This window comes from Aliidiomarina shirensis, from assembly GCF_003987345.1.
Classification (GTDB): Bacteria; Pseudomonadota; Gammaproteobacteria; order Enterobacterales; family Alteromonadaceae; genus Aliidiomarina; species Aliidiomarina shirensis.
The window spans coordinates 115,343-173,013 of record NZ_PIPP01000001.1 but is presented as its reverse complement, the minus strand read 5'-3'; the positions used below and the strand labels follow the sequence as shown (position 1 = coordinate 173,013).

Genomic DNA, 57,671 nt, shown 5'->3' with positions numbered 1-57,671 from the left:
CGACCAATTAACATTACAAATACTACATCAGGCATTACCCGAGTTTAAAAGATTACTTCTGCAACGGCCCGCGCTCACGCTATCCGTGAATATCAGCCCACTGTCGTTTAAGCATTCTAATTTTTTAGATTCGCTTATTGCTATCTGTGAAGATTACGGAATATCACCAAATCAGATTATTCTCGATTTTTCTGAAGCAGTGGTTAGCGACGATATTGATACATTTATTGATTTAATTAAACAATTCCGCGTTGCTGGTTTCAAAATTGCTCTTGATGATTTTGGCACCGGCGATACAACATCGGTTATTATTGAGCGCTTACATTTACATGAAATTAAAGTAGATATATCGGTTACTCAACAACTTACCCTATCGAAAGAATCTGAATTTCTAGTGAAAGCAGCAATTCGTTTAGCACAACAAACAGGTGCGCTTACCACTGCCGAGGGCGTTGAGAACGAAGAAACACTCGATATTGTAGCGGAAATGGGTTTTGATATGGTGCAAGGTTTCCAGATTAGCAAACCCATGTTTATAGATGAACTCAACGCTTGGCTCAAAGAGCAGAGTTAAAAAAGCCCCAAAACAAAGTTGTTTCGAGGCTTCATCATACCCTTCTATCAAAGAGATTTTATTAAATCACTCTGGCTTCTGATTTCGCATGTGTGGGAATAACAATACATCGCGAATAGATGGTGAATCGGTTAATAGCATCACTAATCGATCGATACCAATACCTTCGCCAGCTGTTGGCGGCAAACCATATTCTAATGCCGTAACATAATCAGCATCATAGAACATTGCTTCTGAATCACCCGCTTCTTTCTGCTCAACTTGCGCTTGGAAACGTTCAGCCTGATCTTCGGCGTCGTTCAATTCCGAAAATCCGTTCGCAATTTCGCGGCCACCCACAAAAAATTCAAACCGATCGGTAACAAACGGATTATCATCATTCCGGCGAGCTAACGGAGATACTTCAGCAGGATAAGCCGTTATGAATGTAGGCTGAGCTAATTGATGTTCCGCCGTTTCTTCAAATATTTCGATTTGAATTTTACCTAAGCCCCAGCTCTTCTGCACTTTAATGCCAATTTTTTCCGCATAAGCTGTGGCTTTCGCTAAATCATTCACATCGGCTTCAGCAAGCTCAGTATTGTATTTTAAAATGGCATCTACCACGCTTAAACGCGCGAATGGCTTACCAAAATCAAACTGCTCGCCCTGATATGTAACCTCAGTGGTGCCCAGTAACTCGTTACATAAACCTCGAACCATCTCTTCAGTAAGGTCCATTAAGTCATGATAATCCGCATAGCCCCAATAAAACTCAAGCATGGTGAATTCCGGGTTGTGTCGAGTTGATAAGCCCTCGTTCCGGAAATTTCGATTTATCTCAAATACTTTTTCGAAGCCACCCACTACTAAACGCTTGAGATAAAGCTCAGGTGCTATACGAAGATATAAATCCATATCTAGGGCATTGTGATGAGTAACAAAAGGCCGAGCCGAAGCACCACCTGGAATTGTTTGCATCATCGGCGTTTCTACTTCTAAAAACGCGCGCGTATTCAAAAATTGGCGAATGTATTCAATCGCTTTACTGCGCATAACAAAGGTTTCACGCGATTGCTGATTCACAATTAAATCAAGGTAACGTTGGCGATACCGTGTTTCTTGATCAGCTAAGCCATGAAATTTATCCGGTAATGGACGCAGCGCTTTGGTCAGCAGTTTGATTTCATCCACTTGCACAGTAAGCTCGCCCGTCCGAGTTTTAAATAAAACACCGCTAGCACCTACGATGTCGCCTAAATCCCATTTCTTAAAGCCATCGTTATAGGTGCCTTCGGGAAGATTATCACGCGCAACGTATATCTGAATCTGGCCACTCATGTCTTGTAAGGTAGCGAAACTGGCTTTGCCCATAATACGGCGCAGTACCATACGGCCTGCAATGCTTACCCGCACTCCTTCGGCAAGTAACGGCTCACCCTCTTTTTCACCGTGCGCTGCATGCAAATCTGCCGCTAAACTATCGCGGCGAAAATCATTTGGAAACGGATTTCCAGCTTCGCGCAGTTGTTGCAACTTTTGCTTGCGCTCGCGAATTTGTTGGTTCAAATCCTGGGCTTCTGGCTGCTGCTTATCCGACATATTGGTTCCTTAAAGTATTCATGGTTGCGGTCATTACCGCGCTTTCAAATCTAATGATGCAGTACCGCGTAAGCGACTGCATCCATACAGTGCTGTTGTGTTACAAACCTGATTTTAAACTCGCTTGCAAGAAGCGATTTAAATCACCGTCTAACACCGCTTGGGTGTTTCGTGTTTCAACGCCCGTGCGTAAATCTTTTATTCTTGAATCATCTAAAACATACGAGCGTATTTGGCTACCCCAGCCGATATCCGATTTCGAATCTTCCATCACCTGTTTCGCTTCATTCTGCTTTTGTAACTCCATTTCATAGAGTTTCGCTCGTAATTGTTTCATTGCTGAATCACGGTTTTTGTGTTGCGAACGATCACTTTGGCACTGCACCACAATACCGCTCGGCTCGTGGGTAATACGAATTGCCGAATCCGTGCGGTTTACGTGCTGTCCGCCCGCACCTGATGCCCGGTAGGTATCTACACGCAAATCAGCCGGGTTAATATCGATTTCGATATCATCATCGATCTCGGGATACACAAACGCAGAAGCAAACGATGTATGGCGGCGATTACCCGAATCAAATGGTGATTTGCGCACCAGCCGATGAACCCCAGTTTCGGTTCGTAACCAACCAAATGCGTATTCGCCCGAGATCCGAATAGTAGCTGATTTAATACCCGCTACCTCGCCTTCGGAAAGTTCAGTGATTTCCGTTTTCATACCGTTCGCTTCGCCCCAACGAAGATACATACGCAACAAGATATTGCACCAATCTTGCGCTTCGGTTCCGCCCGAACCTGATTGCAAATCTACATAGCAATCGGCTTGGTCGTTTGGTCCTGAAAACATACGTCGAAACTCGAGTTTTTCTAACTCTTTGGTCCAACGATCTACTTCGCCAGAAGCCTCGCTCAGCATCTCTTCGTCGTCTTCTTCAGCGGCAAGATCAAGAAACCCTTGGGCATCATCAAGACCCTGGTCAATTCCTTTCAAGGTATTTACTACAATTTCGAGTGCAGCTCGTTCTTTTCCAAGCGCTTGCGCTTTCTCGGGCTCGTTCCAAACGGCGGGATCTTCAAGTTCACGTTCAACTTCTTCGAGGCGTTCTGCTTTAACCTCTAAGTCAAAGATACCCCCTAAGCTGCTCTGCTCGCTGCTTAAGGTCGGTGATTTGGTTGGCTATGGCGTTGCTTTCCAGCATCAATAGTTCCTGAAATAATCAATTTAAGTATAATTTTTAAGGCCTTTAGCGCAGTTAAGACAAAATGCTACAGGCATTTTTATCTAACTCTTGCGGGCTAAAATTAGCGTGCGCCTCAAACGAATTCTGGCCGCATATTCTAGCGGATCACGATAGAAAACAACAGCGTTTAGGCCTGAACGTGTTCAATCAATAACTGCACGTTACGTTGACCACGAAATTCATTTACATCAAGTTTGAATACCAAATTAGCTTGCGCAGGCGAATTCCATTGCCAACTCGCCCGCGGAACATTAAATGCAATCGCATCAAAGGTTTCGTTGCTACCAAACGGCTGCACAACTAATTTCAAGTGAACGTCCTTCAACCACTTTTCTTGTATAATCTTAAACGTCCCATCAAACATAGGCTGCGGAAAGCTCTGCCCCCACGGACCTGCCTGCTGTAATGCACCGGCAACATCAAGATTAAACTCATTTGCCTGCAACTCGCCATCGCTCCAAAGCACGCGCGCGAGCGTATCTGCATCTACCCAGCGCTCAGCCACTTGTTGCACAGCACGATTAAATGCGGCCCATTGCGATTTTGGTACACTTAAGCCGGCAGCCATGGCATGACCACCAAATTTGCTAATCACATCTGGGAATTCGCTAGCCACTTGTTCCAATAAATCGCGAATATGCACACCCGCCACCGATCGGCAGGAGCCTTTCAAAGTACCATCGTCTGCTTCAGCAAATACCATAACGGGGCGATAAAATTGCTCTTTCAAGCGCCCGGCTACAATACCAATAACACCCTGATGAAATTGATCATCGAACACCGTCAGCACCAGAGGTAGTTCCTGCTCATCAACCTGCAAACGTGCTAAACATGCTTGCGCCTCTTCCTGCATGGTGGTTTCAATTTTTCGCCGCTGTTGGTTCAATTCATCGAGCCGCAACGCTAAAATCTGCGCACTTGGGAGATCTTGCGCTAATAAACATTCGATACCTTGCTGAATATCATCCAGTCGCCCTGCTGCATTGATTCTTGGGCCAACAGAAAAGCCTAAATCACTCGCCGTTATCTTACTTGCCTCGCGGCGAGCCACCGCTAAAAGCGCGGTAATTCCTGGTCTGCACACGCCCTCACGAATTCTAGCTAAACCCTGCCGAACTAAAATTCGGTTGTTGTAATCCAGCGGAACCACATCGGCAACCGTGCCAAGCGCAACCAAATCTAGGTATTCAGCAATCTTTAGTGACGCAACGGCATGGTTTGCCTGCTGTTGTTTAAACCACGCCCTTAAAGCCAGTAATAAATAGAAGGCTACTCCAACGCCCGCAAGCTGTTTACTTGCAAACGCACAATCTCGGCGGTTTGGATTCACAACAGCAAAAGCATCAGGCAATTCTGTACTCGGTAAATGGTGATCCGTGATAATCACTTGCATACCTAGGTCATTCGCTTTGCTAACGCCGGCGTGGCTGCTGATACCGTTATCAACCGTAATCAGCAGGTTCGCACCTTCGGTATGCGCATATTGCGCTAACGTGGGTGATAATCCATACCCATCAGAAAAGCGATTCGGCACGAGATAGAAGGCTTTCGAATGATTAATAGAACGGAAAAAAGACATCAACAGCGCCACACTCGTGGCACCATCAGCATCGAAATCACCGCAAATACAAATACTTTCACCTGCTATGATCGCTTGACCGATGCGCTCTGCGGCTTTCTCGCAATCGGTTAATTGATTAAAGTGCAGCAATCCTTTAACAGATAAATCCAGCTCATCAACGTGATTTATACCGCGGTTGGCATAAACACGCTGCAATACACTGGGCATGTTAGCGGGGAGCTCTGGCGTTGATTGTGGGGTTCGGCGGCGAACTTCAATTGAACTACTCACGAAATAAACTACCTACAAAGCGGTGTGAGTTTGCATTCTAGCATTGCCACCTGAGGTAACACTAGCCGCGCGGATGATGTTGCTCATGTAGTTGCTTCAAGCGAGCCTTTGCTACTTCTGTATAAATTTGCGTAGTTGCAATATCCGAGTGCCCAAGCAGCATTTGTAACGCCCGCAGGTCGGCTCCATGATTCAAAAGGTGTGTTGCAAACGCATGGCGTAACCGGTGTGGCGAGATCCCTTCAGGTAAGCCAGCAATTACAGCGTAATGGCGAATTCGATGCCAAAACGTTTGCCGTGTCATTTGTTGGCCCCGTAATGAAAAAAATACCACATCGCGATTCTGTTTCATTAGCTCTGGCCGCGCTACCCGCAAATATTCAGCAAGCCAATGCAAGGCTTCCTCGCCAAGCGGCACTAGCCGTTCTTTGTTTCCTTTACCCACCACCCGCACTAAGCCTTGACGAACACTCACTTCATTCATTTGTAATTGCACCAGCTCAGATACTCGCAAGCCAGTGGCATATAGCAACTCCAACATAGCCTTATCACGCAAACCTAAAGTTTCCGTTACATTCGGGGCAGCGAGTAAGGCAGAAACGGCATCTTCAGATAATGATTTCGGAATCGACGCGGGTTGTTTGGGGCTATGCAAATGCGCACATGGATCGTCAGCGCGAACCCCTTGTTGAAGGATGTAACGGAAATACTTTCGCACGGCACTCAAGAAGCGTGATTGGCTGCGCGGATGCATGCCCGCTTTACTAAGGTGTGCAAGATAATCTTCTAAATCTTGGCGCGAAGCCGCTACCAAATCAACACCGCGCGGCTGCAGCCAATTTTGGAAATGTACAAGATCGCTGCGGTACGCCGATAGCGTGTGTTGGCTTACGCCTTGTTGTAGCCAGAGCTTATCAAGAAATACCGAGATATCGTTCATATTTATCGATAAGCTCCTCAGCTTAGCTTCGCTTACAACCTAAATACCAATTTATGCGGTTAGTTTACCACTCTGATAATCCGCAAACGCTTGGCGTAACTCGGCTTCAGTATTCATTACAAAAGGGCCATATTGAGCAATAGGCTCACCAATTGGCTTCGCGGCCATGAGCAAGAACTTACCTTCATTTCCCGTTGTTAATGGCACATCCGCATCTGCATCAAGTTCAAGTAACTCGCCTTCGTTGGCCGTTATGCCATCTACCGTAATCGAACCCTGATAAACATACAACAGGCGTGTTTGCTGATGTTGTTGCGGCAATGTAACCGTTACATCACCAGGTAAACGGTAATCAAGGTAAAGAAACTCTCGACCCGGAGCCTTTACGGGCCCCGTTTGGCCGTTGAATTCACCCGATAATACCCGTACAACACCTCCCTCAAGCGCCACTTCTGGAACTGCATCACCCGGAATATCGGCATATTCTGGATCACTCATCTTCTCAGCAGCAGGAAGATTTAACCACAATTGAAAACCCCACATCAGGCCATCTTTCTGTTTTGGCATCTCCGAATGAATCATCCCGCGGGCAGCTTTCATCCATTGCAATCCGCCCGTGCTGATTTCACCTTTATTACCGGTTGAATCTTCGTGCGCCATATTGCCCGCTAACATATAAGTTAGGGTACAAAAACCTCGATGCGGGTGCGGTGGAAAACCAGCGATATAATCATTTGGATCATCCGATTTAAATTCATCAAGCATCAAAATCGGGTTCCGATGTCGGAACGAAGGCTGATTGATAACGCGTTTGAGTTTCACTCCTGCGCCATCTTGTGCCGGCATCCCACGTACTCGATGTTTAACTATTGAACTTGCCATGTGCAAACTCCTTTCATCTTTAGCTTAGCCGCCAAATTTATTGCGATCATGTGGCGCGGTGAAATCTATTTCCGGACCTTTCGGTACCACGCCAGTTGGATTAATCATATCGTGGCTCACATAGTAATGCGTTTTTATATGATCCATGCGCACGGTTTCAGCAACGCCCGGCACTTGATACAAATCGCGCACGAAGTTCCAAATATTTGGATAATCGACAATACGCTTCTGGTTACATTTAAAATGCCCCACGTAAACCGCATCAAAGCGCACTAACGTTGTAAATAATCGCCAATCAGCCTCAGTAAGCACTGAGCCCGCTAAATAACGGCTACCGGCGAGCTGCTGTTCAACTTGATCAAGCGCTTTGAACAAATTATCAAAGGCTTCTTCATACGCTTCTTGCGTGGTCGCAAAACCACTCTTGTATACGCCATTATTGATATTGTCGTAAACAAAGCCGTTTACTTCATCAATAGCTGCTTGTAATTCCTGCGGATAGTAATCATCGGTATTACCGGTAATATCGTTAAATGCATTGTTGAACATACGAATGATATCGGCCGATTCATTACTCACCACCGTGTTTTTCTGTTTATCCCAGAGAACCGGAACCGTTACCCGGCCACTATAATTTTCATCAGCACGCGTATAAATCTGATGCATGAATTTGGAGTCGAACAATGGATCCGCAAGATCAGTGCCAGCGCGAAATTCCCAACCGTTGCTTAGCATCTCTGGTGCTACGGCAGAAACCGTTATAACATCTTCCAAGCCTTTCAACTTGCGGAAAATGAGTGTCCGATGTGCCCAAGGGCAGGCAAAGGAAACATACAGATGATAGCGGCCAGATTCTGCTTTAAATCCGCCCTTTCCAGTTAAACCTGCGCTACCATCAGCGGTAACCCAATTCCGGAACTGCGATTCAGAACGCTCGAAACGCCCACCCGATTTGCTAGTGTCGTACCATTTGTCGTGCCATTGGCCATCAACTAATAAACCCATTACATCCTCCAATTCAGTGAATTTGTAGTATAGGGTGCTAAGAAAAGAGTAACAAACCGCTGGGCGAAAACCTTATATTCACTAAACGCATAGCATAAAAGAAGTTCATTCATATTTAGCATACGAATAAACAAGATAAGGTTCACATGAGCGAGTTCAAGCAGCTAGGTTCGATAGCGAATGAGAACTTAGCGGTTCAAAAGGTTTTACAGGGGTATTTTGTTAGTGAAATGGCTATTCTGCTGTTTTCGCCCTTGGTGTTAACTTTCTAAGCGATGCGATTCTGGTTCTCGGGTGAGTGCTTCGTATCAATTAAGGCAAGAACAGCATTTGCCGATAGTACTCCAGCATTTTGTTGTAATTGTTGGTGAAGCTCATAATAACGGGCATATAGCTGCGCGTTATCCGAGCTCAGCAAAGGTTCGATAGCGGCTGCGATTTCCGTACCTGAAACCTCATCTTGCAATAACTCTTTTACTAGTGGGCCGTTATCTTTTAATTCTTGTGTTGGTTCCCGATCGCCAAATAATCCGGCGTGTAGCAAATTAGGTAACGAGAAATAATTTACGCGCACAAAGCGTTTTACAATTTGAAAATTTAACCAGCCAAACCGATAACACACAACCATCGGGCGCTTTATCAGCATGGCCTCAAGAGCAACAGTACCGGAGGCTAAGATCGTGGCATCACTCGCTGCAATTACCTCATGGCTTTGGCCGCTGAACATGTGTAAATTCAAAGTATGACCAGAGGCGTCTAAGGCGCTAAGAAATTGTGCCTTACGTTGCTCATTTACCAGCGGAACCAAAAACTGAAGTTCCGGATCTTTTTTCTGCAAGATCGCTGCGGCCTCAATAAACGGTGCTGCCAAGTGACCAACTTCACTGCCCCGGCTGCCTGGCAGTAAGCCTACGTAACGCTTATCGGTAGCCAAGTTCAGCGTTTCACGCGCTTCGTTCTTGGGTGAATCGAACGGAAAACGATCCGCTAACGGGTGGCCTACATAGGTGAACGGAACATCGTACTTGGCATAAAAATCAGCCTCAAACGGCAATATACCGAGCACCATATGGGTTGCTTTCGCAATACCAAAAATTCGTTTCGGCCGCCACGCCCATACCGATGGCGATACGTAGTGAACTGTTGGTATGCCTTTGTGTTTCAGCTTCTTTTCAATCGGTAAATTAAAATCCGGCGCATCAATTCCTACGAACACATCCGGCTTTTGCGCCAACATAGTTTTTACCACTAAGCGGCGGGCACGAAGTAAGCCCGGAAGTTGTTTTAGTACATCAATAAACCCCATCACCGACAAGGTTTCCATTGGGAACAGCGAGGTAAGGCCCTGTGCTTGCATGCGGCTACCACCTACCCCAATAAACTCGGCATTAGGAAATTGCTGGCGTATCCCTTCCATTACGCTTGCGCCTAAAATATCCCCCGATGCTTCACCCGCTACAATGCCAATCAGAATTTTGCTGGTTGCAATAGATAAAGGGCGCTCTTCAGCGCCCAATAACGTTTCTGCTGCGTCTTTCTGTATCAGGTTCACGGACGAATAATGCCCCGCTCAGAATGGCTCACAAACTGCACAAAATCATCCAGCAACGGCTCCTCAAGCTCGGTAATTGCTGCGGCAGCCTCTTCGATAGTTAATGCGCTACGGTATAAAAGTTTGTATGCGCGTTTAATATTTTGAATTTGCTCAGCACTAAAGCCTCTGCGGCGCAAGCCTTCACTATTTATCGTGCGTGGCCGTGCATTATGCCCCTGTGCCATTACATAAGGCGGAATATCTTGCACCACCACCGAACTCACGGCGGCAAACGAATGCGAACCTATTTTGCAAAACTGATGAACACCGGTAAAACCGCCTAAAATAACATAATCACCTAGGTGAACGTGGCCCGCCAACGTTGTGTTGTTCGCTAAAATGTTATTGCTACCAATCATGCAATCATGGGCTACATGCACATAGGCCATAAACAGGTTATCGTTACCAATCTGAGTTAAGCTATTATCTTGAATGGTACCCCGGTGAATCGTGCAGGCTTCGCGAAATACATTCCGATCGCCAATAACTAATTCAGTAGGCTCACCATTGAATTTTTTATCTTGGCAATCTTCGCCAATCGAACAGAATTGGAAAATATGATTACCACGACCAATTCGCGTTGGGCCTTTTAGCACGACGTGAGAATGGATAATACAATCATCACCAATATCCACATCAGGGCCTACAACACTGTACGCACCAATACTTACGTTGGCACCAATACGCGCGCTTTTATCAATAATTGCTGTTTCGTGAATCAATTAGGTTGTCCTTCTGGCACACATAATATCGGCTACGCAGGCCACTTCGCCATCCACCGATGCTTTTCCAGTGAATTTCCAAATCCCACGCTTTTCTTTTACAAATTCAACGTGAAAATCGACACGATCACCAGGAATAACTTGCCGCTTAAAACGAGCATTATCAATACCAGCAAATAAATAAATTTCGTTTGAGCCAACACCACTTTCCATCATCTTAAAACCCAAAAGCCCCGTTGCTTGGGCCATCGCTTCCAATAATAAAACACCTGGGAAAATTGGCATTCCGGGAAAGTGCCCCATAAACACCGGCTCATTCATGGTTACGTTTTTAATCGCATGCAACGATTTATTGGGGGTGTAAGAAATAACTCGGTCGATCAACGCAAATGGATAACGGTGCGGTAAAATCTTTTGAATTTCATTAATATCAAATCCCGGCAGCGCTTGCGTTTCAGTTGTAATATCGGTCAAAGTAATCTCCTCAGCTCAACCTTATGAGTTCTCTAATTTTTTCTCAATTGCTCTGACACGGAGAAATAATTCCGGTAATTGACGTACCCGAGCACCTGATTTTGCCCAAGTAGATTGATCGACAACCGGTAAAGACGAGGCATATACACCTTTATCAAGGCTTTTTGTCACCATTGTCATACCGTGAATTTGCACGCCATCGGCTATTTGAATGTGGCCATTGATACCAGTAGCCCCACCTATCAAACAGTTTTTGCCAATAGCAGCACTACCCGCAATACCGGTTTGGCCTGCAATAGCCGTGCCTTCGCCGATCTGTACGTTGTGCGCAATCATTACCAAGTTATCAATAATACAATTATCGTGTATCACCGTGTCGTCCAGCGCGCCTCGGTCGATTGTGGTGTTGGCGCCAATTTCAACGTCGTTACCTACCACAACACTACCGAGCTGAGGGATTTTAACCCATTTTCCGTTTTCACTGGCCCAACCAAAGCCATCAGCGCCGATTACGGCACCTGAATGTACGGTACAGCGTTCTCCGAGCACTACCTTGTGATAAAGGGTTACGCCCTGCCATAAGCGGGTATCCGCGCCTACTTGTGCGTTTTCACCAATAAAACAATTTGCGCCGATAATGGCATTATCGCCGATAACTGCACCGGCAGAAACAACCGCAAATGGGCCAATACTAACATTAGCACCTAAGGTTGCGGTTTCCGCCACGCTCGCACGCGCATCGATTGTTAACGATGCTTTTGGTGCATCATCAAAAACTTGAGCTGCGTAGGCGTAGGAAAGGTATGGATTTTCTGAAATCAAGGCGTTTGCAAGCACTTCTGCATCGTCTTGATTAGGATGAATAATAACCGCACCAGCTTGCGTAGTAGCTAATTGCGTTTTGTACTTTTCATTCGCAAGAAAGCCGACCTGAGATGGGCCGGCGTTCGCGAGTGTGGCAAGACCGGTAACTGTTAGTTCGCCATTTCCGCGAACTGTTGCCCCGATCTTCGCTGCTAACTCATTCAGCGTCATTGCATTTCCTTTTGTATTTACTACCGCCCAATTCCTTTGCGCGAGAATTAACGCGTAAGGTAATTGGGCAGTGTTTACTGTACAACGTTTACTCTAAACGTTTAATGCACAATATCTACAGAATAATGCTTATTGAACTAGACGCTCAATGATCGCGTCAGAGATATCAAGAGCTGGAGCACTGTATAGCATCCGGCCTTTATCCATGATCAAATCAAAGCCTTGCTCTTCCGCGTAGGCATCAACAACCACAAACATTTTCTCTAGAAGCACATTGCGCTCTTCGTTTTCACGCTGCTGCATGTACTGGTTTAATTGCTCGCCACCACGTTGAAGACCAGCAGCACGCTGACGTAGCTCATTTTGCGCTGCAACTTTCTCTTCTTCAGTCATGATAGCTTCATCGCGTTCTAAACGCTCACGTAAGCCTTCAAATTCCTCTTCTAACTGCTGAAGTTGCGCCATAGGCTCAGCGAACTCTTCTTCCAGCTTGTTAGAAATTTCGTCACGCTCTGGCATTTCAGCAAACACACGGGCAACGTCGATCACCGCTACTTTAGGTGATGAATCTTGCGCTTGCGCTGGCACCATAGTGGCAACTAATGCGATTAAGGCTGCAAAGGTAATAGCTACTGCTTTCAAAGTTCTTTCCTCTTTTTTCATTTAAGTGTGTTCAGTATTCTTAAAAAAACCGAGATGTGTTAATTCACTACCGCTTGATTAAAAGTGCTAAACCATATTTTACTAAATTTAACTTCTACTACGGTATAACTGAGCTTCCATGAATGCAAGCCCAGAACCACTCGCAGAGAACATTTTACCGTTAGAAAGATGTACCAATATTGAAGGTAAATCTATCTTCAGCAGTGGTATCCAATGATTTTATCGGGATACCGAAACTAAAGGTTAATACACCCATAGGTGATAACCACTGTACCGAGACACCATAAGATGCTTGATAGTTCCGTGGGCTACTGTAATCCCACAACACACCATCACCTGCTACTGTCAGATCACGGTATTCATTGTAGTTAAACTCAGTATCCCAAATCGCACCAACATCAACGAAAACGCTGGTTCGCACGGAGTTTTTACTTTCCTCACCGACTAACGGTGTTGGCACGATTAATTCTAATCCACCGGTAAGTGATGCGTTACCACCAATAGAAGCGAAACGAGCAACTTCGATTTGATCATATTCCGGCCCCAATACTATTTGCGTTGGGTTCCCGTTTTCATCAGGTGGCCCTTGAATAGTTTGTGGACGACGAATTAACCCGCGCGGTCCCGCCCGATTCTGCTCGAACCCACGTAAGTTATCGTTACCACCACCGTAAAAGTTTTCCCAAAACGGTAAGGTATAATCTAAATCACCATCACTGCCATAACCATTACCGTAACCTGCCTTGAAGCGTGTCATGAGTACCCAGTTATGATCTTCATCTAACGGCTTGTAATGGCGGAACGAGTAATCAAGTTTAAAGTACTGTAAATCACTGTTTGGCGTTGTAATTTTAGCGCTCAAACGGTTACTTGAACCCGCTGTTGGGAACATACCGCGGTTCAAAGTAACCCGCTGCCATGCCGCCGATAAGTTATAGTTACTGAAGTTTAACGCTGCAGTACTGTTATCCGCATCACGGTATTTATCATAAAACGCCCGTATTTGATCGTACGGGTTTAACTGGGTGATACCATTACGGCTGTACCCGAAACCAAAGTTAATACGGTTGTACTCGTTAATCGGGAAGCCCATATCACCGGCAATACCGTACGAGGTTTGATTATATTGCTGTAAGTTTGCTCGGCCCGCATCAAAATCTTGGTAGTAAATTGAACCACCTAAGCTCACGCCATCATCTGTGAAATAATTATCCACAAACTGTAATTGCACGTTTTTCGAATAGCGGTTGGTATCAACTACGAATGCAACTCGGTTACCACTTCCAAGAAAGTTCTCTTGGCTGATCGACGCATTCATGCTGAAACCCGCATAATCGCCATAACCAATACCTGCACCGATATTACCTGAAGGCTGCTCTTTTACCCGGAAAACTAAATCCACTTGATCATCTTGGCCTGGCACTCGCACCGTATCGTACTCAACGGTTTCGAAGAAGCCTAAACGCTCAAGCCGCGTTTTCCCAGTTTCAACAAGCATCTCATTCAACCAAGCACCTTCCATCTGACGCATCTCACGGCGCAGCACTTCGTCTTTGGTTGCGTCGTTGCCTTCAAATGCAATTCTGCGAACGTAAACGCGCTGGCCCGGATCAATGGCAAACGTAAGTTTAACCATTTTGTTATCGTCATTGATTTCCGGAACCGTATTTACTTCCGTGTAGGCGTAGCCTAAACGTCCGTAATAGGTTTTTAATGCTTCTTCAATACTAGTGATTTCTTGCAAACTGTAACGGCGGCCATCAAGCGATTCCACAAACTGGCCTAAGAATTCTTCATCGTCACGGATTTCCGAGAGTACTTCGGTGCCATCAATATTATATTGCTCACCTTCCTCGAAGTTCAGTGATATGTATATGCCTTCGCGCTCTGGTGTCATCGCTACTTGCACTGAATCAACTTCAAAGCGCAAATAACCTTGGTTGCGGTAGAATGATTCTATATTTTCAATATCACCCATCAACTGCTGTTGTTGATAATTCCGCTTACCAATTAAGTTCCACCATGGCAATTGATCTCGCAACTCCATGAGATCAAGCAACTGATCACGTTCAAACGAATCGTTACCGATCACGTTAATTTGCGCAACTTCAGCGGCTGGGCCTTCTTGGAAGTCAAATCGAAGCTCAACACGGTTACGAGGCAAGTTTACGATTTGCACACGAACTTTGGCATTGTATTTACCCACACTGTGATAAAAATCTTCAAGATTCTTTTCCAGTGCCGAAATAATTGTCCGGTCTAGCGATTCACCAACCGCAACACCACTCGTTTGCAAACTATCGAGCAATTGTTCGTCTTTAAGGTCTTTGTTTCCTTCAAAACGAATTTCGTTAATGGTTGGTCTTTCCGTAACACGGATGAGAACAGAATCACCTTCGCGATACACTTGAATATCATCGAAGTGAGACGAAGAATACAGTTCATGAATGATTTGACGAATGCGCGCAGGCGTAACTTCGTCACCAACGCGAACAGGCACATAGGTTAATGCAGCACCCAATGCTACCCTCTGCAAACCTCGAACTTGAATGTCGTCAACTATGAATGAATCAGAAGCTTGTGCGTTCAGCCCCGTCCCTACTAATACAGCTCCAATAAACAGCTTTTTCAATGTCATGCAACACGTCTTATTGTTAGATAATTTCATTACGAGATAAGCCTGCCAATATCATTAAACAATGTAACCACTAATAGAGTTACCAGAACCAACAGCCCTACTCGAAAACTAAGTTCTTGAATTCGTTCAGGAACAGGTTTACCACGAACCCATTCAATCGCATAGAACAGCAAATGCCCACCATCAAGCATTGGAATAGGTAATAGATTCAAAACGCCTAAACTCACACTAATCAGTGCTAAAAAGCTGAGAAAATATACCAAACCATAGCTAGCGTGCGCTCCTGCTCCTTGCGCTATGCCTACCGGGCCACTGAGGTTATTCACGCCAATATCACCGGTAACGAGCTTCTTAAGCATCCCGAGGGTTAATCCCATCAGCCGCCAAGTTCGCTCAACGCCTCCTGCGAATGCTTGCACCGGTCCATGCTGCAAGGTAAATATGTAACCATCGGGATACGCTTCTTGTTCAGTGCCTATCCCAAGGTAACCGCGGCCCTCTAACTCACCAAACGTAACTGCAATTTGCTCTTGCCGACCATCTCTTTCAATCAACAACAAACTCTCAGAATTTGGTTTTGCCGCAATAAGCTCCCTTGTTTGTTCCCAATTAAGCGATTGAGTTCCATCAATCCCAATAATTTTATCGCCAACACGCAAATCAGCTGCGCTAGCAGGGCTATTTTCCGCAATCATGGCAATCGTTGAGGTAATCGCAGGGCGAAAAACATCCATCCCCAAACTATTGAGGGTGGAATCGCTGTCGGGATCAAAATTCCAATTCCGTAACGATACCTGAACATCGCGCTCAACGCCATTCTGTTCACGAATTCTAAAGGTAGTTTCTGCGTCACCAATGCGGCGAACAAGCGCCATATTTACATCTTGCCAATCTTGCACATCTCGGTTATCGATAGCCGTAATCTCTGAACCCTGCACTAGCCCCGCTTGTTCCGCGATACTTCCCTGGGTAATCTCACCAATCACAGGTTTTAAAGCTGGCATGCCAATCATCAGCATCAACCAAAGTGCAACGATCGAAAAAATAAAATTCGCCATCGGGCCGGCCACCACAACCGCAAAACGTTGGCCCACTGATTTCGCTCGGAAGCTACCTGAAATCTCGTCGTTACTCACAGGATCAACTTCATGATCCAGCATCCGCACATAACCGCCCAGCGGCACCATAGCGATTTGATATTGAGTACCATCTTTGCCTTTCCAGCGAAATAATGGCTTACCAAACCCAATAGAAAAGGTAAGCACCTTTACGCCACAACGACGAGCCACCCAAAAATGACCGAACTCGTGAAAGGTAACCACAAGGCCTAAAGCCACGATAAACGCGCCAACCGACCATAATACCTGTTCCACTATTGCCCCCTTGGAATGAGCGAACGCGCTATACGGCGTGCATTTGCATCGCAATCAAGCACTGCTTCAATACTGGTGATCGCTGGCATATCTGCCTGTGTAAGTACGCTTTCACATATTTTCGCGATATCACCGAACTGGATATTTCCCTGTAAAAATGCAGCTACCGCTATTTCATTTGCAGCATTCAATGCAGTGGTAGCCGCCTGCCCATGCCAGCAAGCATCAATCGCTAATTGTAAGCACGGATAACGCGCGGCATCGGCTTGACCAAACGTGAGTGCGCCCATATTCGCAAAATCAAGATTTGCTACCCCGCTGGCCAACCGCTCTGGATATCCTAAACAATAAGCGATAGGTGTGCGCATATCGGGCTGGCCTAGTTGTGCAATAACGGAGCCATCAACATATTGCACCATGGAATGAATAACGCTTTGTGGATGCAGTACCACTTCAATGTGCTGCGGTTGGCAATTGAATAACCAACGCGCTTCGATGTACTCAAGGCCTTTGTTCATCATCGTTGCTGAATCTACGGAAATTTTTTGCCCCATATCCCAATTAGGATGAGCACAAGCCGCTGCGGGTGTTTGGGTTGCTAGATCAGCAAGTGGTGTTTCCCGAAATGGGCCACCTGAACCGGTCAGTAAAATTTTAGCTATTCCGTGCGCAGCGAAATCGGTAGATACCGAATTGTGCTGAACAGCCGTTGGTAACGCTTGAAATATTGCATTGTGCTCGCTATCTACCGGCAATAATTGTGCGTTTGATTCGCGTACCGCATCAATAAACAGTTGCCCGCTCATAACTAGCGCTTCTTTATTCGCAAGCAATACGCGCTTACCCGCTTTTACAGCCGCTAGCGTAGGTAACAAACCGGCGGCACCAACAATCGCTGCCATAACCGTATCAACTTCACTGGCTTCGCTCACATCCACTAACGCGGCTTCGCCAAATAGTACTTCAGTAGCTATATGCTGTTCTTGCAATTTTGTCTGTAACGTTTCAGCAGCGGCTTGCGAACCCACTACGGCATAAAGCGGTTGAAAACGTTTACAAATCGAGAGTAATTCATCAATGCGGCTATGCGCAGTAACGGCAAACAGCTGAAAATCATCGGGATGGCGACCGATTACATCAAGTGTATTTAACCCAATCGAACCGGTTGCGCCCAGAATGGTGATCACGGTTGGTTTCTTCATACTTCGAGTTTGTTCAGTTTTAAGCAACGGCATTAATGAATCAACCAAAGATATCCGAGCAAGAATATAGGTAAAGCAGAGGTTAACGAATCGATACGGTCAAGAATACCGCCATGGCCTGGAAGTATGGAGCCACTGTCTTTCACTCCCGCACAACGTTTAAACATACTCTCATTTAAATCCCCAAACACGGACACTAAAACGGTAGCTACGCCAATAATGTAATACCCAAGCATGGAATCGCTCGGCACATCAATAATAAGAGAAACCGCATACATCACGATAACCGAGAGCACAACGCCACCGATAAACCCTTCCATGGTTTTTCCTGGGCTCACGTTTGGCATTAATTTATGGCGGCCAAACCGCTTTCCTGCAAAATAAGCACCAACATCAGCTGCCCAGACAAGAACAAACACAAAAAGAACCGCCCAAGCGCCAAACATTGGATTGCTATCGTAATTCAGCGACCGCAGTGTCATTAATGCAACCCATGCGGGCACCAAAATCAGAATGCCAAATGCACCAACAAATAAACGGCTACGTTGCCATAGCGCTTTACTCCGCGGGAAATTGAACACGAGTGCGATAGCTAATAGCCACCAAATACCACCGATTAAAACGATATAATACAGCCAATCGACCATCCCTTCTGTTGACCAAATACCCCCAATCGGGGTTAGCCAATAAACGGCTGCAAGAATGACCGTAGTTAATGCTGTATAAGCTAATCGCCCGCCAACATTACGAACCCCCATTAGCGGCGACCATTCCCACGCGGCAAGCGCAAGCACCGCAGTAATAGCTAATCCAAATGACGGTAACGGCAGCAAAAAGATTGCTGCAAGTGCCAAAGGAATAAGCACTGCTGCAGTTAGAATACGTTGTTTAAGCAAAAATTAGCCCTCTTACAGGTTCCCTGATCCAGCTAGTTCTTGTATTTGTGCGCTGGTCAGTCCAAAACGCCGCTCGCGTCGAACAAAACAATCGATAGCGGCAGCGAACGTCATTTCATCAAAATCAGGCCAGAGTACATCAGTAAAGTACAGTTCTGCATACGCTAATTGCCATAATAAAAAATTACTTACACGAATATCGCCACCCGTACGGATAAGCAAATCAGGCGTTGGCTGCCCCTCTAAGCACATGCCTGCGGCCATATCATGTTCTGAGATATCCGCTGGCTCGAGCTCCCCTGCGGCAACTCGAAGCGCCACCTGTTTAGCGGCTTGCGTGATATCCCAACGGCCACCGTAGTTAGCCGCGATGTTCAAAATCATTCCCGTGCAGTGAGCCGTTTTGTTCTCGGCTGCCGCAATTTGCTTTTGTAAACGCGCACTGAACGCTGATTTATCGCCAACAATACATAGACGAATATTGTGCTCGGCAAGCTCTGTAACTTCTCGTTTCAGCACGCCCATGAATAATTCCATAAGTACAGTGACTTCACGCGCAGGCCGGCCCCAATTTTCGCTACTAAAGGCAAACAACGTGAGCGCTTCAATACCATTCCGGCGCGCAAACGAAATCGCGCGGCGGACAGCTTCAGCACCAGCTCGGTGCCCAGTGGTTCGCCGTTTCCCTTGCGATGTTGCCCAGCGCCCATTGCCATCCATAATGATAGCAACGTGCCGAGGCAACCGAATCGACTCTGATGTAGTGTTTTTCCCTGTCATTCTTATCCTACAAAAAATAAACGCCGCGTAAGTATATCCGACACGGCGTTATCCTCCAACGAGGTAGATGGTAAGTGCTTAAACTTCCATCAACTCAGCTTCTTTACTGGCTAATAACTCATCAACTTTCTTCACGAAATCATCGGTAAGCTTCTGAATATTATCTTGCGCCTTACGATCATCATCTTCTGTGATTTCTTTTTCTTTCAAAAGTTCTTTGATATCGCTATTTGCATCACGGCGAATGTTTCGAACCGCTACACGACCTTGTTCCGCTTCTGCACGCACGATTTTAACTAAATCACGGCGGCGTTCTTCGGTTAGTGGTGGAAGTGGCACGCGAATCACATTGCCTGCGCCAGCTGGGTTTAAACCCAGATCGGAGGTTAAAATCGCTTTTTCTACAGCACCAGAGCTACCTTTATCGAACACGGTAATAGCAAGAGTGCGAGAATCTTCAATGGTAATGTTCGCCAACTGCTTTAATGGCGTATCACTGCCATAATAAGGCACCATCACGCCATCGAGTAAGCTCGGATGGGCACGACCTGTACGAATTTTCGACATTTGTGCTGCGAGTGCGTCCACACTCTTACTCATGCGATCTTTCGCATCGGCAATTATCTCGTTGATCACTATGGGATCCTCTTCCTAATTATTTATTTGAATCTTTTACATGAGTGATTAGTGTACCTTCATCTTCACCCATAATCACGGCTTTCAATGCACCTGGCTTATTCATATTAAAAACTCGAATCGGTAAGCTATGATCGCGCGCTAAAGTAAATGCGGCTAAATCCATTACTTTCAATTCGTTCTTCAATACATCTTGATAATCCAAAATATCATATTTCGTTGCTTCTGGATTCTTTACCGGGTCTGCAGAGTATACACCATCTACCTTGGTAGCTTTGAGAACAACTTCTGCTTCAATTTCAATGCCACGCAAACACGCCGCTGAATCGGTAGTAAAGAACGGGTTGCCGGTACCGGCCGAGAAAATCACAACACGGCCTGATTTTAACAAGCTGATCGCTTCTGCCCAGTTATAACTATCACAAACACCCGCCAGTTCTATTGCCGACATCAACCGCGCATTAATATATGTTCGGTGTAATGCATCACGCATAGCTAAACCGTTCATAACCGTTGCTAGCATACCCATATGGTCGCCTACAACACGGTTCATACCAGCTTTAGCCAAACCTTCGCCACGGAATAAATTTCCGCCGCCAATCACAAGGCCAACCTGAACACCAAGTTCGAGAATTTCCTTAATTTCTTGCGCCATACGATCAAGAACTTTTGGATCGATACCAAACGGCTCGGCACCCATCAGGGCTTCACCACTTAACTTTAGTAACACACGGCGATAGCTTGGTTTCGGATTTGTACTCATATCTTTGGCTTCCGTTTTCAGGTTAAAAAAAACCGCGCCTGCTGCAACAGCAAAGCGCGGTTATGATTAGGTGTTGCTTCGCAAAGGCATTGTCGCCACGGTTGATTAACCTTTTTGCGCCGCTGCTACCTGGGCTTGTACTTCAGCAGCAAAATCATCTGCTTTCTTCTCAATACCTTCACCTACTTCGAAACGAACGAAAGTAAGTACATCAGCGCCTGCTTCTTTCAGCAATTCGCCAACAGTTTTTGAAGGATCTTTTACGAAAGGCTGACCTGTTAAGCTGATTTCGCCGGTGAATTTCTTCATTCGGCCTTCAACCATCTTCTCAGCGATTTCTTTTGGCTTACCTGATTGCATTGCGATATCAATTTGGATTTCGCGTTCTTTTGCAATCACGTCTTCAGCTACATCTTCAGGCTTCACGAATTGTGGGTTGCTTGCTGCAACGTGCATGGCTACATCTTTACCAAGATCTTCGCTACCGCCAGTTAACAATACCAACACACCAATACGGCCACCATGAACATAAGAAGCTGCAACATCACCGCCTTCCGCAGTAATGACACGACGCAAGTTCATGTTTTCGCCAATTTTAGCAACTAAATTGCTACGAACTTCTTCAATGCTGCCGCCATCGATCTGAGTATTTTTCAGATTTTCAACGTCAGTTTCTTTATTCGCGAATGCAGCATTAACGATCTGCTCACCCATCGCTAAGAAACTTGCATCACGAGCAACGAAATCGGTTTCACAGTTTACTTCAACTAGTGTACCTACGTTACCTTCAGTTTTTACAAAAATCACGCCTTCAGCAGCGATTCGGCCGGCTTTCTTAGCAGCTTTTGCCTGACCACTCTTACGCATGTTTTCAATCGCTAGCTCGATATCGCCATTCGCTTCTTCGAGAGCTTTTTTACAATCCATCATACCTGCGCCAGTACGCTCGCGCAGTTCTTTAACCATTGCGGCTGTAATTGCCATGATACTATCCTCTGTGTTCAGGATTCATGTCTGGCCCGGGCTTAATACCGGGCCCCGCGAAACTATTGAAAAACGGCCTGCTTCCAGGCCGTTTTCGCAGTCTTACTCGGCGCTATCTTCTTCAGCTTCAACGAAATCGTCAGCTGCAGTGATTTCTGCACCATTTTTCTGGCGACCTTCATTGATCGTAGTTGCCGCAGCACCTAAGTAGCACTGAATAGCACGCATCGCATCATCGTTGCCTGGAATTACGTAATCAACGCCATCTGGTGAAGAATTCGTATCAACAACGGCTACAACTGGAATACCTAAGTTGTTCGCTTCTTTGATTGCAATGTGTTCGTGGTCAGCGTCGATCACGAAGATAACATCAGGCAAGCCGCCCATGTTTTTAATACCGCCAAGGCTCTTCTCAAGCTTTTCCATTTCGCGCGTGTTCATTAGCGCTTCTTTCTTGGTTAGCTTCTCGAAAGTGCCATCTTGACTTTGAACTTCCAAATCTTTCAAACGTTTGATCGATTGACGCACAGTTTTCCAGTTCGTCAGCATGCCACCCAACCAGCGGTGATTTACGTAGAATTGGTTAGATGCGATAGCCGCGTTTTTGATTTGCTCTGCAGCTGCACGCTTAGTACCAACGAACAATACTTTGCCGCCGTTAGAAGCTGTGTGCTGAAGAAAATCTAATGCCTTGTTGAACATAGGCACAGTAGATTCTAAGTTAATGATGTGGATCTTGTTACGAGCGCCGAAGATGAAAGGCTTCATCTTAGGGTTCCAGTAACGAGTTTGGTGACCGAAGTGAACACCAGCTTTAAGCATGTCGCGCATTGACACGTTTGCCATGATAAATTTTCCTTTGTAAGGGGTTATGCCTCCACATATCCCATGTTGCGACCCATATTGCATTGAAGCAACCTGAGCACCCCGCACCATGTGCCGATATGTGTGTGTAATTTAAAGTTTAGTTTTGCGTTCGCAGCAAATGCATTCGCATTCGCTTTGTTCACACTTTACCCACTATGAAGTGAGCGGCGCATTTTATACCATAAAAGCAGCTTCTGAACAACCAAAATCCATCTTCTGTATATGTGCTAATTCTGGTAGAATTTAGGATAACTTAATGAATCGCGGATAAATCGCGGTTAAATTAAAAAAATTAGTGAGAAACCATGGCAATTAAAATCAAAACCGCAGAAGAAATTGAGAAAATGCGCGTGGCAGGCAAGCTGGCCGCTAGCGTTTTGGAGATGATCACCCCCCACGTAAAAGCGGGGATAACAACCGACGAGCTGAACACCATTTGCCACGATTATATCGTTGCCAACGACGCTTATCCTGCGCCTCTCGATTACCATGGTTTTCCGAAATCAATTTGTACTTCAGTAAACCATTGTGTTTGCCATGGAATTCCCAACGATAAGCCACTGAAAGATGGCGATATCATAAATATTGATGTTACCGTTTTAAAAAATGGTTATCACGGCGATACCAGTAAAATGTTTGTGGTGGGTGAAGGTTCTATTCTCGCTAATCGCCTTGTCGGTGTTACTCAAGAAGCATTGTATCGGGCCATAAAAATGGTGAAGCCGGGCGTTCGCTTGGGTGATATCGGTGCCGAAATCCAGAAGTATGGCGAGAGCTTTGGTTATTCGATTGTGCGTGAATTTTGTGGCCACGGTATTGGTGATGAGTTTCATGAAGAACCGCAAGTGTTGCATTACGGCAAAGCAGGTACGGGTGAAACTTTACAGGCCGGCATGTGCCTTACCATCGAGCCAATGATCAATGCTGGGAAACGGAATACCAAAATTTTAGCGGATGGTTGGACGGTGTTAACCAAAGACCGTAGCTTGAGCGCGCAATGGGAGCATACATTGTTAGTTACCGAAAACGGTGTTGAAGTCCTCACTTTGCGTAGTGAAGAAGAACTACCGCGAGTTATCGAACATTAATGCCGCATAAACCATATGTAACAAGCCGTCCGGAAGCCCCCTATACGCCTAAGTGGCCGGCTCAAATTGAACCTGTTACTGCTTGGCGGCAACAGGTTCAGTGTTATAACGAATGGTCGGTGAATCAGTTCATCAGTGCTGATATAGATACACTGGTAGCAAACCGTGCTGAGTTTTTCGATAGTTTATTGCAAGAGCTGTGGCTGCAATTCAAATTCCCTTCCGAGAATTACGCCTTACTTGCTGTAGGTGGCTATGGCCGCGGTGCTCTGCACCCTGAATCCGATATCGATTTATTGTTCTTAGTGGAAGGCCCCCTGCCCACCCGCCAGCAAGAGCGCATAAGCCAATTTATTACCCTGCTATGGGATTTGCGTTTGCAAGTTGGGCATTCGGTAAGAACCGTTGCCGAATGTATGGAGCAAGCAGAGAGCGATATTACCGTAGCCACCAGCCTGATTGAACACCGCTTAGTTGCTGGTAGCGAAGAACTCACCGAACTACTCGAACAGCAAATTAACTTTCATTTCCCTTGGTCAAGCCGCGCTTTTTATCAAGCCAAAAAAAGTGAACAGAATGCGCGCCATCGCCAATTTCATGGCACCGCTTACAATCTTGAACCCAATATAAAATCATCACCAGGCGGCCTGCGCGATATTCAAACCATTAGCTGGATTGCGAAACAGCATTTTCACGCTAAAAGCGATGAAAGTTTAGTAGAGTACAACTACATCACTGCCGATGAGTTTGTGGAATTAAAAGAGTGCACGAGTTTTTTGTGGCGCATTCGCTTTGCCTTGCATTTAAGCGCCCAAAAATCGGAAGATCGCCTGTTATTCGATTACCAGCCTGATGTTGCCAAGTTACTCGGATACAACCACGAGAATAGCAAAGTGGCCGTTGAGCAAATGATGAAAGACTACTTTAAAGTGGTACTTCGGGTTGGTGAATTGAACCGAATGCTTCTGCAATTCTTTGAGCAGGCTATTTTGGGGCCCATGAAACTATTGAACCCACAGCCTCTCGACGACGATTTTGCGCTTATTGGCAATCAAATTATGGCGCGCAGCGATAACGCGTTTAACGACCCAACGTGTATTATGCGCTTCTTCTGGCTTATCGCGGAACACCCAGAAATTGAGGGTGTTCATTCGCATACCATTCGGCTGTTGCGAAATGCGCGCCGCGAGCTAGAGCAGCCGCTAATAAATGAAGCAGCCTGCCGTGAGTGTTTTTTGGAAATCATTCGCCATCCTCGTGGTTTTGGCTTGGCTTTCGAGCTGATGCACCGTTTTAGTATCATGGCGCACTACTTACCTGCGTGGAATAACATTGTAGGGCAAATGCAGTTTGATTTATTTCACGCCTATACGGTTGATGAACACACTTATCGCCTCCTTTGCAATTTGTATCAATTCACCTTGCCAGAAGAATCAGAGCATTACCCTCTCGCCAGCGAAATAGTGCAAGATATGCAAGCACCGGAATGGCTGTTCTTAGCTGGTATTTTCCACGATATCGCCAAAGGCCGAGGCGGCGATCATTCTGAACTAGGCGCTGTTGATGCACGAGAGTTTGCGGCATTACACAAACTTCCGGAAGAAGGTGCCGAGCTCATTGCCTGGCTCGTTGAGAAGCACCTTTTGATGTCGGTAACCGCACAAAAACGGGATATTTATGATCCCGAAGTTATCGGCAAATTTGCCAGTGAGTGCGGCACGATTCAACGCTTAAACTATCTTTACTGCCTAACCGTTGCCGATATTCGCGCCACCAACTCCAACCTTTGGAATAATTGGAAAGCAACGCTGTTAGAAGAACTTTATCGCGCCACTTACGAATCGTTACAGCAACACGATAAGAAAACCTTTGATGTTCGCGAGCGTGTGCAAAATAATCGCCAACTTGCCATGGGATACTTGTTAAGCGCTGGCTTTGAAGTTGAGCAAATTAATCAACTTTGGGGGCGTTTTACAGCGGATTACTTCTTTCGCCATACGCCCGAACAAATTGCTTGGCATTCGCAAAACATCATGCACGTGCAAGAACACCAGTTACCGCTCGTGCTTATCGGTGATGAAAACAACAATGGCACCACCGAACTTTTTATTTACCACCATGAAGAAAGCCATTTATTTGCCAAAGTAGCCGCCGTTCTGGATAGCGAACAGTTAAGCATTCACGATGCGCAAATCCTTAACACCCGCGATGGTTACGTAATGGATACCTTTATCGTTTTGCAACGCGATGGTTTGCCATTGGCCGATGCGCAACGCATTGAGGAAGTACACCAACACTTACATGATGTTTTACGCAAACGCCGGCCGGTGCCTAGCAGCCAACGCTCTATATCACGGCGCCTGCGAAATTTTAAAGTACGTACACGGGTGAAATTTATAAATCTAAAAAATGCTCGCCGCAGTACATTTGAGTTGATAACACTCGATCGCCCGGGGCTAATCGCGCGCCTTGCGGCAGTTTTTCAGCAGCTTGATATCAACTTAATGGCGGCGAAAATAACAACGGTAGGTGAACAAGCGGAAGATTTATTTATTGTTGCGTCGAACAACCAAGAAGCCTTGACAGAAAGCGAGCGCGAGGCGCTAAAAACCGCTATTATTACCGCCCTAACCGATGAATAAATTGATTTAAAGAAGGTATATCCATGAGCAATTTACAAACCCTGATTGAAAGCGCATTCGAAAATCGTGCAGATTTTAGCCCTACATCTACACCAGCGGATGTCCGTGAAGCGGTAGATCACGTGTTAGCTGGCCTCGACAACGGCAGCTTGCGTGTTGCCGAGAAAATCAATGGTACGTGGGTTGTAAATGAATGGGTGAAAAAAGCAGTATTGCTATCATTCCGCCTCAACGATAACCAACTTATGGATGGTTCTGAAACCAAATTCTACGACAAAGTACCGAGTAAATATGCTGATTACAGCGCTGCCCAATTCGCCGCTGATGGTGTGCGCATTGTGCCGCCGGCGATGGTTCGCCGCGGCGCTTTTGTCGGTAAGAACGTGGTCGTCATGCCTTCTTACGTAAATATTGGCGCATACGTAGATACGGGTTCTATGGTTGATACTTGGGCAACCGTAGGTTCATGCGCACAAATAGGTAAGAATGTGCATTTATCAGGTGGCGTAGGCATTGGTGGCGTATTGGAGCCTTTACAAGCAAACCCAACTATCATTGAAGATAATTGCTTTATCGGGGCGCGCTCTGAAGTTGTAGAAGGCGTTATCGTGGAAGAAGGTTCGGTAATCTCAATGGGGGTTTACATCAGCCAAAGCACCCGCATCTACGATCGCGAAACCGGTGAAATCAGTTATGGCCGAATTCCAGCTGGCTCCGTTGTGGTATCAGGATCATTACCTGCGAAAGACGGTTCACACTCGCTGTACGCCGCGATTATTGTGAAAAAGGTAGATGCCAAAACTCGTGCGAAAGTAGGCATCAATGAGCTTCTGCGGGGCGTTGAATAACCCCAAGGAAGCAATGAATATAAACACAACAAAACGCTGGCGATAATTAGTTATCGCCAGCGTTTTCGTTAAACGGCAAGTAGAATTCACTAGGCACCGAGGCTTCAAAATACATTGGTTGTTGTGTTACCGGATGCGGAAAACTCAAATTAGTAGCGGCTAGTAGCAATCGTTTTATGCCAAAATGTTCCCGGAAAAATTTATTGTGGCGGCCATCACCATGGTTGGTATCGCCAACAATTGGATGGCGAATATGTGCCATATGGCGCCGTAGTTGGTGTTTGCGTCCAGTTTTAGGTGCTAATTTAACTAACGAATAACGGCTTGTTTCATGTTTTTTGCTCACTTTAAACGGTAATTCAACCTGCTCTAAACATAAAAAATCCGTTACCGCACTCTGCGCGTCTTTATCTTTATTGGCCATTTTATCCGCAATAGCATCCAGTTCTTCCTTCAATGGGTAATCAACACGCCCATATTCCGCCACGTAACCACGTACCACTGCATGATAGGTTTTCTGCACCCGATGGCTCGCAAATAACTCTCCTATTTGCGTGGCCACTCGCGCACTTAAAGCAAATACCAACACGCCCGATGTAGGGCGATCAAGCCGATGCACTGGAAACACATGCTTGCCAATTTTATCGCGCAGTAATTGCATGGCGAACCACTTCTCACCGCGCGCTAACGCTGTGCGATGAACTAATAACCCTGCCGGTTTATCAATCACAACGATATCGTCGTCTTGATAAATAATTGGCAGCTCGGGCTTTTCTTCGCTAAACGCTGGCCCTGTCCAGATACGGTTTTCTTCTGCGTTGGTGTTTTTCTTCTCAGTGTCGGCCATGATGCCCATCCAGCAATTCATCGATCGTTTTCAACACCAAAATGATTTGCCGATGTTCTTTCAACTTCCCTTTCCATACCTCAACCGCCATTGGGCTAACAGCAATCTTGTTGGGTAATGGCTTTCGTTGCTCAACACACTGTCGTAAACTTGGGATCATGATAAACTGCAACCATTGATAGAATTCAAGCGTATCGCTAGCAAACGGCTGTGTACTCATTAAGCGCGAAGGTTCAGGCATAGTATCGTCCCAAAGCTGTTGGGCTTTAAGTTCTGCTTCTAACGCTTCGAGTAATGCCAAAGTTTCCTGAGCAACGGATGGTTTTGCTGTTGATTTTTTCACCATAACGATTCGCTTTAATACCTTTTTCAATAGAACATTTATTCGCTAACTATACCGGAAAACCATGCAATCAATCGATACCTTAAGTGATTTTCTTGCCGTAGCTGGCGCGAATCATGATGCCCAAACCGAATATCGCATTTATGATTTAAGCCGCAGAGTTCAATCTATTTCTGCTGCCGAATTCCAAGCGATTGAGCGCGGTGAACGTCCCTTCCCTGCACCACGCCAACAACACGCTTGGCTTGGCATTGTTCTCTGGTCAAGTGTGCGTGATAGCGATCCTTATATTTGGTTCGTAAAATTACCTTTGGATGAGCGAGGCTTATTTGATCACGCAGCGCGCCAACATTTTCTCAGCATTATTGTTGAAGCATTAGGCACTGATCCTACCGTGGCACCTACCGCAGAACAGGAGCAACGGCTGCAGCAAAACCCTTATATCTTTGTTCCGGAAGAAGCCCGACGCGCGGCCTTTCACGCCCAAGTAAGTGCGGATTTAGAACAACCGACCTCAATTCATTATGAAGATGCCTTAGCATGGTTGCAGGGACAAAAGCCTGCAGCGGATTGGGAGAATATAGGTGTACAAGGTATTCACGATGCAATTATTCGAAATATCGACGATAGCCAGTTACAACAACAGATACAAAAACACTTATTAACCTGGCCTGTGCCTATTCAACAAGCTCTAATGGAAGCCATGGAGCATCAAGAGCTGCCCGCAACGATGGCGCAAAATCTGCTTGCGCAGTTACGCAGCACGCTAGCGGTTAGCTCGCAAATTATTTTGCTGCGCAGTTTAGCCAGCCATAGCCATACACCAGCAATGCACAAGGCCATTGGCCGTTTGCTCCGCGATTTACCTACGCAAGAAACGGATAGGCTCGATCTCTTGTTTAGCCTCGGGGCTCGCTGTTGGCCTGCGCTTACTGATACTAATAATTTAGAGCGCTACATGACCGCGATTGCCGGTGCCGATGAAGAAATATTTATAAGCGTATTTCGTGATTTAGTGATGTTGCCAGAATTACGGGGATTGTTGTTACGATTATTCGGAAGTAATGATTTAAGCCCTGAATTACAACAAGCGCTCACCCAATTGGTAACGCGCACGCGAGGCACTGCATGAACGCCAGCCTATATGATGTACTTGCGCTGCTGTTGCTCATCCTCGGCGGCTATCTGTTTTGGCAGTGGCGTTTGCAAGAAGAACATGCGCGCAAACAAGCTGAAGCCATTTGTAAGAAATATAACGTGCAGTTTCTTGATATTGCGCGTAGCCACGGCCGCCCACGTTTTACCCCACGCACTGGCTGGGAGGCCGGCTTTCAGTTTGGATTCAGTAGTGATATTCAAACACGATACGAGGGTGAACTTGTTTTACTTAACCTACATTTGCGCGATGTTACTATGCCACCGCATAAAGCCCCGGCTATTGATGACGAGGATGCCATTGACGGTGAAACGGTAACGGCCACCGCGAGTGGACCCGGTTCGCAAGCATCGGAGCAGAATAAACCTAAGCAACCCGGGGTTAGTCCAAGCACAGGGGCACATCAGATACCCGCGCCGGTAACCACATTCAATGTAAGCTACGGCGATCGGCAACCACTGGAAACCACAGCAAAAAATAACAACGAAAATGATCTACCACCGATTATCGACGCTATTTTTCCCGAAGATTTAGCAGCGCACGAAACAGATAACGATCACTCGGAACCAGCCCCTATCAGCATTGATGGTTTTTCCAACACCGATGGCTAGCAAGTATGCCATTGGTAGCGCGAATTCTTAGCATCCTGATGAAGGCGTTGTTTCGCTTCGAGCTCGCGCCTATTCGAGCCAACTAATTCTCCAAAAACCCCTGATGTAAGGTATTCAGAATATCGGTTGCATCATCTTCACGCACCAGCACACACAAGTTATTTGGGCTCGCACCTTGGCTAATCATCCGAATATTTTTCTTCGCAATCATTTGAAACACTCGGCTTGCTACTTCAGGCGTGTTCGATAGTTGATGGCCGATAATCGCGACTAACGCGAGTCCCTCCTCCACCTCCACGTCACATAATGGTGCTAAATCATCAAGTAATGCTTGGCTTATCAATTTATTTCCTGAGGAATGAGAGCCGGTAGCATCGAGCGTGAGAGCTACCGAAACTTCTGAGGTGGTGATCAAATCAACCGAAATGCGATGCCGCGCCAGAATCGCAAAAAGTTCAGCAAGGAAACCGCGCGCATGCAGCATGTTCAAACTGCGAGCGGTGAGCAAAACTTGCCCACGGCGCACACTCAGCGCGCGGCACACTGGCCGCTGTTTTGTTGTGTTTTTTATCCAGGTCCCCGCTTTCTCGGGTTCCCGTGTACAGCCAATAAACACCGGCACTTGTGCGCGTTGCGCCGGCAGTAAGGTAGCTGGGTGGAGGATTTTAGCGCCAAAAGTTGCCATTTCTGCCGCTTCTGCAAAGGTGATTTCAGAAATAGGCCGGGCACTCTTTACTTGCCGAGGATCGCAGGTATAAATGCCGTCTACGTCGGTCCATATTTGTAATGCTTGCGCCCGCAGTGCTTCAGCAAACAAAGCGGCACTTAAATCAGAACCACCACGACCAAGTGTAGTAACCCGATCAGCCGCGTCAGCACCGATAAAACCTTGGGTTACCACACAGTAGTTTTCCAAAAGCGGCGTTAAGTGTTCTTTTGCTAACATACCGATACGCGTAGGGCGCGCTTCCGCACTTCCGAAGTGGCTATCGGTTCGGATAACCTGACAAGCATTGAAATCACGAGCGGTTAAACCACGTTGCCGCAAGAGCTCAGCAAGAAACATTGAAGAACAGCGCTCTCCCAATGCAAGCAATTCATCCTGTTTACTCGCTTCTATTCCCACATCACTCAAGTAAGCACTTAATTCGGCCATGCGGCTCAAGTAATCGCGAAGCTGAGCATTTATGTCCGGCGAAGGTGATAGCGCTTTACTGATACTATGCTGAATATCCATTATTTCAGTAAGCACCTGCATTCGCTCAGATTCAGGAGCAATTCCTTTAGAGAGTGCAACTAAACGATTGGTAACACCGGCCGCAGCACTTACCACAACCACACGAATGGCTGGGTTTGCTTGAACGATATCGGCACAACGTTGGAGTGCTGGTAAATCAGCAACGGAAGTTCCGCCAAATTTGGCGACAATAACTGAGGATTCTAAATTTCTTTGCATTAGCTCCGAACCATATAATGTTCAAAGAGCTTGGAGCGCTGAGAGCTCATCGAGATACAACGCCCCAGAAGCTCTCCACCGAAACGGTGACAGTAGCAGAGATTCAACTCTAACCACCGATATGCGCGCTGCCAACTCACGGATATCTCGGCGTTATGCCCCCTGAGCTGCTCTCAATGGGTTTTGGCACCCTACTGCAGCCTACCTGACAAACGCACCTCTTCTGACGAAAACAGCAGCGTAAAACGCTGCTGCAACATAGGCGTGAATTTCACCTGAATTCACCGTAAATGTCAATCAACCACTTCATCTTCGCGAGCAAAGAACATCAGCTGCCCGGTGATATCGCCAACTTGAATATCCCGCAAATGATGAAAGCCACGTTGGCTAAAAAACTTGGCATAATGTGGCCGTGTAGCCAGCAAACCGATACCCGCAGATTCCGGCTCTGCAGCAAGCTCGGTACGCGCTGCATGTACCAACAAATCACCCAACCCATGCTGTTGGTAATTTGGATGTACCGCAATAAAAGTAAGCATGTGGTAGTAATTTACCGGCATGGCTTCAGCAATAATGCGCTCTTTTTCTAGCATTTGTTTAGTACTTACATACCCAGCCGTAAGCAACATCCGTAAACGCCAATGCCAAAACCGCTCTGGACCAAATGTTGAGCCAGGCCGTGTCATACAAACCACGCCCTCTAGCGTATCGCCATCAAACAACCCAAACATCGGTTGGTTATGCTGATGAAAAACCGCAAGCTCTTCCCGAATGGCGGCGCGCAAGCGTTGTTCATAACCTTCCTTGCCAGATTGAAAAATCGAGAGAAACAGTGGATCGTCTTGATACGCTTGGAACAGCAAGGAAGCCGCAGTTGCTAAGTGCTCTTGCGCCAAATACATCAGCTCACCACTGAGCTTAGGGTTTTCAACAGGTGTCGATTTTGTATTAGTTGTCATCGGTTACTCACTATCCATTGGCGGTTGTTGTTTGGCAATCCGCTAACATTTCATTTTTAACGTGATAATCGCTATTCAGCTGAAATAATTTTGCATGCAATGGCGCTACTTTAATGCAGCTTGTAATTGATGTCATCAACACTTTAATAACATTTGTCCGGAGAACTTCTTCACCGCGCGCGCTAAACCATCAAGCGGTGAATTCATCAGCGGGTAAGCGCGGTTCAACTTCAGCTAAAAAACTCGCCAAATCAGTTGCTAAAATTTCATGCTGGTCTTTACCCACATATTCTAACCCTACCTCGCCGGTTTCATTATTAACCGAGATCAATAAGTCGTCTTCATCGGTTAACCCTACAAAAAGCGTAATACTTTGCTTTAATCGCTGCTTCATCATGACATGGCCTATCAAGTTCTGCTGCAAGCGTTCACCATCTTCTGGGTGCATCACTTGCAGCAGAGTTAATTGATTACCACGAAACTCAAGTGCCAGATCGCCGGCATATACACAGCTAAAAAAGTCCTTCACTTGCGTATCAAGCGGCATTTCCAACGCATGCTCAACACCACTAAAATCGAGTTTTTCTTTCTGTGGAACCGCTTGCCAATCAATCTCGCCGCCACTTGGCTTCCCGCGATAACATGGCGCATCCCAATTTGAAATATATTCCGCTCGTGGCATTAAGCCAGCGGCTTGATAAAAAGCGGCATAGCGTTCATGAAGTAACTTTAAGCTTTCAATTACCGAGTTCATCTGGCCTCCAGGCTCAATTATTCATACAATGGCAGCATTCTACGCAGAGGAAGTATGTAATGCCAGTTAGCCCGAAAGACCCAATGGCGGATTTGAAGCTTGGTGAAGCCACCGAATACCCCGCACACTATGATGCTGATTTACTGCAACCTGTCCCGCGTCAGCTAAATCGTAGCAGCATTGGCGTAGTCGATGATGCCTTACCGTTTGCTGGCCGCGATTTATGGACCTGCTATGAACTTTCCTGGTTACAACCGAACGGTGTTCCAAAAGTAGCGATAGCAGAAGTTGAGGTGCCAGCGACAAGCGCAAACCTTATCGAATCAAAATCATTTAAACTCTATTTAAATGGTTACAATCAAAGCACTTTCGCTAGTGAAGAAGTGGTGTTACAGCAACTTACCCGCGATCTCAGCAGTTGCGCAGGCGCGCCTGTTGAGGTGCGAATTTATTCGCTCGATGCCTATACCCAACATGGGTTAACAAACTTTGCCGCCGATTGTATCGATAACGAAAATGTAAACATCACTACTTACGATTACGAGCCGGAACTACTCAACGGGTTAATCACTAGTGCAACATCTGGCGCCGGCAGCGCTGCATACGAAATCGTTAGCGAAAAACTTTGTAGTCATTTGCTGAAATCAAACTGTTTAATTACCAATCAACCCGATTGGGGTTCTGTTTATATTGAATACACCGGCCCGAAAATTAATCGGGCAGCGTTACTTGGCTACCTGATTTCGTTCCGCAATCACAATGAGTTTCACGAACAGTGTGTAGAACGCATTCACACGGATTTAATGCAGCATGCGCGCTGTGAATCACTTACGGTATTTGCTCGATATACACGCCGTGGAGGCTTGGATATAAACCCAGTTCGACACACACGCAACAACACGATCGATAGCCGCTTATTCCGTGGAAGATTAGCTCGGCAATAGTGATTTTGGTTGATTATTGCTATCGAAGATGCGTACTCTTAGTATCTATTTAACTAAAAGTATTCATATTATAAAAAACTCAAGAACAAGGAAAAACAAACAGTAAAGGCTGTTTGTATGGAGCATAAAACACATATGAGAATCTCATTATCACCACAGGGCAGTATGGCCCTCTTATCACAACTTGAAATCGACCGTTTACAGCAATCAACGGATAGCCCGCTTTATAAACTTTTTCGCAATTGCGTATTAGCTGTATTAAATGTCGGTAGCCATACCGATAACAGTGCCGATATCTTTGATCAGTTTGAAGATTTTGAAGTAAACGTGCTACGCCGTGAGCGCGGTGTGAAGTTAGAACTAATCAATCCACCACCGTCCGCTTTTGTTGATGGTGAGCTTATTGTTGGTATTCGTGAGCATGTAGAAGCTGTGCTCCGCGATATTCTTTTCGTAGGTGAGCGTTATCCTGCCGAAGTATTGCAAAGCATGAGCACTCGCCATCTAACCCACGTTACCTTCGATATTCTACGTAACGCTGGCGTTGTAAAACCAGTACAAGAGCCTGATATGGTGGTTTGCTGGGGTGGTCATTCAATTTCAGAAGTTGAGTATAAATATACCAAAGTAGTGGGTTATGAACTCGGTTTACGCGGCTTTAACGTATGCACCGGTTGTGGCCCTGGCGCCATGAAAGGCCCAATGAAAGGGGCAACGATTGGCCATGCGAAACAACGTATTAAAGATGCGCGCTACTTCGGCTTAACCGAGCCTGGCATCATTGCTGCAGAGCCACCAAACCCTATCGTAAACGAACTGGTGATTATGCCAGATATCGAAAAACGGTTAGAGGCCTTTGTGCGTTGTGCTCACAGCATTATTATTTTCCCGGGTGGCGCCGGAACCGCGGAAGAGCTTCTATATCTGTTAGGGATATTGATGCATCCGCAAAATAAAGATCAGGCGCTACCGGTTATTTTAACTGGCCCAGAAAGCTCGCGCGCTTACTTTGAGCATTTAGATCAGTTTATTGCTAACACGCTAGGTAAAGAAGCAACCAAGCATTACAAAATCATCATCGATGATCAGGTTGCGGTTGCGCAACATATTCAAACCGGTATGGCCTCGGTTAAGCGCTATCGCCAAGATAGCGGCGATGCATACCACTTTAACTGGACATTACACATTGAAGAACCGTTCCAACTGCCATTTGAGCCTACACACGCCAACGTAGCGAAACTGAATTTAAATCGCAATCAGCCAAAAGAAGAATTGGCAGCCGATTTACGCCGTGCATTTTCGGCTATTGTTGCGGGTAACGTAAAAGCGCCAGGATTGCGAGAAATTCGTGCGCACGGGCCTTATCAGATAACGGGTGAGCCTGAATTCATGCATGAACTCGATGAACTGCTGCAATCCTTCGTTGAGCAGGATCGCATGAAACTCCCAGGTGGTACAAAATACACACCATGCTATCAAGTAGTAAAAGGGTAATTTTGTGAAAAAAGGGTTTATCATTGCAGCCATAGGCTTCCTGCTTTACGCAGTTATTGCGGGTGCCATTATGCATTTTTATACGGCAAACCCTGAAACCATGAATTGGCGCGAACGTGAGATCTTCAATCGCAAATATATTGGGCGTTTAGAAATTGGCGCCCATCGCGATGAAGTTCTCCGTCTTCTCGGGCCACCCGATATTAGCGAAGCGCGCATCAGTAGTGATGGGCGCAATGTTTTAATTCTCTTCTACCGAACTCATCATGTTAAATCTGATGGGGTTACTACACGCGATGAAACCACCCCACTGCTGTTTTTCAATGATGAATTGTATGTTTGGGGCCAATCTGCCTACGCCGCAGAATTTGGTGGTTAAAACCGCAACGGTTCGCAGCAATATAGCCATTTTCCCGCTAATCATTTGGTGAATAGCGATTATGCGGGTTTGCCCTCGCCTAGCTAAAAGTCACGAAAAACTGTATAATTGCCCCATTCATTTTGCCGGCTCAGCACGCGCCAGCTCCGTATTTTATCTGTTGTAGAAGGGTTTTCTCATGAGCAAAACAATTACTGTAATTCCTGGTGATGGTATCGGGCCTGATATTATTGAATCAGTAACTGCAATTCTAGATAAAGCCGGCTGTGGCTTTAATTATGAATATGCCGATGCTGGGCTCGTAGCACTAGAAAAGCATGGCGAATTGTTACCAGAATCAACGCTCGATGCGATTGCCCGCAACGGAATCACCTTAAAGGGCCCACTCACTACTCCAGTAGGCGGTGGCTTTACCTCAATCAACGTAACCCTGCGCAAGCAGTTTGGTTTGTATGCTAATGTGCGCCCCGTAGTGAGCTTTAAAGGCACAAAAGCGCGCTATGAAGATATTGATATCATTACCATTCGTGAAAACACTGAAGGCATGTATTCAGGCCTCGGGCAAACTACCAAAGATGATGGTAGCGAAGCAGAAGCTGTGAGCCGTGTAACTCGCGTAGGTTGTGAACGAATTGTGCGCTTTGCATTCGAAACGGCTCGCCGCGAGAACCGGAAAAAAGTTACCGCCGTTCACAAAGCGAACATCTTAAAAACAACGTCTGGAATGTTCTTAGCTGTAGCGCGTGAAGTTGCAAAAGAATATGAAGATATTCAATTCGAAGAAATGATTGTTGATGCTGCATGTATGAAGCTGGTTATGAACCCAGAGATCTTCGATGTTATCGTAACCACAAACCTGTTTGGCGACATTTTATCGGATTTATGTGCTGGCCTTGTAGGCGGCTTGGGTATGGCCCCTGGCGCTAACATTGGCGCTGATTGTGCGATTTTTGAAGCCGTTCACGGCTCAGCCCCAGATATCGCAGGTATGAACTTAGCCAACCCTAGCGCTATTATTTTGGGCGCAATTCAAATGCTCGAACATTTAGGTATGCAAAAAGAAGCACGCAACATCTTGAACGCATTGCGTGATGTGATTGAAAGTGGCGATCGCACCACTTCCGATTTAGGTGGCAGCCATGGTACTACTGATTTCACGCAAGCGATTATTGAACGTTTATAATCCTTTCTGAGTGATTAAAAGTTAAGTTATAAAAAAAGGAGCTGTTCAGCTCCTTTTTTTATTTCAACGTTTATCGTTTGCGAGTTACAGCCATTCCGGCTTCGTAGCTAGGAACGTATCATCGCCGGCTTGTAAGCGTTTAAGATGCAGTTCTGCCTCAGGTAATTCCCAACGCATAAAGTAACGCGCGGCCTGCAACTTGCCTTGCACAAACTCAGCAGCCAAATCATCTTGTTCAAGGGCTTTGCTGGCCATTTCTAACCACAACCAGCCCACTACATACTTACCCATAATATCCAAATACACCGAAGCATTCGCTAAAGTTTCTTCAGCTTTGCCACTTAACAAACTTTGGCCCAACTCAACCGTAGTTGTCATGAAGGGTTTTAACGCACTTTGATACAACGCTACCGTTTCCCGCAACTCAGAGTGCTTCGTTGCCGCATTCAATGTTACTTGAATACGCTCCAACAATAATTTTAAGCCCTTGCCTTCATGTTGCCAGAGTTTACGGCCTAGTAAATCTAGCCCTTGGATACCATGCGTACCTTCATGAATAGGGTTCAAACGGTTATCACGGTAGCATTGCTCTACCGGGTATTCGCGAATATAACCGGCACCACCGAGCACTTGAATTGCTAAATCATTGGCGCGCGGGCCATAGAATGAAGGGTAAGATTTAACCACCGGTGTTAGCAAATCAAGCAAAATACCGCTCTCAGCATTCCCGCCTGCTTCATGTTCATCGACCAAACGCGCAGCCAGTAAACAAAGCGCCAACGAGCCCTCAACATAGGCTTTTTGCTGCAACAACATACGGCGCACATCAGCGTGCTCAATGATGGCCACCGGTTTAGTTGCCGGATCGCGATTCGTAGCTCGGCGCCCTTGCGGCCGATCTTTAGCATAAGCGAGTGATTCTAAATACCCGCGATAACCTATCATCGCCGCCCCAAGGCCCACACCTACCCGCGCCTCATTCATCATTTTGAACATGTAACTCAAGCCATGGCCCGCTTCACCCACGAGATAACCAACACATGCGCCCTGTTCGCCAAATGACAACACGGTAGATGTGGTGCCCCGGTAACCCATTTTATGCAACAACCCTGCAAGTTTTACATCGTTTCGCTCGGTGCATTGGCCTTGTTCATCCACCAAAAACTTCGGCACAATAAACATGGAAATACCTTTCACACCGGCCGGAGCCCCCTCGATTCGGGCAAGCACCAAGTGCACAATGTTTTCCGTAATATCTTGATCACCACCCGAGATATACATCTTCTGGCCTTTCAACCGATAGCTGCCATCATCGTGAGGCGTTGCTTTGGTGGTAAGATCGCCAAGTGATGAACCAACATCGGGTTCAGTAAGCGCCATGGTGCCGGCAAAGCGGCCACTAAACATCGGTTCCAGAAACGCGTGTTTCTGAGCCTCGGCAGCAAACGCATGAATTACATTTGCCGCCGCGCTGGTAAGAAAGGGGTAAGCCGCCGTTGCCGGGTTTGCCGCCATGAAATACGCATTACACGCCATACTGATGAGCGCAGGCAGTTGCATGCCTCCATCAGCATAACCATGGCGGGCCGAAAGCAGGCCAGATTCCGCATAGTGCTGCCATGCGGTTTTAACTTCCGGAATGGTAGTTACATGCTCGCCATCGAACTGTGGTTCATGTGCATCAGCTTTAGCGTTATGTGGTAAGAAATGGGTTTCGGCAATGCGGCGGGCAGTATCGAGAACGCTCGTGAAGGCTTCCTGATCATAATCTGCATAGCGCTCATACTGTGTGAGCGCTTCTGCTGAAAAAACGGTATTTAAAAGAAACTCGAGATCCTGTTGTTGTACCAATTTCGACATTCGTGACACCTATGTTCAAGATACATATTTATTTAAACGCTTGTTTTATTTTTTGCATAGTGCCACAACTAGCAATACAAATATAGCGCCAAACGCATAGGTATTCGCGATGCCTGTACGGTTGAATTGGTTTAGAAACCAGCAACCGTGAAACCCGCCCCCCACAGTACATCTACCTGTTTTTGGAAGTGCGTTTGGTTGCCACTGGTGATAAACCGGGTTGCTGCTAGCTCTGTGCTTGCTGTGTTCAAATCAGCTGTCTTCAAATCCGCTTTGTTCAATTTTGCATGATTAAGCCGACGCATTACTTCTTTCGCTACCGCTACTTCCGTATTGATAATACGCACCTGTGGCCCTGCAACCCGAGAAATCACCGGTAATAAATGGGCGTAATGGGTACAGCCCAACACCAAGGTATCGACACCTTTTTCAGTGAGCGGTTGCACATATTGCCTTACCACTTCCGCCGCAGCATCATAATCAAGTTTTAGCGATTCTACCTGTTGCACTAAATCTGGGCATGGCATCAACTCAACTTGAATATTTAACGCTACCCGATCAGCCAAAGCGCTAAACGACGTTGTTTTCAACGTTCTTGGCGTCGCTAAAACACCAATAATGCCAGTTTTGGTGTTTAGCACTGCCGGTTTAATTCCGGGTTCAGTACCAATAAACGGAATAGAATAGCGCTCACGCAAAGCTTCAATGCAAGATGTTGTAGCGGTATTGCAAGCCACCACAATCGCTTTCACATTTTGGCTAATTAAATATTCCGTGATAGCCATGCAGCGCTGCAAAATAAACGCATCGTTTTTTTCGCCATACGGCGCATGTAGGCTATCCGCTACATAAATAATATCTTCGTTTGGCAGAAGCTTACGGATTTCTTGTGTAATCGCTAAACCACCAATCCCGGAATCAAACACACCAATAGAACCACTAGAACTCACTTACCTATCTCCACACGGGGGCAACATACTTGCTATAAACAGCTTAGCGAAAGAATTAAAAAGCGATACAATTACGGTTGCTGTGTAAAAGGCTAGGGTTAATTCACTAGGCCTTTACCACAGTTAAAAACCCAGAACCAATATACTTATACCGCACCCAAATAGGCGTTCGCCATGAAACTAGGTAAACGATTGCAGCAAATCAAAACCATGATCCCTCGCGGTTACGACCATATCTGGGATACCTGCTGCGATCATGGTTTACTGGGTGCAGCATTACTGCAAAATGATGTTGCGCCGAATATTCACTTTGTTGATATCGTACCAGAATTAATCGCAGAGCTTGAAGCGAAACTCCATAAGTTTTCAGCAAAGCTTATACCGGCTGATTCCGCACTGAGATGGCACACCCACTGTATTAATACCAACGCCCTTCCACTTAATGCATATTCTGGTAAGCATTTAGTGATTATTGCCGGTGTGGGGGGTGATTTAACCCAAGAAATTGTCACGGCCATTGTGCCGCATCACGCGGGCGCTAAGATCGATTTCTTACTGTGCCCAGTGCATCACGAATATGCCTTACGCCAACAATTGATTCAGCTTGAATGCCATCTTCTGGATGAAACACTCGTAGAAGAGAATCAAAGAATTTACGAAATTCTGTATATATCCACCAATGCGCGTGCGGTAAAGGTTCCGATTCAGCCGGTAGGCAGTTTACTTTGGCAAGCCAACAAGCCAGAAGCAGTTCTGGTGCGCAAGCAATATCTAAAAACGAGAATACAGCATTATCAACGGCAAACACGCAATAATCACCTAGCTAAAGAGGCTTTAGCTGCATATCAACGCGTGATCCTTTAAAGTAGAAACTCGTAACGGTATTCTAACCTGCATTTTTCGCTTTAGGAGTACAAGCAATGAAAGCTATTGGCCATCAAAACACCTTACCTATTGATAACTCCGCTGCATTACAAGACATTGAGCTTACCAAGCCGGTTGCAAGCGGCCATGATGTATTGGTTAAAGTGGAAGCGATATCGGTAAATCCGGTCGATTGTAAGATCCGGAGCAATCGCAAACCTGAGAATGGCGATTGGCAGGTGTTAGGTTGGGATGCCGCGGGCACTGTTGAAGCCGTTGGCCCAAACGTAACCTTGTTTAAGCCCGGTGATAAAGTGTGGTATGCCGGCGATGTAACGCGCTCGGGTAGTAATGCTGAATATCAACTTGTTGATGAACGTATTACCGGTACGATGCCAAGCAGCCTCAGTTTCGACGAGGCGGCCGCCCTGCCACTCACTAGCATAACGGCATGGGAAATTCTGTTTGATTCATTCTTACTGCGGGAAAACGAAGGCGAAAACGAAAGTTTACTCGTGATAGGTGGTGCCGGTGGTGTAGGCTCAATTCTCATTCAGTTGGCGAAAAAACTGACCAAGCTTAATGTCATTGCTACCGCATCCCGGCCGGAAACCGCTTCTTGGGTACAGGAAATGGGCGCTGATCATGTTATTAATCATCACCAATCGTTAAGCGAACAACTGCAGAATCTTGGCATTCAACCGCGCTACGTAGCGGCTCTTACTGGCACCCAAGGCCACTTTGCAAACATACTTGAGCTTGTAAAACCACGCGGCCACATAGCCCTTATCGATGATCCGGAAACCGTGGATATTAAAGCGGGTAAACCAAAAGCACTTACCTTTAGTTGGGAGTTCATGTTCACTCGCTCCATGTTTCAAACCGACGATATGCAAAAGCAACACGAATTGCTGAATAGAGTAGCGGCCATGGTTGATGCCGGCGAGATTCGTACCACGAAAACGAATCACCTCGGGCGCATAACTGCAGAAAACTTACGCGCTGCGCATGCTGAACAGGAATCCGGAAAAGTGATAGGAAAAAATGTACTCAGTGGATTTTGAATATACGTAATTATATCGAGTTAACGATGTAAGCACTCACGAAGTAGCTGTTTCCCTTCTTCTTAGTACAGCTACTTCGAGTTTCTATAAACCTAATTAGCTCCGCGGCGGCCCTACTTTATCAATATATTCGCCGTACCCTTCTGCTTCCATTTGGTCAACAGGAATAAAACGCATTGCCGCTGAGTTCATGCAGTAACGCAGCCCCGTTGGCCGCGGGCCATCATCAAACACATGCCCTAAATGCGAATCCGCCACTCGACTACGTATTTCGGTGCGTACAACAAACCAAGAACGATCGCGGCTCTCGGTTACGGCCTTGTCATTAATGGGTCGAATAAAACTTGGCCAACCGGAACCCGATTTATACTTATCGGCAGACGAAAACAGCGGTTCGCCGGAAACAATATCCACGTAAATCCCCACTTCTTGGTTATCCCAGTAGCGATTATCAAATGCCCGCTCCGTGGCGTCTTCCTGAGTTACTCTGTATTGCAGTGGCGTGAGCATTTCCCGTAGTTCCGCATCGCTTGGTTTTACAAATTTTGTTTCATCAAAACCATCTGCATTCACACTAAAAGTGAACGCGAGTAGAAGCGTAGTCGTGATTAGTTTGTTCATCGGATACCTCGTTAACACGATCTGTGGTGTGATCAATATTGAACGTTCACAGATATGTGCAAATAATAGACGCTATCAATGATTACGCAATATAACGTCCGCGAGGATCAGTAAAGCGCCCTTGCATGCATTCCATTGGATACATTCCATTGGATACATTCCGTTAGATACATTCCGTTAAATACAAGGGCGTGTTTGTGAAGAGGTTTTATTACTAACGAGGAAAAGCAGTGAACGCTATTCTGATTCAGTGCTCGCAGCTTGCTTTGCGGCTACTTGCTCTTGGTGTTTTTTATAGCGGCGTTCATTCACAAACCACAACACCAAACCAAATAAACCGCCTGCTACAAACCAAATAACACAATGAATCAATACCGATGTAAAGGTAGCCCCATCCGCTAAAATATTATTGAAATAGCCAATAATAATGAGCATCGGCAAGCCCCATGAAAGCACGCCATGAATTAATACAAACTTACCAAAGCCTTTTACTCGCGCTTCTTCCCAAGCTAATACTTCACGATCTTTCATCGTTTTACCCTATAAATAAGCGAAATTTACTTCCTAGATTCAACTAACTAAAACAGAACCCATTCCATGATTACATTCAATCGATTAGGTTTTAAATTTCTTACGAAGGTACACGGTAATCTCTTCGCGATCATGGTAAAGGTGCTTGGCACTCAACTCATAACCCCAAACTTCAGCTTCATTTAGGCGCTCACGAATCGCTTCAAGATATTGTTTTACTGCTGCATAGCGCGTTTTCATCGGCAACTTTAAATTGAAAATGGCATCATGGCACCATTCACCAATATACCAATCGGCCATTAAATGCGCTACGCGAACGGGTTTTTCCACCATATCGCACACCAGCCAACTAATGTTCTTACGCTTCGGCAAAAAGTGAAAACCATCTTCCTGGAAATGGCGCACTTGTCCGGTTTCCATTAAATGCTCATCCATCGGGCCGTTATCTACCGCCGAAACCATCATATCGTGGAACACTAAAACCGCTGTCCAGCCACCCGGGCTCGCGCCCAAATCAACTGCTTTCATACCCGGTTCCACCCGGCGTGCTAACTCGTGTTCTGGGATCATCACTTTAAACGCTTCAGCAAGCTTCGCTGCTGAGCGGCTTGGCGCAGCCTTTGGCGTGCGCACACGTGGAATACCCATTAAATACGGTGAGTGATTATAGCTGTAGGAATAGCCAACAACCACAGAATGTGTGCTGCGGAACAACACGTGCATAGCCGGACGGTTAGTTACTTCTTTCTCGGTTAATACGCCTTTTTCTTGCAAGGCCATACTCAACGGCTTGGTGATTTTACGACACAGAGCAGATAGCGAACGGCCATCGTTAGTATCGGTGGTTTCTATCCATAGCCGGCCACATAATTGCATTTCCGGCAACGCAGCTACTAATGGTGTAACCCTATCGGCCAGATCGAGCTGATTTAAATCAGCTACGCGCACAAATAATTGCCGGGAAAATATTAAAGAATGAACCGCCAATTTCCGAGCCAAGTGATCAGCTTCCTCAGGTTTGCATTCAAAAGTAACCAAAGCACTATTCGGCTGCGTTTTGCAATAACCAAACACGCCCAGAGCAGCTGCGCGCTCCTGAATTTCAGCAGCACACTCGCCTTCAAAACCGGCGCGGCAATACAACAAAACAGCCATAAAACTCTTATCCCTTAAATTCTTCGATTACTTAATTAATTTCGTTACAAAGGCATCGATTTCACGTGAAATCAATTGCCAACTCTCGGCATTTGTTAAACCACTGCGTTTTGGCCGCGATAAATCATGATTACCGCCCTCAACCCAATGAATGGTTAAATTCTTCGGTAGTGTTTTTTCGGCAAGCCATTCGGGTTTACCAAAGGGATCGCTAGTGCCGTGCACAATAAAATTTCGCTTCCGGCTATTCTCAAGCTCAGCTAAACGATGCTTATCTTGTTTGCCAGGTGGATGAAACGGAAAACCTAAGCCTACTGCAGCGATAGCATTCACGGTATCAGCACAACGAAACGCTACCCGCGCCCCCATTGATTTCCCCATCACCACTAAAGGGATATCATCACTTTCTTCTCGCACCTTCGCTACTTCTTCAATAAATGCAGCATCAAGTACATTTTGTTTATCTGGGGGGCGCTTTTTACCACTCTGTTCAATTATTTGCCAGTACGGAAAGGCAAAACGATGAACTTTATGGCCTTTTTGTTCAAGATTCGCAGAAATTGCCTGCATGAACTCACTTTCTGGGCCAGCACCCGCCCCGTGCGCAAACACAAATATCGCCATTAGGTAGCCTGTCCTTCATCTTCGTCACGTTTCACTTCAGCTAAAATCCAATCACGGAACTTCGCTACCTTACCCACATCTGCTTGCGATTCCCGACACACCATATAAAAAGCTTCGCTCGTAGGGAGTGTTTGTGGAAATACTTGTACCAAATGGCCGGAATCGATTTCCGGCTTCGCCAATACGCTATTCGCTAGCGTAACCCCTTGCCCGTGTACGGCTGCTTTCAAAGCTAGCGCTAAATGTGAAAACACAGGACCTCGTTTCCGCGTTGGCGGCTCTTCACCCACCATAGCGAACCACTCTCTCCATGCATTACGCGTTTCTTCATGAAGCAATGTGTGTTCATGTAAATCAGCAGGTTTTTGTAAGGGTTTAGCGCCCTGTAGTAGCAGCGGTGAGCATACGGGAATTAAGTATTCCTTGTGCAGCCGAAACGATTTAACTCCCGGCCAAGAGCCACTCCCGTAATAAATAGCAACGTCAACGTAATCGGTAAGCGAGCCACTAATTTCATCTACTGCTTTTAAACGCACATCGATTTCTGGGTGTGCTTCATGAAAGCGGCTTAAGCGTGGAACTAGCCAAAGTATTGCGAAGCCCGGCGGAACGCATACGGTAAGCGAACCTTGTTCACTAGCGAGCATTACTTTCGACGTCGCTAACGTAAGGGTTTCAAACATTTGCCGGATATCTAAATAGTAGTTTTGCCCGGCCTCAGTTAACAACAAAGCACGGTTGCGGCGTAAGAATAGTGCCAAGCCTAAAAAATCTTCGAGTGCTTTTACCTGATGGCTAACCGCCGCCTGCGTTACAAAGAGCTCTTCCGCTGCTTTCGTAAAACTGAGATGCCTTGCCGCAGCTTCGAAAGATCGCAAAGCATTTAATGGGGGTAGTTTTCGCATCGCTGTTCCTTTGCTTAGATTCGCACTTCAGATTAGCTAAATTAATCTGATTGATACGAATAATACCCCAATTTTGTTCAATTTCCCAGCAAATCAGCCTGTTCCGCTACCTCTTGCAAAGCTCTAACATGCCCAGCAAAAGCCTTTCTTCCCGTTTTCGTAAGGCTCAGCCAAGTACGTTGGCGGCCACCTTGGTTCGCTTTACGCGGTTGAATATATCCGGCCTCTTCAAGATACCGTAGTTGCTTCGAAAGCACAGAATCGGATACCTGCAGCTCCTCTCGAATCAATGAAAACTCCATTTCATCAATTGGCGCAAGTAGCGCACAAATCTGCAATCTATTCAAAGGGTGAATAATCGGATCGAAACCGCTACTCATTCACTTTCCTCCATTTCCTTCCGCCACACAGCCATCCAAACCCGGCCGAAGATCATAAGTGCAACAAAGATAAAAGCGCCGGAGAGCGGAACAACCCACGTATACCCTTTCCAGTTAAAGTAATAGCTTGCCGCAAACACAATTAAATACACTACAAAAAATATATAAGACACCACCTCAGTTTTGCCTTTACGCCAACCGGAAACCCAAACTTTTTGGTGCGTATAATTATGAAGAACAAAGAAAACACCTAAACACCCTAGTGCAACCGAAAGAATATCTAACGGGGTAGGAAACCCATGATGCATAACCAGTAGTGCTAAACATAAGCCTAGTAGCGGATCATGCCACCAAGGAACATGCAATTGATCAACAATCCGTTTACCACTCCCGCGAATACTATCCAGGCTTCTCCGTGCTTCTTCAGCCGTTAATTTATCGTTGTTGTTATCATTCTTACCCATAACTCACCTATTCATCATTGGTTTTAATACAAGAATAGTAAGCTGTACTACAACTAAATGACTCAGCATCACTTTCCACTGCGGAAAATGATAGCCTTCACTTTCCACTTCGTCAAGCGTTAACTTTCCACTATGGAAAGTTAAATTCTAAGTATAAGTATTTAAGTGATTTTTTCGAAATAAAAAAGCCCTCAACATTGAGGGCTTACCACCTTGGTTTCAAACCGTGATACGTAGTATTCGATCATAGTTGAGCTAGGTAGTGGCTACCGTTATCGCAGGAATCATAACCGCCACCATAATCGCCGCTTGGCAAGCTGCGATAACTTCTTTGGTTACATCACCCATGAGATCGCCAGCAACAATTTGCTCAATTCGCTCTTTGTGTTGTTTCAGTTCTTGTTTACTGAACACTTGCGGTAACAACGCTGCACTTTTGGCGAGCGCAATGAGAACCGTGGTGCGCGGATCCACTTTCGACTCGGAAGAAAGCACCGCATTCCGAATACGATTTCGGAGTTCTTTTTCCGGTATTGGGTTTATTTCTGGGTATACGCGCCGTGTAAACAACCACAGCACTTTATCTTCAGTTGCTTCTACAATCTTTTGTTCTGCCAATCTACGCGCAACTTTATGATGCAGTTCTTTAATGCTCGATAAGCGTTGCACCCATACTTTCATACTCCCGCGTCGCTTTGCTGTGGATATTTTTTCCAAACACTCATCCAGTAAAGCATCGCCGGTAGCCGAAGCATCTACAATATTCACGAGCTTTTTCTTACTATCTTCGATTTGCAATCGCTTCATAAACATCAGTTCAGATAACAAGGCACCGCTCACAGCGTAATTTAGAAACGATGTGCTCATCGTGCCTTTTTCTTCACACAAGGCCAGTAGCATTAGTTCTTCATATACTCTCAAATTACCCATGAGGACACTCCACTAAACAGTATCTAGCTTACAAGTTTGCCAAAATCTTCTGGAAGAAATCAGCGCCCTTCTTTTCAGCAAACGCCATATTCCGATCGGGAATAGATTCCGGATCGTCGTAACTACTAAGCGCTTTCTCAATGCTTTCTTCGCGTAAAATGTGCAAGGTTGGATACGGTGCGCGGTTGGTGTAATTCGATGCTGCATCTTGCTTCTCACCCTCAAAACAATAATCTGGGTGAAAGCTCGCCAACTGGTAAGTTCCCTCGTAACCCTGCACGGCCAGTAACTCATTCGCGGTATCAAGCAAATCCAGATAGGCGTAGAAACCTTCAAAACCGGCAGGCAGCATAATCAACGTGGTTTCAGTATCCATATTTTGATCAAGGAACTCACATTCCTTCACCAATACTTCCAATACTTCAGCGGCTTTGCGATTATCGGCAACCACATAGCGAAATGAGTTCCGCTCTACTTCCCTACGCGCAAACGGGCAAATATTGAATTTAACAATTAATTGTTCAACCCAAGCTTTGCTTTTGGCAATCACTACTGTGGAATCGGTCATTTAATGCCGCCTATTCTGGCTGATTAATTTGTTCTGGCTTTTCCGCCGGAACGCTTGCTTTCTGCGCACTAAAATCGGTATTACTAAACACATCCGATAAAATAGCTTGCTCAGCATAACTCCGTTCAGAAGCTTTTACTGGAAAACGTACTACCAAATGAATTTCACCAGCTGCTGGCACCTGCAAAGAAACCCGTGGCTCTACCGTGGGTATATCTAAACCACGGTTATCGCTCATGCGTTTCATGTATCGGCGCACATCGTCTAAGTATGGCTCTGAATGCTTTTGCGCCGCTTCCAGAAAGGCAGCTTTCGCTACTTTCCAGTTTTCTTCACGCTTGAACGGCACTACAAATACGTGCAACACCCAATCATGCGTATAGCTTTCATTAATCACGGCTTCAGAGACAAATAGCGAATTGGGTAATACCGTCATACGCCCAGTGCGTTGGTGCGTTAGCTTACCCGGGCCTACCTCAAGTATCGTGGTGGTTAATAAATTTTGATCGATTACATCACCACGAAAATCTTTAACTTGAATACGATCACCAATGCTAAAGCTGCGTCCGGCCGATTTCACCATGGAGCCGGTAACACACATAATCAACTCTTTCGTTGCCACCACAAACGCAACCGCAATGGCAACAATAGAAAGTGCTAGTGTGCGTAGCTCCGAGGCCCAAATCATCACTAAGCCTAGTACTAGCAATAACAGCAAACCATTGCGGCTTTGCACAAACCAACGGCGCCGTAATTCATTGGAATTCACGGTTCTACGAATAAACCGCCCCAACACTGCGCGCAGTGCTAAAACACCGATAATCAGCAACAATGAGCTCGCCAAAAGGCGGCTCATCGAACCGGAAATAGGAATGCTGTTAACTAACTCAGGCCAGAATTCGAACATTTATAAACGCACGCCACCATCGATTTCAATAACACGGCCGCTAAAGAAATCATTTTCAATAATGTAGCGCGCTGAATGGGCTATCTCAGCAGGCTGGCCCCAACGGCGCAGTGGCACCATAGCTAATGCACGTTCTACAGCCTCAGGCTTCATTTGTCCTGTCATTGGCGTTTCGATAAAGCCTGGGGCAATTGCTGCACAGCGAATACCAAAACGGCCAAGTTCCCGAGCCCAGGTTACTGTCATCGCTACCACACCAGCTTTCGTAGCGGCATAGTTAGTTTGGCCAATGTTTCCGGCCCGCGCCACACTCGAAATATTAATAATAACCCCTTGAATACCGCGTTTTGCCATCACCGCAGAAGCTTCACGACCACACAAGAAAGTGCCGGTGAGGTTTACGTCGATCACCGATTGCCATTGCTGTAATGGCATTTTGTGCGTAATTTCGCCATCTTTGCATTTAATCAGCATGCCGTCGCGTAAAATACCCGCGTTGTTGATAAGCACCTGCAAGCCACCAAAATGGTTATCGATTTCCGCAAACGCCGCTTCTACCGAAGCTTCATCGGTTACATTCACGTTGTAGGTTTGTACTTCCGCAGCGCCAAGTTTGGCGCATTCGGCGGCGGCCTCTTGCAACATTTCATCGTTCATATCAATAAGCGCAAGTTTCGCGCCACCGGCAGCGAAATCTTCCGCCATTGAACGGCCTAAACCTTGCGCACCACCGGTTACTACAATTACAGATTCATTAATTTGCATGAAACTCGTTATCCTTTATTTTTCAAATTTACGGAAAATGCTGGAGAAATCTTTGCTGCCGAAGCCCGCTTCGCTATGCTCAGAAAACAACTTCGCGGCCATATCGCCCATTGGCGTTGCCGAATCGCTCGATGCCGCAGTGCTGCGTGCTAAACCCAGATCTTTCAGCATTAAATCAACCAAGAAGCCGCCATTATAATCATTGCTTGAAGGCACGCTATCAATAACGCCTGGGCACGGGTTGTACACTTCCAAAGTCCAGTTGCGGCCAGAGCTTTGCAACATAATATCGCTCAACACTTTCGCATCTAAACCATGCGCTCTACCAAGTTGTAAGGCTTCAGAAGTACCCGCCATCAATACACCAAGCAGCATATTATTGCAGATCTTAGCCACTTGGCCAGCACCATGGCCACCGGCTTTAAATACATTCTTACCCATTTTTTCTAAAACTGGGCGTGCTTCTTCGATATCCGCAGGCTCACCACCACAAATAAAGGTCAGGGTTCCGGCTTTTGCCCCACCTACACCGCCTGATACCGGTGCATCAATAAAACGACGCCCTTTGGCGGTAATACCAGCGGCTAATTCGCGCGCAGCTTCAGCAGAAATGGTACTAGAATCAATTACTAGTGCGGTTTCAGGAATTGCATCAACAATGCCCTGCTCGCCCAAATAAAGCGCCATTACATGCTTATCGGCAGGCAGCATAGAGATAACAAAATCGACGTTATTTACCGCTTCTGCGGCGCTCTTCGCTACCGTTGCACCGGCTTCTTGCAGCGTTGCAAGCGCTACTTCCGATAAATCAAATACTTGAACATCAAAACCAGCTTTCACCAAATTGGTAGCCATTGGGCCACCCATGTTTCCTAAACCAATAAACCCGATACGAGCCATGTCATGCTCCTCAATGTTAATCATGATTATGTGCGCTGTTATAGTTCGCGCTCTTTAAATTCAAGAATGATAAAAAATTGCCGCGCTAAGGTTACTCAGCGCGGCATTATTAAGCCTTTATGCAGTATCGCCCAAATCCCGCAGCGGATGTTCATCTTCCGCCCAAGGCGAAATAAACATGCTGTCGATATCATCGGCGGTCACGTCCGCAATGCTTTTATGTGTCCATTTTGGTTTGCGATCTTTATCAATCAGTAAAGCGCGAACACCTTCTACAAAATCGCCTTTCACAGCGCAATTTACCGAAAGCGTAAGCTCTAATTGAAATGCATCCGCAAGCGCCAACGAGCCACCAAACTGTAATTGTTGCCAAACAATGTGCGCCGTTAACGGACAACCACGCGCTAGCGTTTTCTGCGCACGGCTCATCAGCTCATCATCCGTTTCATGCTGCAAAAACTGCTCGGAAACGGCAACAATATCGTTCCCTTCAAGCAACTTGCTGATCAAATCACGGCGTGCAAACAACGGGCCTTCGGCAAGCTCTTCGCTACTAAAAATACGTTGTTGTAACGTATCCGTTAAGGTTGCGTGATTTAATTCGTTATCGTCGGTCCAGCTCGCATTCACGAGTGCCTGCAATGTATTGGTATGCAAATCACTGGCGATGGCAAAATCGGCCATGCCAAGATAGAGCGCATCAGCTGCATTCACTTGCGCTGCTGTTAATCCAAGGAATAAGCCCATGTTATCGGGCAATTGCCCAAGAAAATAAGTAGCACCTACATCCGGGTATAAACCAATGCTAATTTCCGGCATTGCCAAACGCGAACGCTCAGTAACAACTCGATGGCTGGCTCCGTTCATAAGGCCCATACCGCCGCCCATTACAAAGCCATCGCCCCACACCAAAATCGGTTTATCGTAAGTTTGAATCAAGTGATCTAAACGATACTCAGCAGTGAAAAAATCAACCACTTCAGCTACCGGTTCATTCGGCATTTCCTGCATGGCATGATACATCGCAACAATATCACCGCCCGCACAAAACGCTTTCTCACCCGCCCCTTCTAACCACACACAGGCGATTTCAGGGTCGCTCTGCCAAGCGCGCAGTTGCGGCTCGAGCAGCAAAATCATATCTAAACTCAGGGCGTTTAAAGAGCGTTCCGAATTTAAACATGCGATACCAATCTTCTTGCCACTAACGGTTTCTGTTTCCGAAAATAGCACCGCTTCTTTATTGGTAACTTCCGCTTCCATAATGCTTTCTCCTTTGCTTAAGGGTGCTCATTACAACAGATCAGCAGCACCATCAGCTAAAATTCGGCGGGCAATAATCAAACGCATAATCTCGTTTGTGCCTTCTAGAATTTGATGCACGCGCACATCACGAACATGGCGCTCTAGCGGGTATTCTTTGATGTAACCGTAACCGCCATGAATTTGCAGCGCTTCGTTACATACTTGGAAACCGATATCAGTTGCGAAACGTTTGGCCATCGCACAGTAAGTAGTTTTATCGCTATCGTTTTCATCTACTTTGAACGCCGCTAAACGCACCATTTGCCGCGCTGCAACAAGTTCAGTAGCCATATCCGCTAACTTAAACTGCATAGCTTGGAAGGTAGCTAACGGCTTACCAAATTGGCTACGCTCATGCATATAATCACGAGCAGTATTCAACGCTGCCTGCGCCGTGCCTACCGAACAAACCGCAATATTAATACGGCCGCCATCAAGGCCCATCATGGCAAATTTAAAGCCTTCGCCTTCTTCACCAAGCAAGTAATCCGCAGGAATACGCACATCTTCAAAGGTTACCAAACGAGTTGGCTGGGCGTTCCAGCCCATTTTCTCTTCCGCTTTACCGTAATGAATGCCTTTAGCATCCGCTGGTACAACAAATGCCGAAATGCCTTTTGCGCCCTCGCCACCGGTACGCGCCATCACAACCAATACATCGGTAGCGCCGGCACCGGAAATAAACATTTTCGAGCCATTCAATACATACTCATCGCCATCTTTCTTAGCAGAAGTACGCAAGTTAGCGGCATCAGAACCAGAGCCTGGCTCGGTTAAACAATAAGAACCAAGCTTTTCACCGGTTACTAAACCACTGCAAAACTCTTCCGCGATTTCCGGCTTGGCAAATTCGCCAATCATCCAGCTCACCATGTTATGAATGGTCATCATCGCAGTCGTTGCTGTACAGCCCATAGCGAGTTGCTCAAAGATAAGCGCGGCATCAAGACGCGACATACCAAAGCCACCCGCCTTTTCTGGCGTATACATGCCCATAAAGCCCATTTCACCAGCTTTACGAAATACTTCGATAGGAAAATAATGCTCGGCATCCCATTTTGCTGCAAATGGCGCCATTTCTTTTTCCGCAAAAGCACGCGCCGTATCGGCGAATGCTTGTTGATCGTCGGTTAGATTAAAATTCACAACATTATCTCCCGAATTACTGCAATTTAATGGTCATGTTAGGGCCATTATCAATTTCGCTTTCAGGCCAACGCGCAGTAATGGTTTTAGTTTCCGAATAGAAACGAATCGCTTGCTTACCGTAAGCATGCAAATCACCAAAGAACGAATTTTTCCAACCAGTAAACGAGAAGAAAGGAAGTGGCACTGGAATCGGAATGTTAATCCCTACTTGCCCTACTTCTACTTCGTGTTGGTATTTACGCGCTGCTGCACCATTCGCAGTAAAGATTGAAGTACCGTTACCAAATGGATTCGCGTTCACCAAAGCAATCGCTTCTTCTAAGGTATCTACTTCTACCGCACACAATACCGGACCAAAAATTTCTTCTTGGTAAATCTTCATATCAGCGGTTACTTTGCTGAAGAATGTTGGGCCAACCCAGTTACCATCAGGATAACCTTCAACAACACAGTTCGTGCCATCAACTAAACATTCGGCACCTTCTTTTTTGCCTTGTTCAATCATAGAAACAACGCGTTGTTTCGCTTGTGGGCTAATCAATGGGCCGTAAGCCGCATCTTTGTTATCCCATGCACCCGGTTGAACTTTCGCAAGTTGCTCGGCTAATTCTGGAATCCATTCTTTCGATTTGCCCACGAATACAGCAACTGAAATCGCCATACAACGCTGGCCCGCTGCACCCACAGAGGCACCCACTAAATTGTTGATAACCGTTTGCTTGTTCGAATCAGGCATAATTACGCTGTGGTTCTTAGCACCGGCAAAGGCTTGCACGCGTTTAAGGTGCTCGGTACCGGTACGGTAAATATATTCGGCAACCGGCACTGAACCTACAAACGAAAGTGCTTTTACTTGAGGGTCACGAAGAAGAATATCAACTTGCTCTTTGCCACCGTGAATTACCTGTAACACACCTTTGGGTGCGCCGGCTTCTTCGAACAATTCAACTAAACGCGTTGGCGTTAACGGATCTTGCTCTGAAGGCTTCAAGATGAAAGTGTTACCGCAGGCAATGGCCATTGGGAACATCCACAATGGAATCATCGCTGGGAAGTTGAACGGCGTAATACCCGCACAAACACCTAAAGGTTGAACATAACTATAAGTATCAATACCGCGCGCAACGTTTTCGGCAGTTTCGCCCATCATTAACGAAGGAATATTCGCCGCTTGTTCAACAACTTCAATACCACGCCAAACATCGCCTTTCGCATCTTCAATGGTTTTACCGGTTTCTTGCGCTAGAATTTCACCGAGTTCATCATGATGCTCTTTCAAAAGGGCTTGATAACGCATCATTACCCGAGCACGCTCAGATACAGGCACTTCGCGCCACGTTTTAAAGGCTTCTTTGGCGCTTGCGATAGCACGCTCAACCTCTGCCGGCGTTGCACAAGGCGCTTCGGCAATAACTTCTTGGGTAGCTGGATTGGTAACTGGAATATATTGCGTGGTTTCTGATTCAACAAACTCGCCGCCAATAAATAGTTTAACTCGTTTAATACTCATTATTTTCCTCTCAAAGCGTGTGCACCGTGTATACGAAGGAGTATACGGGAATACACCGCCAGTGGTTGTGCATATTGTTACGTTACGCATATTTTACTTGTGCAGCATTAGAACAAAATAAGCATAACTTTAGAATCGATAAAATTGGCGCTATAATGGACTATATTGCTATTCACGATGAGCACACTGTTCTATGAGTCAACCTTCAGATTGGCCACTGCCGGCGGGAAGTTCACGATTAATCATTCCCCATGCTGTCGGCCAGCAACTTGCCCAACATCCCTTAAGCGAGGGTTTGTTTCCTGTTGCCTATGGCCATTACTTAGAGGCGCGCGATCACCGTGTTCGCAGAACCGCACACACCGATCATTTGCTGATATTTTGTCATGCCGGGCGCGGCTTCTTTCGTACCGAAAATTACCAAGGCACAATTAACGCCGGACAAGTATTATTCTTACGCCAAGATATAGCCCACAGCTACCATAGCGACCCGGAAAACCCATGGAGCATCTACTGGGCGCATTTTGCCGGTTCACAAGCTGAAGATTTCATGGATTATATTGGGATTAAAGCAAATCATACACAAGCTCCCGTTGTTACTTTACGGCGTTGGCAATCATTACTTCCCGATGTCACCGATTTACTGAACTTACAACATCAAAGGCTCACCTTTGAGCGCGCGATGTTGGCAACCTCGATTTTACGCAAGCTGTTAAGCCAGTTACCCTTACTAGTGCGCGATCCGGATAAAATAGAAGCCGGTTTCAGCCTTACTGCACTCGATCGTTTCATGCGCGATAATAGCCATCGCAGCCTGGAATTAGATGATTTTGCCGAATTTTCTGGGTTATCGCGGTATTATTTTAGTAAGAAATTTCGCGAGCTCACGGGCGTGCCACCATTGCGCTATTTTAATCATATGAAAATAGCGGCCGCCCGGAAAATGCTGGAACAAACGAATGCCAGCGTGCGTCAAGTAGCGCTCGCATTTGGCTTTGATGACCCGTATTATTTTTCTCGGCTATTTAAAAAAATTAGCGGCTGCTCACCACAAATATATCGTGAGCAGTATTTACTTGAAAATCAGCTGGTGAAAAGCGGGCAAGTGGCCGTAGAAAGTACTACAGATGGCGTATCAACTGTGGAGGGTACGGTGGAAGAAAAGGTGGAAGGAAAGGTAAAAGGAAAGCTGGAATCATGAGTGTAAACCAAATCGAAATGTTCGATTTACCAAACCCATGCATTGGCGTTTGTGAATCAGGCCCACGCGGCTATTGCCGTGGTTGCCTGCGCTCTCGTGATGAACGTTTTCAATGGTACGAAAAACCAGAAGCGGAACGTGCTCATATTTTAAAGCTGATTGCTGGCCGGCAAAAACGCCGCGAAGCATTTTTGCGCCAACAAGCGCAAGAAGAACAGGCAGAGCAGCAACAAAATCAGCTTGATCTGTTATAAAAAAACCTGAGTCCAGCGAGCTGCTAGAATCAGGTTTTCAAAAACTTTATCCTGCGAAAGGATGCGTGCCTATTTGATACGCGCGCGCTCTAGATCTTCGGGTGTATCAATACCACCCGGCGGCTCAATAATGGCTTCCGCCACATGAATACGTTCACCATACCAAAGCACCCGTAATTGCTCGAGAGATTCCACGATTTCCAGTGGGCTTGGCTCCCATTCAGCATAACGCTCCACGAAACCGGCACGATAAGCATAAATACCGATATGGCGGCGATAGAGATCGCCCATCAGTTGCACTTCATCACGGTTTTGGTTAAAGCGTTCGCGATCCCATGGAATAGCCGCGCGGCTAAAATACAGCGCATAATTCTTGGCATCTGAAACTACTTTCACCACATTTGGGTTAAACAGTTCTTCCGAACTTTTCAATGGCACGGCTAACGTTGCCATTGGGGCGTGGCGTTGGCTTGCTAAGTTCTCGGCTACCTGGCAAATAATTTCCGGAGGAATAAAGGGTTCATCACCCTGTACATTCACTACTACCTGCTCATCCGAAAGCGCTAAACGATCAACCACTTCAGCTAAACGCTCAGTACCCGATTGATGGTCTTTAGAAGTACGCATTACGCGGCCGCCAAAGCTTTTTACTACTTGCATGATGCGGTCGTCGTCGGTAGCCACAATTACTTCGGCGGCACCACTGCTTAACGCACGTTCGTATACATGCTGGATCATCGGTTTACCATGAATATCAGCCAATGGTTTGCCAGGTAATCGCGTTGATTCGTAACGCGCCGGAATAACAACCGTAAAGCTCATGATTTCAACTGCTCCAATTCTGCTACTGTTAGTTCTCGAGCGGCACTCGCAAGCAAAGCCGGAATGCCGTTTTGCACAGGATATGCGAGCTGCTCGCCGCGGCAAATCAACTCCGATTTATCCTCATTCCACACTAACTTTCCTTTGCACGATGGGCACGCCAAGATGGCCAACATGTTGGTAGGAATATTCACAATGTTACTCCTTCAGTATCAACGTTTTTTAACTGTTTCTGCGCCACAATATCCGCTACGCGTTGCATAAATTTATCCTCGAAATCGGCGGAAAATTCTGCGGATACTTGCAAATAGTACCAGTGTGGCCGCGCAAATTGAGCACACTTTACCGCATCTTTCTCGGTCATCAATATCGGCGTTTCATTCCCTACATCATAGAAATCATGCGGCTGATATTGGTAGTGATCAGGAAAAACTCGCGTTTCCTGAATATCAATTTGATGTTCCATGATGAGGTTGAAAAAACGTTCTGGGTTACCAATACCCGCCAGCGCCAACACATTTTCACCGGTTGGCACT

At 46.2% G+C, this 57,671-nt stretch carries 59 protein-coding genes and 1 riboswitch (2 of these 60 running past the window's edge); of the genes, 14 read left to right on the top strand and 45 right to left on the bottom strand.

The window, feature by feature from the left end; all coding sequences use genetic code 11:
- A protein-coding gene (locus CWE13_RS00780; protein WP_126805442.1) for an EAL domain-containing protein crosses the window boundary here: on the top strand, window positions 1–574 show its 3' portion. 221 nt of this gene lie to the left of the window's left edge; the window shows 574 of its 795 coding nt (coding positions 222–795); its start codon lies off the left edge, out of view; it ends in the stop codon at window positions 572–574.
- A gap of 66 nt (window positions 575–640) precedes the next feature.
- On the opposite strand, the gene lysS is transcribed toward CWE13_RS00780, so the two are convergent.
- The 20 genes from lysS to rpsB form a co-directional block, all read right to left on the bottom strand.
- Window positions 641–2,155, bottom strand: a complete 1,515-nt coding sequence (lysS, locus tag CWE13_RS00775) for a lysine--tRNA ligase (RefSeq protein WP_126805441.1) — start codon at window positions 2,153–2,155, stop codon at window positions 641–643.
- 100 nt (window positions 2,156–2,255) lie between these two features.
- A protein-coding gene (gene prfB / locus CWE13_RS00770; RefSeq protein WP_126805440.1) for a peptide chain release factor 2 occupies window positions 2,256–3,354 on the bottom strand; the annotation gives its coding sequence in 2 pieces (ribosomal slippage) (window positions 2,256–3,278 and window positions 3,280–3,354; 1,098 coding nt in all).
- Window positions 3,355–3,523: 169 nt separating this feature from the next.
- Window positions 3,524–5,248: a single-stranded-DNA-specific exonuclease RecJ gene (gene recJ / locus CWE13_RS00765; protein ID WP_198677868.1), complete on the bottom strand. Its 1,725-nt coding sequence runs from the start codon at window positions 5,246–5,248 to the stop codon at window positions 3,524–3,526.
- Window positions 5,249–5,309: 61 nt separating this feature from the next.
- Window positions 5,310–6,188, bottom strand: a complete 879-nt coding sequence (gene xerD, locus CWE13_RS00760; protein ID WP_126805439.1) for a site-specific tyrosine recombinase XerD — start codon at window positions 6,186–6,188, stop codon at window positions 5,310–5,312.
- Window positions 6,189–6,239: 51 nt separating this feature from the next.
- Window positions 6,240–7,070 (bottom strand): pirin family protein, encoded by an 831-nt coding sequence (locus CWE13_RS00755; RefSeq protein ID WP_126805438.1) that lies wholly within the window; start codon window positions 7,068–7,070, stop codon window positions 6,240–6,242.
- 24 nt (window positions 7,071–7,094) lie between these two features.
- Window positions 7,095–8,075: a glutathione S-transferase family protein gene (locus tag CWE13_RS00750; RefSeq protein ID WP_126805437.1), complete on the bottom strand. Its 981-nt coding sequence runs from the start codon at window positions 8,073–8,075 to the stop codon at window positions 7,095–7,097.
- Window positions 8,076–8,343: 268 nt separating this feature from the next.
- Window positions 8,344–9,564 (bottom strand): lipid-A-disaccharide synthase, encoded by a 1,221-nt coding sequence (gene lpxB, locus CWE13_RS00745; RefSeq protein WP_420837030.1) that lies wholly within the window; start codon window positions 9,562–9,564, stop codon window positions 8,344–8,346.
- A 59-nt stretch (window positions 9,565–9,623) separates the two neighbouring features.
- Complete coding sequence (gene lpxA / locus CWE13_RS00740; protein WP_126805435.1) at window positions 9,624–10,391, bottom strand: acyl-ACP--UDP-N-acetylglucosamine O-acyltransferase; 768 nt, start codon at window positions 10,389–10,391, stop codon at window positions 9,624–9,626.
- Entirely contained in the window at window positions 10,392–10,835 is a 444-nt protein-coding gene (gene fabZ / locus CWE13_RS00735) for a 3-hydroxyacyl-ACP dehydratase FabZ (protein ID WP_126806118.1), read from the bottom strand.
- Between the two features lie 51 nt (window positions 10,836–10,886).
- Window positions 10,887–11,900: a UDP-3-O-(3-hydroxymyristoyl)glucosamine N-acyltransferase gene (gene lpxD / locus CWE13_RS00730; protein ID WP_126805434.1), complete on the bottom strand. Its 1,014-nt coding sequence runs from the start codon at window positions 11,898–11,900 to the stop codon at window positions 10,887–10,889.
- 129 nt (window positions 11,901–12,029) lie between these two features.
- On the bottom strand, window positions 12,030–12,542 hold the full coding sequence (locus CWE13_RS00725) for an OmpH/Skp family outer membrane protein (protein WP_157980913.1): 513 nt from the start codon (window positions 12,540–12,542) through the stop codon (window positions 12,030–12,032).
- A gap of 181 nt (window positions 12,543–12,723) precedes the next feature.
- On the bottom strand, window positions 12,724–15,201 hold the full coding sequence (gene bamA / locus CWE13_RS00720) for an outer membrane protein assembly factor BamA (protein ID WP_126805432.1): 2,478 nt from the start codon (window positions 15,199–15,201) through the stop codon (window positions 12,724–12,726).
- 29 nt (window positions 15,202–15,230) lie between these two features.
- A complete protein-coding gene (gene rseP / locus CWE13_RS00715) occupies window positions 15,231–16,574 on the bottom strand; it encodes a sigma E protease regulator RseP (protein WP_126805431.1) in 1,344 nt (447 codons plus the stop codon).
- A complete protein-coding gene (gene ispC / locus CWE13_RS00710; protein ID WP_126806116.1) occupies window positions 16,574–17,776 on the bottom strand; it encodes a 1-deoxy-D-xylulose-5-phosphate reductoisomerase in 1,203 nt (400 codons plus the stop codon). Before ispC ends, rseP begins: the two co-directional genes overlap by 1 nt.
- A 32-nt stretch (window positions 17,777–17,808) precedes the next feature.
- Window positions 17,809–18,672: a phosphatidate cytidylyltransferase gene (locus CWE13_RS00705; protein ID WP_126805430.1), complete on the bottom strand. Its 864-nt coding sequence runs from the start codon at window positions 18,670–18,672 to the stop codon at window positions 17,809–17,811.
- A 12-nt stretch (window positions 18,673–18,684) separates the two neighbouring features.
- Complete coding sequence (gene uppS, locus CWE13_RS00700; RefSeq protein ID WP_126805429.1) at window positions 18,685–19,452, bottom strand: polyprenyl diphosphate synthase; 768 nt, start codon at window positions 19,450–19,452, stop codon at window positions 18,685–18,687.
- A gap of 78 nt (window positions 19,453–19,530) precedes the next feature.
- Window positions 19,531–20,088 (bottom strand): ribosome recycling factor, encoded by a 558-nt coding sequence (gene frr, locus CWE13_RS00695; RefSeq protein WP_126805428.1) that lies wholly within the window; start codon window positions 20,086–20,088, stop codon window positions 19,531–19,533.
- A gap of 19 nt (window positions 20,089–20,107) precedes the next feature.
- Window positions 20,108–20,851 (bottom strand): UMP kinase, encoded by a 744-nt coding sequence (gene pyrH, locus CWE13_RS00690; RefSeq protein ID WP_126805427.1) that lies wholly within the window; start codon window positions 20,849–20,851, stop codon window positions 20,108–20,110.
- Between the two features lie 105 nt (window positions 20,852–20,956).
- Window positions 20,957–21,835 carry a translation elongation factor Ts gene (gene tsf / locus CWE13_RS00685; protein WP_126805426.1) on the bottom strand — a complete coding sequence of 293 codons (879 nt, stop codon included), beginning with the start codon at window positions 21,833–21,835 and terminating at the stop codon, window positions 20,957–20,959.
- Window positions 21,836–21,937: 102 nt separating this feature from the next.
- Entirely contained in the window at window positions 21,938–22,681 is a 744-nt protein-coding gene (gene rpsB / locus CWE13_RS00680) for a 30S ribosomal protein S2 (protein WP_007419679.1), read from the bottom strand.
- A 326-nt stretch (window positions 22,682–23,007) separates the two neighbouring features.
- Here rpsB and map point away from each other — a divergent pair, with 326 nt between their 5' ends.
- Genes map through dapD form a run of 3 tightly spaced genes read left to right on the top strand, consistent with a single transcriptional unit; the run spans window position 23,008 to window position 27,280 of the window.
- Entirely contained in the window at window positions 23,008–23,790 is a 783-nt protein-coding gene (gene map, locus CWE13_RS00675; RefSeq protein ID WP_126805425.1) for a type I methionyl aminopeptidase, read from the top strand.
- Window positions 23,790–26,432 carry a [protein-PII] uridylyltransferase gene (glnD, locus tag CWE13_RS00670; RefSeq protein WP_126805424.1) on the top strand — a complete coding sequence of 881 codons (2,643 nt, stop codon included), beginning with the start codon at window positions 23,790–23,792 and terminating at the stop codon, window positions 26,430–26,432. The genes map and glnD overlap by 1 nt, the downstream gene beginning before the upstream one ends.
- Window positions 26,433–26,455: 23 nt before the next feature.
- Entirely contained in the window at window positions 26,456–27,280 is an 825-nt protein-coding gene (gene dapD / locus CWE13_RS00665; RefSeq protein WP_126805423.1) for a 2,3,4,5-tetrahydropyridine-2,6-dicarboxylate N-succinyltransferase, read from the top strand.
- 46 nt (window positions 27,281–27,326) lie between these two features.
- Here the strand turns inward: dapD and truC are convergent, their stop codons facing one another.
- Both truC and CWE13_RS00655 read right to left on the bottom strand, forming a co-directional pair.
- A complete protein-coding gene (truC, locus tag CWE13_RS00660) occupies window positions 27,327–28,127 on the bottom strand; it encodes a tRNA pseudouridine(65) synthase TruC (protein ID WP_126805422.1) in 801 nt (266 codons plus the stop codon).
- Window positions 28,114–28,473 carry a YqcC family protein gene (locus CWE13_RS00655; RefSeq protein WP_126805421.1) on the bottom strand — a complete coding sequence of 120 codons (360 nt, stop codon included), beginning with the start codon at window positions 28,471–28,473 and terminating at the stop codon, window positions 28,114–28,116. Before CWE13_RS00655 ends, truC begins: the two co-directional genes overlap by 14 nt.
- 61 nt (window positions 28,474–28,534) lie before the next feature.
- Here CWE13_RS00655 and CWE13_RS00650 point away from each other — a divergent pair, with 61 nt between their 5' ends.
- Both CWE13_RS00650 and CWE13_RS00645 read left to right on the top strand, forming a co-directional pair.
- Window positions 28,535–29,602, top strand: a complete 1,068-nt coding sequence (locus CWE13_RS00650) for a DUF3549 family protein (protein ID WP_126805420.1) — start codon at window positions 28,535–28,537, stop codon at window positions 29,600–29,602.
- Window positions 29,599–30,237, top strand: a complete 639-nt coding sequence (locus tag CWE13_RS00645; RefSeq protein WP_126805419.1) for a DUF3301 domain-containing protein — start codon at window positions 29,599–29,601, stop codon at window positions 30,235–30,237. Before CWE13_RS00650 ends, CWE13_RS00645 begins: the two co-directional genes overlap by 4 nt.
- Before the next feature lie 82 nt (window positions 30,238–30,319).
- Here the strand turns inward: CWE13_RS00645 and lysC are convergent, their stop codons facing one another.
- The 3 genes from lysC to syd form a co-directional block, all read right to left on the bottom strand.
- Entirely contained in the window at window positions 30,320–31,693 is a 1,374-nt protein-coding gene (gene lysC / locus CWE13_RS00640) for a lysine-sensitive aspartokinase 3 (protein ID WP_126805418.1), read from the bottom strand.
- Between the two features lie 60 nt (window positions 31,694–31,753).
- Window positions 31,754–31,924, bottom strand: a riboswitch (Lysine riboswitch).
- A gap of 62 nt (window positions 31,925–31,986) precedes the next feature.
- Complete coding sequence (locus tag CWE13_RS00635) at window positions 31,987–32,652, bottom strand: GNAT family N-acetyltransferase (protein WP_126805417.1); 666 nt, start codon at window positions 32,650–32,652, stop codon at window positions 31,987–31,989.
- A gap of 190 nt (window positions 32,653–32,842) precedes the next feature.
- On the bottom strand, window positions 32,843–33,406 hold the full coding sequence (gene syd / locus CWE13_RS00630; protein WP_126805416.1) for a SecY-interacting protein: 564 nt from the start codon (window positions 33,404–33,406) through the stop codon (window positions 32,843–32,845).
- 59 nt (window positions 33,407–33,465) lie between these two features.
- Between syd and queF the strand changes: the two genes are divergently transcribed.
- From queF to CWE13_RS00610, 4 genes are all read left to right on the top strand, one after another.
- Entirely contained in the window at window positions 33,466–34,350 is an 885-nt protein-coding gene (queF, locus tag CWE13_RS00625; RefSeq protein ID WP_126805415.1) for an NADPH-dependent 7-cyano-7-deazaguanine reductase QueF, read from the top strand.
- A 135-nt stretch (window positions 34,351–34,485) separates the two neighbouring features.
- A complete protein-coding gene (gene ppnN, locus CWE13_RS00620; RefSeq protein WP_126805414.1) occupies window positions 34,486–35,844 on the top strand; it encodes a nucleotide 5'-monophosphate nucleosidase PpnN in 1,359 nt (452 codons plus the stop codon).
- 4 nt (window positions 35,845–35,848) lie between these two features.
- Window positions 35,849–36,223, top strand: coding sequence for a DUF3192 domain-containing protein (locus CWE13_RS00615; RefSeq protein WP_126805413.1), 375 nt, complete (start codon window positions 35,849–35,851; stop codon window positions 36,221–36,223).
- Between the two features lie 178 nt (window positions 36,224–36,401).
- Window positions 36,402–37,406, top strand: coding sequence for an isocitrate dehydrogenase (locus tag CWE13_RS00610; protein WP_126805412.1), 1,005 nt, complete (start codon window positions 36,402–36,404; stop codon window positions 37,404–37,406).
- Window positions 37,407–37,490: 84 nt separating this feature from the next.
- Here CWE13_RS00610 and CWE13_RS00605 read toward each other — a convergent pair whose 3' ends face one another.
- The gene (locus tag CWE13_RS00605; RefSeq protein ID WP_126805411.1) at window positions 37,491–39,266 is read right to left on the bottom strand and encodes an acyl-CoA dehydrogenase family protein; all 1,776 of its coding nucleotides are present in this window, start codon (window positions 39,264–39,266) and stop codon (window positions 37,491–37,493) included.
- A gap of 131 nt (window positions 39,267–39,397) precedes the next feature.
- A complete protein-coding gene (murI, locus tag CWE13_RS00600; protein WP_126805410.1) occupies window positions 39,398–40,216 on the bottom strand; it encodes a glutamate racemase in 819 nt (272 codons plus the stop codon).
- Between the two features lie 174 nt (window positions 40,217–40,390).
- Between murI and CWE13_RS00595 the strand changes: the two genes are divergently transcribed.
- Window positions 40,391–41,080: a tRNA (adenine(22)-N(1))-methyltransferase gene (locus CWE13_RS00595; RefSeq protein ID WP_126805409.1), complete on the top strand. Its 690-nt coding sequence runs from the start codon at window positions 40,391–40,393 to the stop codon at window positions 41,078–41,080.
- Between the two features lie 56 nt (window positions 41,081–41,136).
- Complete coding sequence (locus CWE13_RS00590; RefSeq protein ID WP_126805408.1) at window positions 41,137–42,144, top strand: zinc-binding alcohol dehydrogenase family protein; 1,008 nt, start codon at window positions 41,137–41,139, stop codon at window positions 42,142–42,144.
- A 96-nt stretch (window positions 42,145–42,240) separates the two neighbouring features.
- Here the strand turns inward: CWE13_RS00590 and msrB are convergent, their stop codons facing one another.
- The 15 genes from msrB to CWE13_RS00515 form a co-directional block, all read right to left on the bottom strand.
- Window positions 42,241–42,765, bottom strand: a complete 525-nt coding sequence (gene msrB, locus CWE13_RS00585) for a peptide-methionine (R)-S-oxide reductase MsrB (protein ID WP_126805407.1) — start codon at window positions 42,763–42,765, stop codon at window positions 42,241–42,243.
- A 237-nt stretch (window positions 42,766–43,002) separates the two neighbouring features.
- Window positions 43,003–43,296 carry a hypothetical protein gene (locus CWE13_RS00580; RefSeq protein WP_126805406.1) on the bottom strand — a complete coding sequence of 98 codons (294 nt, stop codon included), beginning with the start codon at window positions 43,294–43,296 and terminating at the stop codon, window positions 43,003–43,005.
- A gap of 84 nt (window positions 43,297–43,380) precedes the next feature.
- Window positions 43,381–44,451, bottom strand: coding sequence for a 23S rRNA (cytidine(2498)-2'-O)-methyltransferase RlmM (gene rlmM / locus CWE13_RS00575; RefSeq protein WP_126805405.1), 1,071 nt, complete (start codon window positions 44,449–44,451; stop codon window positions 43,381–43,383).
- 27 nt (window positions 44,452–44,478) lie between these two features.
- On the bottom strand, window positions 44,479–45,075 hold the full coding sequence (locus tag CWE13_RS00570; RefSeq protein WP_126805404.1) for an alpha/beta family hydrolase: 597 nt from the start codon (window positions 45,073–45,075) through the stop codon (window positions 44,479–44,481).
- Entirely contained in the window at window positions 45,075–45,980 is a 906-nt protein-coding gene (locus CWE13_RS00565) for a transcriptional regulator GcvA (RefSeq protein ID WP_126805403.1), read from the bottom strand. The genes CWE13_RS00570 and CWE13_RS00565 overlap by 1 nt, the downstream gene beginning before the upstream one ends.
- A gap of 77 nt (window positions 45,981–46,057) precedes the next feature.
- Window positions 46,058–46,360, bottom strand: a complete 303-nt coding sequence (locus CWE13_RS00560; RefSeq protein WP_126805402.1) for a winged helix-turn-helix domain-containing protein — start codon at window positions 46,358–46,360, stop codon at window positions 46,058–46,060.
- Complete coding sequence (locus CWE13_RS00555) at window positions 46,357–46,824, bottom strand: hypothetical protein (RefSeq protein WP_126805401.1); 468 nt, start codon at window positions 46,822–46,824, stop codon at window positions 46,357–46,359. Before CWE13_RS00555 ends, CWE13_RS00560 begins: the two co-directional genes overlap by 4 nt.
- A gap of 255 nt (window positions 46,825–47,079) precedes the next feature.
- Window positions 47,080–47,754, bottom strand: a complete 675-nt coding sequence (locus tag CWE13_RS00550; protein WP_126805400.1) for a GOLPH3/VPS74 family protein — start codon at window positions 47,752–47,754, stop codon at window positions 47,080–47,082.
- A 28-nt stretch (window positions 47,755–47,782) separates the two neighbouring features.
- Complete coding sequence (locus CWE13_RS00545) at window positions 47,783–48,322, bottom strand: DUF1415 domain-containing protein (RefSeq protein ID WP_126805399.1); 540 nt, start codon at window positions 48,320–48,322, stop codon at window positions 47,783–47,785.
- 10 nt (window positions 48,323–48,332) lie between these two features.
- Window positions 48,333–49,229, bottom strand: a complete 897-nt coding sequence (locus CWE13_RS00540) for a mechanosensitive ion channel domain-containing protein (protein ID WP_126805398.1) — start codon at window positions 49,227–49,229, stop codon at window positions 48,333–48,335.
- Window positions 49,230–49,994 carry an SDR family oxidoreductase gene (locus tag CWE13_RS00535; RefSeq protein WP_126805397.1) on the bottom strand — a complete coding sequence of 255 codons (765 nt, stop codon included), beginning with the start codon at window positions 49,992–49,994 and terminating at the stop codon, window positions 49,230–49,232.
- A gap of 15 nt (window positions 49,995–50,009) precedes the next feature.
- Window positions 50,010–50,894, bottom strand: a complete 885-nt coding sequence (gene mmsB, locus CWE13_RS00530) for a 3-hydroxyisobutyrate dehydrogenase (RefSeq protein WP_126805396.1) — start codon at window positions 50,892–50,894, stop codon at window positions 50,010–50,012.
- Window positions 50,895–51,011: 117 nt separating this feature from the next.
- A complete protein-coding gene (locus CWE13_RS00525) occupies window positions 51,012–52,157 on the bottom strand; it encodes an enoyl-CoA hydratase/isomerase family protein (protein ID WP_126805395.1) in 1,146 nt (381 codons plus the stop codon).
- 30 nt (window positions 52,158–52,187) lie between these two features.
- The gene (locus CWE13_RS00520) at window positions 52,188–53,345 is read right to left on the bottom strand and encodes an acyl-CoA dehydrogenase family protein (RefSeq protein WP_126805394.1); all 1,158 of its coding nucleotides are present in this window, start codon (window positions 53,343–53,345) and stop codon (window positions 52,188–52,190) included.
- A gap of 16 nt (window positions 53,346–53,361) precedes the next feature.
- Window positions 53,362–54,858 carry a CoA-acylating methylmalonate-semialdehyde dehydrogenase gene (locus CWE13_RS00515; RefSeq protein WP_126805393.1) on the bottom strand — a complete coding sequence of 499 codons (1,497 nt, stop codon included), beginning with the start codon at window positions 54,856–54,858 and terminating at the stop codon, window positions 53,362–53,364.
- Between the two features lie 193 nt (window positions 54,859–55,051).
- Between CWE13_RS00515 and CWE13_RS00510 the strand changes: the two genes are divergently transcribed.
- Both CWE13_RS00510 and CWE13_RS00505 read left to right on the top strand, forming a co-directional pair.
- A complete protein-coding gene (locus tag CWE13_RS00510; protein ID WP_241973608.1) occupies window positions 55,052–56,059 on the top strand; it encodes a helix-turn-helix domain-containing protein in 1,008 nt (335 codons plus the stop codon).
- On the top strand, window positions 56,056–56,313 hold the full coding sequence (locus CWE13_RS00505; RefSeq protein ID WP_126805392.1) for a DUF1289 domain-containing protein: 258 nt from the start codon (window positions 56,056–56,058) through the stop codon (window positions 56,311–56,313). Before CWE13_RS00510 ends, CWE13_RS00505 begins: the two co-directional genes overlap by 4 nt.
- Before the next feature lie 69 nt (window positions 56,314–56,382).
- On the opposite strand, the gene kdsB is transcribed toward CWE13_RS00505, so the two are convergent.
- The 3 genes in view from kdsB to lpxK are tightly spaced (at most 14 nt apart) and all read right to left on the bottom strand, a layout consistent with a single transcriptional unit that may run on beyond the window.
- Entirely contained in the window at window positions 56,383–57,135 is a 753-nt protein-coding gene (gene kdsB, locus CWE13_RS00500; RefSeq protein ID WP_126805391.1) for a 3-deoxy-manno-octulosonate cytidylyltransferase, read from the bottom strand.
- Window positions 57,132–57,311, bottom strand: a complete 180-nt coding sequence (locus tag CWE13_RS00495; RefSeq protein ID WP_126806114.1) for a Trm112 family protein — start codon at window positions 57,309–57,311, stop codon at window positions 57,132–57,134. Before CWE13_RS00495 ends, kdsB begins: the two co-directional genes overlap by 4 nt.
- 14 nt (window positions 57,312–57,325) lie before the next feature.
- A protein-coding gene (lpxK, locus tag CWE13_RS00490) for a tetraacyldisaccharide 4'-kinase (protein ID WP_126805390.1) crosses the window boundary here: on the bottom strand, window positions 57,326–57,671 show its end. It continues 869 nt past the right edge of the window; only the last 346 of its 1,215 coding nucleotides appear in the window; its start codon lies beyond the right edge, outside the window — the gene reads right to left on this strand; its stop codon occupies window positions 57,326–57,328.

Coding starts and splice junctions, on each gene's coding strand:
- lysS (WP_126805441.1), bottom strand. CDS start 2,155: ATGTCGGATAAGCAGCAGCCAGAAGCCCAGGATTTGAACCAACAAATT.
- xerD (WP_126805439.1), bottom strand. CDS start 6,188: ATGAACGATATCTCGGTATTTCTTGATAAGCTCTGGCTACAACAAGGC.
- CWE13_RS00755 (WP_126805438.1), bottom strand. CDS start 7,070: ATGGCAAGTTCAATAGTTAAACATCGAGTACGTGGGATGCCGGCACAA.
- CWE13_RS00750 (WP_126805437.1), bottom strand. CDS start 8,075: ATGGGTTTATTAGTTGATGGCCAATGGCACGACAAATGGTACGACACT.
- lpxD (WP_126805434.1), bottom strand. CDS start 11,900: ATGACGCTGAATGAGTTAGCAGCGAAGATCGGGGCAACAGTTCGCGGA.
- bamA (WP_126805432.1), bottom strand. CDS start 15,201: ATGACATTGAAAAAGCTGTTTATTGGAGCTGTATTAGTAGGGACGGGG.
- ispC (WP_126806116.1), bottom strand. CDS start 17,776: ATGAAGAAACCAACCGTGATCACCATTCTGGGCGCAACCGGTTCGATT.
- uppS (WP_126805429.1), bottom strand. CDS start 19,452: ATGACAGGGAAAAACACTACATCAGAGTCGATTCGGTTGCCTCGGCAC.
- pyrH (WP_126805427.1), bottom strand. CDS start 20,851: ATGAGTACAAATCCGAAACCAAGCTATCGCCGTGTGTTACTAAAGTTA.
- tsf (WP_126805426.1), bottom strand. CDS start 21,835: ATGGCAATTACAGCCGCAATGGTTAAAGAACTGCGCGAGCGTACTGGC.
- rpsB (WP_007419679.1), bottom strand. CDS start 22,681: ATGGCAAACGTGTCAATGCGCGACATGCTTAAAGCTGGTGTTCACTTC.
- map (WP_126805425.1), top strand. CDS start 23,008: ATGGCAATTAAAATCAAAACCGCAGAAGAAATTGAGAAAATGCGCGTG.
- glnD (WP_126805424.1), top strand. CDS start 23,790: ATGCCGCATAAACCATATGTAACAAGCCGTCCGGAAGCCCCCTATACG.
- dapD (WP_126805423.1), top strand. CDS start 26,456: ATGAGCAATTTACAAACCCTGATTGAAAGCGCATTCGAAAATCGTGCA.
- truC (WP_126805422.1), bottom strand. CDS start 28,127: ATGGCCGACACTGAGAAGAAAAACACCAACGCAGAAGAAAACCGTATC.
- CWE13_RS00655 (WP_126805421.1), bottom strand. CDS start 28,473: ATGGTGAAAAAATCAACAGCAAAACCATCCGTTGCTCAGGAAACTTTG.
- CWE13_RS00650 (WP_126805420.1), top strand. CDS start 28,535: ATGCAATCAATCGATACCTTAAGTGATTTTCTTGCCGTAGCTGGCGCG.
- CWE13_RS00645 (WP_126805419.1), top strand. CDS start 29,599: ATGAACGCCAGCCTATATGATGTACTTGCGCTGCTGTTGCTCATCCTC.
- lysC (WP_126805418.1), bottom strand. CDS start 31,693: ATGCAAAGAAATTTAGAATCCTCAGTTATTGTCGCCAAATTTGGCGGA.
- CWE13_RS00635 (WP_126805417.1), bottom strand. CDS start 32,652: ATGACAACTAATACAAAATCGACACCTGTTGAAAACCCTAAGCTCAGT.
- syd (WP_126805416.1), bottom strand. CDS start 33,406: ATGAACTCGGTAATTGAAAGCTTAAAGTTACTTCATGAACGCTATGCC.
- queF (WP_126805415.1), top strand. CDS start 33,466: ATGCCAGTTAGCCCGAAAGACCCAATGGCGGATTTGAAGCTTGGTGAA.
- ppnN (WP_126805414.1), top strand. CDS start 34,486: ATGAGAATCTCATTATCACCACAGGGCAGTATGGCCCTCTTATCACAA.
- CWE13_RS00610 (WP_126805412.1), top strand. CDS start 36,402: ATGAGCAAAACAATTACTGTAATTCCTGGTGATGGTATCGGGCCTGAT.
- CWE13_RS00605 (WP_126805411.1), bottom strand. CDS start 39,266: ATGTCGAAATTGGTACAACAACAGGATCTCGAGTTTCTTTTAAATACC.
- CWE13_RS00595 (WP_126805409.1), top strand. CDS start 40,391: ATGAAACTAGGTAAACGATTGCAGCAAATCAAAACCATGATCCCTCGC.
- CWE13_RS00590 (WP_126805408.1), top strand. CDS start 41,137: ATGAAAGCTATTGGCCATCAAAACACCTTACCTATTGATAACTCCGCT.
- msrB (WP_126805407.1), bottom strand. CDS start 42,765: ATGAACAAACTAATCACGACTACGCTTCTACTCGCGTTCACTTTTAGT.
- CWE13_RS00580 (WP_126805406.1), bottom strand. CDS start 43,296: ATGAAAGATCGTGAAGTATTAGCTTGGGAAGAAGCGCGAGTAAAAGGC.
- rlmM (WP_126805405.1), bottom strand. CDS start 44,451: ATGGCTGTTTTGTTGTATTGCCGCGCCGGTTTTGAAGGCGAGTGTGCT.
- CWE13_RS00570 (WP_126805404.1), bottom strand. CDS start 45,075: ATGGCGATATTTGTGTTTGCGCACGGGGCGGGTGCTGGCCCAGAAAGT.
- CWE13_RS00565 (WP_126805403.1), bottom strand. CDS start 45,980: ATGCGAAAACTACCCCCATTAAATGCTTTGCGATCTTTCGAAGCTGCG.
- CWE13_RS00560 (WP_126805402.1), bottom strand. CDS start 46,360: ATGAGTAGCGGTTTCGATCCGATTATTCACCCTTTGAATAGATTGCAG.
- CWE13_RS00555 (WP_126805401.1), bottom strand. CDS start 46,824: ATGGGTAAGAATGATAACAACAACGATAAATTAACGGCTGAAGAAGCA.
- CWE13_RS00550 (WP_126805400.1), bottom strand. CDS start 47,754: ATGGGTAATTTGAGAGTATATGAAGAACTAATGCTACTGGCCTTGTGT.
- CWE13_RS00545 (WP_126805399.1), bottom strand. CDS start 48,322: ATGACCGATTCCACAGTAGTGATTGCCAAAAGCAAAGCTTGGGTTGAA.
- CWE13_RS00540 (WP_126805398.1), bottom strand. CDS start 49,229: ATGTTCGAATTCTGGCCTGAGTTAGTTAACAGCATTCCTATTTCCGGT.
- CWE13_RS00535 (WP_126805397.1), bottom strand. CDS start 49,994: ATGCAAATTAATGAATCTGTAATTGTAGTAACCGGTGGTGCGCAAGGT.
- mmsB (WP_126805396.1), bottom strand. CDS start 50,894: ATGGCTCGTATCGGGTTTATTGGTTTAGGAAACATGGGTGGCCCAATG.
- CWE13_RS00525 (WP_126805395.1), bottom strand. CDS start 52,157: ATGGAAGCGGAAGTTACCAATAAAGAAGCGGTGCTATTTTCGGAAACA.
- CWE13_RS00515 (WP_126805393.1), bottom strand. CDS start 54,858: ATGAGTATTAAACGAGTTAAACTATTTATTGGCGGCGAGTTTGTTGAA.
- CWE13_RS00510 (WP_241973608.1), top strand. CDS start 55,052: ATGAGTCAACCTTCAGATTGGCCACTGCCGGCGGGAAGTTCACGATTA.
- CWE13_RS00505 (WP_126805392.1), top strand. CDS start 56,056: ATGAGTGTAAACCAAATCGAAATGTTCGATTTACCAAACCCATGCATT.
- kdsB (WP_126805391.1), bottom strand. CDS start 57,135: ATGAGCTTTACGGTTGTTATTCCGGCGCGTTACGAATCAACGCGATTA.
- CWE13_RS00495 (WP_126806114.1), bottom strand. CDS start 57,311: ATGTTGGCCATCTTGGCGTGCCCATCGTGCAAAGGAAAGTTAGTGTGG.